The following is a 57,671-nucleotide window of genomic DNA, read 5'->3' as shown; positions in this document are numbered from 1 at the left end:
AGCACGGACTTGGCTATCCGGTAATCCTCCCATAAATAACTGAATTTAAAAGTAGAGGTTAAGCAGCCATCAAAGGTGGTTTGCCTCCGTTAGCTTGATGTGGTCGTTCATGATTGTAGTGCCACAACCACTGTGTTGCATAATCTTGTACTTGCTCCAATGTATCGAACAAATGTTTGCTCACCCAACTATAACGCATTGTACGATTGTATCGTTCGATATAAGCATTTTGTTGTGGCTTGCCTGGTTGAATATATTCAATACGGATACCATGCTCAGCTGCCCAACGTACGAATTCGTGGCTGATAAATTCAGGTCCATTGTCGCAGCGAATCACAAGCGGTTTGTCTCTCCATTCGAGCAATTGGTTAAGTGTACGAATGACGCGCAGTGCAGGCAGTGAAAAACCTGCTTCAATCACTAAACCCTCACGTCGATAGTCGTCAATTACGTTAAGCAAACGGTAACTTCGTCCATCACTTAACTGATCATGCATAAAATCCAATGACCATACTTGATTTGGATGAGTTGGTTCCTTCAATGGTTCAGGTACATGTCGTTTTAATCGTCTTCTTGGTTTGATCCGCAGATTCAGTGCCAGCTCACAGTAAATACGGTAAACACGCTTATGATTCCAACCACACTTCTCAACATGGCGTAGATAAGAGAAGCATAGCCCGAAGCCCCAATCTGTATTTTCTTCGGTGAGTTCAATCAATTGTTCTGCAATCAGTGCATTGTCATCGTTCAATTTGGACTGATAACGGTAGCAGGTTTCACTGATACTAAATGCACGGCAGGCCAAACGAATACTGACGGCATGATCACCAACGGCTTGTTGTGCCATCTGACGACGACAAGATGGCTTTACCACTTTTTTGACATGGCTTCCTGAATGATTTCAGCTTTAAGCCGCTCTTCAGCATACATCTTTTTTAGCTTGGCATTTTCGGCTTCTAGTTCTTTCAATCGAGTAATTAATGAGGCATCCATGCCGCCATATTTAGCCCGCCATTTGTAAAAAGTCGCATTACTCATACCATGTTCACGGCAAAGGGTGGCAACAGGCGTGCCAGACTCCGCTTGTTTCAAAATAGACATAATCTGACTGTCAGTAAATTTAGATGTTTTCATGCAGAATCTCCTGCTTTGATCTTAAGAGAAAATTCTACTTTTACATCCTTTTATTTTTAGGGGGGATTACCATCCCATGCAATATTTTCTAACATAAAATTTTGAAAAGAGGTGAGAGAATCTTCTTGTAGACCGACAACTTTTGTTTTAGATAAGATTTCAAAGTTCATATAATTTCTCCAAATGGTGAGCATTGAGCTCATACATTCATTATATTTCACTGTACATTTTTAAAACTTTTTTCAAAAAATATAGATTGTTTTAATGCTGTCCACTTTTACATTACATAGACAAGGGCAAAAAATCTAATTAAACTGACCTTGAATAAGAAATGCGTTCAAGTGTTTTGTGTTTTTTTATTCACCTTTCAATTTTAAAGAGCCAGGCGTTTTGCGTCTGGTTCTTTGCTTTCTGGTATATACCAAGCACATTTTGGTAATGTGCATTGACCAATCTCAATCATAAAGTTTCAGTTTTAAACCTTATTTATCGCTACGATTAAGCCAGTTGCTAGATGGGCTTTAAGATATGAATGCATCAAGTACAATAGCTTTAATGGCTGTATCTATTGGTTTTCCAGTGGTATTAAACTTTGACTTTGCTTTTACTTATTTAATTGGTTTTACCTTATTCGCCTGCACGATCGGTTTAATGTTTATGATTGTGTTTTTTGTTTATAACAGTGCTGTGACGGAAAAGATTAGCGCAATAATTAAAAGGATGTTCTTTTTTGCTGGTTATTGCGCTTGTGTATTAGGTGCGGTTTTCCTTACAAGATGTCTAGTTTAGTACGTTAATGTTTAATGCATATTTGCTAAATAAGTAATACCCAAACATACAGATCGCTAATGTAATTACCGTCACTTTACGCGTTGAGTTCACAACTTCAGCACTGTCTTTCTTGCTATTAAAAATACCAACTTTGATCAACTTAAACACTGAGTCTAAAAGGGTGATTGCAAACCACGTTCCTAAAAAGTAAATTGCCATGGTCAAATATTCCTGTTTGTGCAACACATACTTATATAAATAGACCTGTGTAGTGACCACAATTAATGAAAATGAAGCGCCATAGTGCAAGGTTTTGACGGCATTGCGATGTTGTTTTTCATTGTTGATGTTAATCGCTGCGTTGATAAAACAAAAAATTGCCAATTGTCCAATGATGACGACAATCCCCATTGCAAATAATTGGATGTTAAGACCATAAGCCTTTTTCACTAAAATTACGGCGCTTGCAAACGCAAGGAACATTAAATATATGAGATATGGCATGATTTTCTTGGTATGAAGCGATGATATTGGATGATTCTAGGCTAAGGTTCAAAAAAAAAGAAGTATGCTGGTCGCAACATACTTCCGATCTGATCAGGCTTCTACGTTCTGATTGATATAGTTTTTGTAGGCTAACTTCACTTCACTTAAAAGGGCTTCTTTCAAAACACCTTTGTCTTTTATCGTTGGATTGTGCAAACCAAGTGACGCACGGCGCTGTTGAGTGGTGTTTTTATTGGCATCTGTTACCCAAACTGAGTCGATATAATCATCAACTAAAGCATGCAATTCGTTTGGTTTTACTGCATTGTCTAAATTGGAAAGTATAGCCTTATTGTTTACGATCGCTAAACTTTCATCATATTCTCGATAGCTTGTACGTAAAGTATTCTTAAAATGAAGCAATTGATCTTCAATTTTTAATTTACCGCCATCAAGCTCGATGTCGATTACAAATGTCGTGATTTTAGATGATAGACCTAAAACACCAACTGATTTAACGCGAACAATAGTATCCATAACAACTCCAAGGTTTTGAGCAATGAGCTCAGGTAAAACGGTTAAACTTTTGTGAGATCTGCTTCAATATCTATCAGCAATTCTTTTACTGCTTTCATGTGTGGCAATAAAGTATAGGTGTTCATTTCGCTATTAAATGCACCAGCTTCAAGTTGTACACCAGCAATAAACGGCTCATTGATTAAGTTGTTGCCAATGAGATGACTTAAGCAAGCCTGTACCAGTTCGTTATTTTCTTCAGACTTAACCAGTAGGGGATACAAAACCACGAGTATTGGTAAATCACAAAACTCCATGTTGTTTGCATCAAGTAGCTGTTTAAGTGCATCCTTAATATCTTCGTTGAGAACCAACAGTTCTAAACCTTTTTTCATGTCTTTATAGGCGTTATCAATGGTCACTTCGGAAAAGTAAAACCAATCGCGCTGGTCATCGAGCATGAAGCTATCTAATGCAGCGATTTTCTGTAAGATCTGCAATTGTTCAGGGTTGAACGTGCGAATCGCTGTTCCATTGATTTTATGCTGTAACAACAGCTTTAACGCCGTTTGCGCTTGATCGTTTAACTGCTGTACTTCTTGATTGAAGAAGTTGCATAACTGATTCGACAGATCTACAAAGATAGAATTGTCATAGCAATCAGGTACCACGTTTTGAGTGGATAGCAACATAAAGCCATTTTCTGACAGCTCAGGATTCATATAGATACAAAGATTATGATCTTCGGTCAGCTCTGCAAAACCTTTTAAAGTGGTATATGCAATTTCATGATCAGGCAATTCAATACCAGCATGGATATTAATGTGGAAGCTTGGGCTTTGGTCGCCGTGGTCTTGATCTGCAGTACTGATCATAGATAACAGGGTTTCCAAAAGCGCCATATTCTTACGAATAGGCGCCATAGCTTCATTAATTAAGATAAAGCTACTATTCATTAAAGTGCCTCCAAGAATAGTGAACCCACAATATCAGTATTGAGTGGGTTAATTTCAATGAATTCGACCAGCTCCAGCGCTTTATCAAGTGTGAGTTCCTTAACGCGGAAATCAAAAAGCGTATCCTCGCCAACGCCATCAATCACACCATATGAAGACATCAACTCTTCCAATTCAGGGATATTTTGATAATTTTCTTCAGCCAAGTTTTCCAAGGTCAAAAGGGCATTATCTACATGTGATTTGAACATGTGGGCAAGGAAGAAAGCCAAACGGTTCTCATGAGGTGCACGAATGAAGAAATACTCACTATGCTCGTCATCGTTAGAATCCTGGCGTGACGCTTTAACCAAAAACAAAGGTAAATTGTCAGTACCGCCGTGAACTTCGTTAAAATCGATCGGGCAAAAATTAGGGTTTAAATTCATGAGCTTTCTCCAAATTTTAAGCTATTTGCTTGATTAGGTTTCATTATATTAAGAATATGAACGGATAAAGTTTTTTTAAAAAATACTTATTTAAGCATCAAGAAAGAATTAATAATGACGAGCGCCATTGCAGCGCTAAAAATAAAAAACCTTTTTTAATCAATTAAAAAAACATCGTTTACGTTTTTAAGCGCAACTTTAAGAGATTTCTCTCTTAAAGGCTTGGTTTATTCAAAAGTGTTGGTGTATAAGTCGGTTTTAATGAGGTTTAATACATACTGGCATTCAGTCAGTAGATTTGCATATTCATCATCAAAGCATTGTTCTTCTTCAAGCATGATTTCTATATTTAAAGGTTCAACCACTGTGTAAGGCTCTTTAACGCCAGTTTCTTTATAATTTGAAATAATGACCTGAATTGCTCCAGATGCAAAGTCACCCTCAAGCGTGTGGCTATAGTAGAAACGGTTTCTAATATCGCTGTGATTACTGTCGATTAGTTCTAAAGCTGTACCAAACTTGTAGGTAGTCAGTAATTCTATAACGTCTTGGGCGAACACTGTGTTTAATGAGTCGTCAGTTTTTAAATTGAACGCAATGTCTTTAAACCTTTTTAAGATTTCTTGCTCTTTAGACTCGTTAAAGTCTTTGAAATATTCGTCAAACTTATGCTCACCATGACTCGACAAAAGTTTATGGTGGTAGTTGTATTCGTCTACCACGGTCAACAGGTCAAGTTTTTGCAATAACTCAAACTCGTCTTTTGTAATTTCTTTAAAACCCAAAACGTAAAAAGAATCACCGCTGATTTCCCAAGAGTCATAGCGAGTTTTAAAATCATGTTCTTCTAATAAGGTTTTAATGTCTTCAAGTTCTTCACTCTCATAGCTTGAATACTTAAACAGGGTGTAATTAACAAATGCCATCAAAACTGGCACTTCTGAAATTTTCTTAGAGACATATAAGCCGATATTAAAATCACAAATACGGATACCAATTGGTAGTGCTGATGTTTCGTTAATCGCAAGATTCATCATGAGATACTTGTACATATTAATTTACCTAACAGGTTGAATGTATTTTTAGTTTAATGAATTTAAAGTGGGAATAATTTTTGCTTAAAAATTAGAATAGCCATGGAATAAGTTGAATATTTTAATCAATTAAATTCACCGTATGCGGTTGTAAACAAAACGCACTGATGTATATTTGATATAACCAACTTTTCGAGTTTAGTTATGGAAATTGAAAACCTAAGTAAAGACCAGTTAGAATGCCTAATTAAAAAGGCACAAAACCAAATTGTTGTAGTAGAGAATACGAACCTTGATGATGGTTATCTCAAAATGTTTGAGATCGCAAAAGAATTAGGCTTAACTATTCTTGAATTAAATGAGCACGGCGAAAATCGTAAATTAAATAAAAAGCCAGTGGTTAAAGCAGATCCTAAATATCGCAACCCGAATAACCACAAAGAAGTGTGGGCCGGTCGTGGTAAACGTCCATCCTGGTTAAATCGTGAGATTGAATCTGGTAAAACATTAGAAAGTTTTCTTATCGTATAAATATGAAAAGGGCTTAATTGATTTAAGCCCTTTTTTTAAATGCCATTGTCAGTGTTGTTTAGAGCAGCTGCGCGACTACTTAACAGAGTTCAGCTTTGATGTGTTCTAAGACATCATCTTCAACACCCTCATTTGAAAATGCTTCAATGAATTCATTCAGGTTTTCATTGCTTAATGGCAAACTACCGTATTGATCTACTGCAATCTTTTGTGAGTTATGCACCAGATATTCAATACTGCAGTCAACAGAACAAAAGGTTTCTTGAATTACATCATTCACCTGATGGCCAGACTTTTTATCGTTAGTATCAATATCACTATTACAGTGATGGCAAGTAAATAATCCCATTACGCAACTCCTTTCTCAATTAAGCTAATTACACCGTGTTCTAATTGGGCATCAAACCAGTGCCAGATAATAAAGCGGTCTGTACCCTTGCCCCATAGATGAAAGTCTTCTTCGATTTCATCATCATTGTTTATCGGGGTGTTGCCAAACTCTTCCCATAAGGTTTTATGGGTTTTGCCTTGCAAGCTTAATACGCCATTTTCAGAATTTGCTTCAAACCAATCTAGGATCTGATAGCGATATGCACCTTTATTCCAGATATGGAATTCGCATGGTAGGGAATTAGATTCATCAAATTGAATCTGCTGTAATTCACTCCATAACTGGTCTATTGATTTAGCCATGTTTTATAACTCCTTGCTTAATAATTCAATTTTAATAAATAAAAGTACTCAAAAACTTTTCTTAAAAAATATATAAAATCCGCTAATAATTTCTTTTGGAAAAAATTATCGAGTGAGCTTATTAAGAGGTTTAAGCATGAATCTAGATAAAAACGAAAAAGAAATTCTTGTTTGACCAACCCAAAAAAAAGAGCCTTAGGGCTCTTTCTATTTTTAGGTGGCTTTTTCTTTAGGCACACCGCCAACAATCTGAAATGGTATCCAATGGTTAACCCATTTTTCTTTGGTACCACGTTTGCCCAACCAGTAAAAGTTCCAGTGAGGAATCAGTGGATGTGGTTTTTTGGTACCTTTGTAGTTGCCAGACTTTAGATCTTCATCGCGCTTTAGGATCGCTTCATTGATCTTTTTATTTGTTTCGGTACCAACAATAGTCGGCTTGTACTTATTAGCCTCAAATAAACGCAATTCACGCTTAATCAGCTCTAATTTAGGCTTGGCTTGTGTTGTTTCTGGTGTTAATGGTCTGAGATCTGGTTCTTTTTGGCTGAACCATAGAATCAAATTGATTAGCTTCTTCTGCAGTTCCATGAACGTGTTAATTTCTTGTTCATCTGGCAAGTTCTTTTCATCAAAAAACGTATCAATGAAATCGGTCATGCAGTCCTCAACAGTTGATTCAAAATCATCATCATCAGGGAAGTGCATGGTAATGGTTTTTGCTAAGCCAGTATCGGTATATACCGTGGTAAATAGCACCTTGCGATCGTTTAACGTGTTTTTCGCAAAAATAACACCGACCACTTGTTCATTTTGCACATAGAGGTTGGCGTTATCTGTTTGAACGTAGATCGCAATATCAGGTAGGTTTAATAGGAATCCGGGGATACTGCGGTTATATTCGGTCTTCACAAGCATTTGAATGACTTGATCTTCAAACCGATAAATATTTTTGGTTAGGCTCCATGAGCCAAGGGTAATGATTTCACCAATGTTGCAAGGTAGCTGATTGATAAATGAGAGTGGGATTTCTTGGCCAGTGGCTTGAACACCCATAATGGTACTGGTGCGTTTCATTCGTTCACGCCAGATAGGATCTCGACAATCTAGTGCAGCATATGTCCATTCATCACCACTGATTAGGCATTCGTGCGGATCTTTACTGTTTTGTCGTGCGATCGCATAAGCTTCTACACGTTTCATTAAGCCATTGAGGTTAAACTTCACATGCTCTAATCGCGCTGTGATGACTTTAAGCGGTATTCCTATCTTTGGATCTAAATCTTTATTTCTCATGTTGAGTAACCAGGATCTACATCAGATCAATATCTGAAAAAATTCGTTTAAAAAAGGACTTTAAAAGTCCTTTCGATTAGGCGTGAGCACTATTATTACAAGGCGGTGTAAACAAAGTGCCATCTAAGCGGATCATTCCAAAGCCGTAGCTTTTATCACGACCAATACCATTGAGCCATGCTGTTTTAAATAGCTCTAAATCCCCAACAGTCGCACTAAATGAAATATCTCTGGTCTGGACTGGAATATTCAAAATACTGAGCTGTGGTCCACATTGTTGCTCAATTATAGTGACATCCAATAGACCTTTGCTACTAAGAGCGTTTTTGGTGAATTCGGCTGCTTCATCTGCAGTTAGATTTTTACGCTTCTTACCTGAATTGCCTTTGGGTTTTTCGCCGTGGACCGAAATGTATTCTTCAATTTCTTGACGGTTAAAGCTACACTCTCGGTTAAGAGGAACCATGATTTTTCCAGTGATTTGCTGACCGTGCGAAATTTCAATGTATTCTTTGGCCATTGGGATTTTGACGTCCGATACGCACGTTCTTAAATAGATGTGCTTGCCATCAGTAAAAAATATGACTTTTGCGGAACAGAATGTCTCGACCTTATTTCGTTTAAACATTTCTCTAAAAATGTACTTGAACAAGTTCTTTTCATTTTCAGGGTGTGTAAGGGCAAAACAATTGGCTGTTAGTTTTATGTTATTCAGACTCATTTCGATATCCAGTTTTCTATAAACAGCATTATTAAGAACCATTACTTTAAATAAAGCCCTATTGACAATAAGGGTATTATTCAGCATTTATAAACGCTAAAAGTAACTTCTATGTGCATTAAACAAAAGTGGCTTATAATATACTTAAAACCCTCAAAAAGCGTAATACTCGTATTATGAAAATCAACCACAATTCATTAAACCCACACTTTCATGATACTTATTTTTGTGTTGGAAACTTTTTTTTTAAAAAATATCTCTGTACACGACAAATTTCACAGAACCCTTATCCTATCAGGATTCTGCTTTCTTAAAATTGCCAAAATTTCCTTAAACTCTTCTTTTTTCCCAAAACCAATTAAACGCTGAATCGCCATTTGAACATAGTCTAAACCATAGCGAAATAAACTCGTTGAGAGTCGTCCATGCTTCTTTATTTTTATCGCTTTTTTTTGATTATGTTGCCATTCACCCGTTAAGTAACACCAACAGAAGCTTATAGCTAACACCGCAATCAATTTTTTCACTCGTCTAGGGTCTGTCAAGCGCGTATTTTCAAGATTAAACCCGCGTCCTTTGAGACAACTGAATAAGGTTTCAATTTCCCAGCGTAATGCATAATCCTGAATAGCATTGGCATTAAACTGAGGAGAAACGACGAGTAAAAGCTCTCCATTTTCTAACTGTAGTGCACTTATATATAGTTTCACCCGACCAACCAAAATCCGTCGTTTACGACATTCAATTTGACCAACTTTAAGATGGCGAAATAAATCACTAATTTTATGATTCTTTCCTAAATGATTGGTGACAATGAAGTTTTTTTAACACGAATGCAGAAGTTGATGTCTTGTTCAATTAACCATGTAAACCACTGCTCACCGATAAACTCTCTGTCTGCGAACACATTCACAATACGGTCTTTACCAAAAATGGCTATAAAGCGTTGAATCAAAGCAATACGCTCTTTCGTATCTGAATTTCCACGTTTATTAAGCAATGTCCAAAGGATAGGTATCGCTATTCCACGATAAACGATTGCGAGCATCAGGATATTAATATTTCGTTTTCCCCATTTCCAATTGGTTCTATCTAAAGTCAGTTGCACTTGGTCGAATGAAAACATATTGAAAATCAACTGAGAAATTTGACGATAATCAAAATACTGACCTGCAAAGAAGCGCTGCATACGTCGATAAAATGATTGTGGTAAGCACTTGATGGGCAAGGCTTTAGATGCAGAAGAAAGATTACATGTTTGCTTTAAAATAATCACAAGCATGATGAGCGCAAAGCACTTTAAATGTGACTTGTTCCATTTTAGAGATTTGTTTAAGATAAGATATAACTCATTGAGATGTGTCATAGTATTCGTCGTTAGAAAACAATTATTGTGACATTATTTCAATGAGTTATCTATTTTTGTCGTGTACAGAGATATCTTTTAATCAATGGAAAAATAATACTGAATTTGGAGTGATCAACATGGTGAGTGCTTATGATGAGTTACCAAGAACCCCCGCAAACTTTGTGGCTTTGTCACCGCTACGTTATTTAGAACGAGCTGCTTATATTTACCCTCATCAAGATGCCATCATTCATGGGCACCGCCATATTTCATGGCGTGAAACTTACCTTCGCTGCTGCCAATTTGCCTCACAATTACAAAAACTGGGAATCACAAAAAACGATACTGTCTCTGTTTTGCTGCCCAATGTCCCTGCAATGATCGAAGCACATTTTGCAGTCCCAATGGCAGGTGCTGTCCTCAACACATTGAACACGCGCTTAGATGCCAAAACCATCGCATTTATGCTTGATCATGCAGAAACCAAAGTCTTATTGGTGGATCCAGAGTTTGCATCGGTTGCACAAGAAGCCTTGGCTTTGGTCGGACGCGATATTTTCGTGATTGATGTAGATGATGCTGAGTACGAAAACTGTTTTACAGCCCCGATTGGGCAAATCGAGTATGAAGACTGGTTAACCGAAGGCGATGACAACTTTGAATGGCATTTACCTCAAGATGAATGGGATGCCATTAGCCTTAACTACACCTCTGGCACCACAGGCAACCCCAAAGGCGTGGTTTATCACCACCGTGGCGCTTATATCAATGCAGCCAGTAACATCATTGCTTGTGGCATGACACCTCGTGCGACCTACTTGTGGACCCTACCACTGTTTCACTGTAACGGCTGGTGCTTTGCATGGACCATGGCAGCCAATGGCGGCACCAACATCTGTTTACGTAAAATTGACCCTGAACTCATTTTTAAACTCATCGCTGAGCACAAAGTCGATTATTTCTGCGGTGCGCCGATTGTGTTATCAATGCTGATCAACACCCCTGAAGAGCAACGGATTCACTTTGAACACCGCGTCGAAGTAATGGTGGCAGGTGCTGCACCTCCTGCTGCAATCATTGAAGGCATGCGTCATATTGGTATCAATGTCACCCATGTCTACGGTCTCACTGAAACCTATGGTCCTTCTGCGCTTTGTGCCTCTCAAGCAGGTTGGTCAGACTTATCGATTCAAGAACAAGCGCAGCTGCACTCACGCCAAGGTGTACCGTACCCACTGCAAGATGGCATGAAAGTCCTTGATCCAGACACGATGCAACCTGTACCGCATGATGGTCAAACTATGGGTGAAATTATGTTCCGTGGCAACATTGTGATGAAAGGCTACCTCAAAAACCCTGAGGCGACCACAGAAGCGTTCGCTGGTGGTTGGTTTCATACAGGCGATCTTGCAGTCTGCCAACCCGATGGCTATGCCAAAATTACTGACCGATCTAAAGATGTGATCATTTCTGGAGGCGAGAATATTTCATCATTAGAAGTTGAAGAAATTCTTTATCAACATCCTGCTATTTTAACGGCTGCGGTGGTCGCAAAACCCGATCCTCGCTGGCAAGAAGTGCCCTGTGCATTTATTGAACTCAAAGCAGGTAAAGAAACCACGCCTGAGGAAATCATTGAATTCTGTAAGCAACATCTGGCACGTTTTAAAGTCCCGAAAGATGTAGTGATTACAGAAATTCCAAAAACGTCGACAGGCAAGTTACAGAAATTTGTCCTACGTGATTGGGCCAAAGAGCGTGCAACGGGCGAGTTTAGCTAAACATTCAGCAGTCTATACAAGCAAATATTCTCACATAAAAAAGCGACCTTGAAGGTCGCTTTTTTATGTCTAAATGACTTAATTATCTGAAATTAAAGCCACTTGCTGAATGTAGTTAAACAACTTCAAACGCGAAGCTTTAAGTTGTTCTTCATCAGCCTGCTGTTTCATATCACGGTGAATACGCAATACATGCTGACGAATGGTATGACGTTCCGCGGCATTATAAGTTTTGGAAAACTCATTTTTTTGATTATGTTGCCATTCACCCGTTAAGTAACACCAACAGAAGCTTATAGCTAACACCGCAATCAATTTTTTCACTCGTCTAGGGTCTGTCAAGCGCGTATTTTCAAGATTAAACCCGCGTCCTTTGAGACAACTGAATAAGGTTTCAATTTCCCAGCGTAATGCATAATCCTGAATAGCATTGGCATTAAACTGAGGAGAAACGACGAGTAAAAGCTCTCCATTTTCTAACTGTAGTGCACTTATATATAGTTTCACCCGACCAACCAAAATCCGTCGTTTACGACATTCAATTTGACCAACTTTAAGATGGCGAAATAAATCACTAATTTTATGATTCTTTCCTAAATGATTGGTGACAATGAAGTTTTTTTAACACGAATGCAGAAGTTGATGTCTTGTTCAATTAACCATGTAAACCACTGCTCACCGATAAACTCTCTGTCTGCGAACACATTCACAATACGGTCTTTACCAAAAATGGCTATAAAGCGTTGAATCAAAGCAATACGCTCTTTCGTATCTGAATTTCCACGTTTATTAAGCAATGTCCAAAGGATAGGTATCGCTATTCCACGATAAACGATTGCGAGCATCAGGATATTAATATTTCGTTTTCCCCATTTCCAATTGGTTCTATCTAAAGTCAGTTGCACTTGGTCGAATGAAAACATATTGAAAATCAACTGAGAAATTTGACGATAATCAAAATACTGACCTGCAAAGAAGCGCTGCATACGTCGATAAAATGATTGTGGTAAGCACTTGATGGGCAAGGCTTTAGATGCAGAAGAAAGATTACATGTTTGCTTTAAAATAATCACAAGCATGATGAGCGCAAAGCACTTTAAATGTGACTTGTTCCATTTTAGAGATTTGTTTAAGATAAGATATAACTCATTGAGATGTGTCATAGTATTCGTCGTTAGAAAACAATTATTGTGACATTATTTCAATGAGTTATCTATTTTTGTCGTGTACAGAGAAAAAATATATGCTTTGCTGATTATTTTAAACTATTGACTGTATTTTAAGCTGTGCGTAAACTTTAAGCGTTGTTTTGTACAATCCACACCTAGTTTGATCCTGTTTGGACGACTGAAAAATGAACATAAAGAATAGAACTACGTTGCAGTTTTATGAAGAACTGCAGTTGGTGTATGACCGTTTCAATGAAAGGCTATTCAAAAATGAATTACCAGATTGTTTGATTACGCTTCAACGTATCAACAAAAATACCGGTTATTGGTCTGAGAATAGATTTGCTTCGACAGAAGATGATACGGCGTATACGCACGAACTGGCCCTTAACCCTGATTACTTTGGCACCCAACCATTGCTTAACATTTTTAAATGCTATGCACATGAGATGTGTCATATGAAACAAAGCATTTGTGGTGAGCCATCTAAACGCTCATATCACAATGCTGAGTTTGCGACATTTATGCTTGAGATCGGTTTGATTATGACTGATGACGGCACAAAAGAAGGTCGCACGACAGGCGAGAAGATGACCGAAATCGTTGTACCTGATGGCTTGTTTATTCAAGTGTGCAATGAGCTTGTCGATGAAGGGCGTATCATCAAATGGTATGACAAGTACGCACCCAAAACGATTTCCAGTCTTGAAATGATTCAAGAGCAAGTGCAGTTGTTGGAGTCCATTCCGACTGCTTCTCCAAAGCTATTTCATATTGCCTTACTTGGCAATGAAATCAATTCAGCTTTGAAATCACCTAAAAAAGAGAAGCCAGTTGAGGAACCGACTCCCACTACAATGAATCCCTTTGATGTAGCGATCGGACTAATCGACATATCAAATACCGCTGCAAACCTTGGCGGTTATTATCCAACGGCTTTTGATGAAGATCCGCTAGATGATGACGACCAACCAATACCAGAACCTAAGGTTGTTAAACTTTATAAGGGTGAACAACCAAACGGCGATGATAACGAGTTTTTTGTACTCAAAGAAACTATGATCGGTGAAACACTCTATCAAGAGCTTGGTTCAGCCAATTTTGAAGAGCCTGAGCCTAAGAAACAGACTAGGGCATCTTTTGCGTGTCCTGAGTGTGGCCGTGGTGCAACGTGTAGTCCTACTTTTAGATTGTCGTGTACTGAATGTGAAGTTGAACTGGTACCGTCAAAATCCATTGATAAAAGCCAGGTGAAGAAAAACAAAAAGGCTGCTAAAGCTGACCAAGGGGATGCAGAATGAAAACGATTGAAGAGCTTGGAATTCTGTTTTCTTCACACAAATACCGTTTTTATAACGAAAAAGACTTACAACTCGCGATTGAGCAAATGTTTATTGCCAATGAGATTCCGTATGAACGTGAGGTTCGTCTATCAAATAAAGACATCATTGATTTTACTGTTGAGCTTGATGTCGGCAAGGTGGGTGTTGAATTAAAAATAGATGGTGCACGTAACGCATTATTGCGTCAGATCAATCGTTATTTAAGCCATGACAGCATAAAAGCGCTCTATGTGGTTGGTACACCGTATTGGGTGAATAACATTCCAATCCAACTGAACAATAAATTTATTTACCGCCATCGTATTTTAGTGGGGGTCTTCTAATGTATAAATCTTACGGCACCATTTCTCGTCAAGAAAAAAACTGGCACATTGAATGTGAACCACATGTTAAAACACGACTTAAGCGTGTATTCCCAAAAGTCAGCCAACATGCATCAAAATTTATTGAGTTAAGCGATACGCCGTCTAATTGTCACGACCTACTTTGGTTTATTGAACGTTATCCAATGCGTGTTGATGATCTTAAATACATGAAAGCGCAATCTAAGGCTTATGTGTCGCTAAAAGAAGATATTTTGGATGTGATGGACTATAAACGTCCGATCAAAACATTTGATCTTGCTGTGCCTCCATATGAGTATCAAAGAGGAGCTGCAGATCTACTACTTAATGTTAAAGGTTTGCTCTTGGGGGATGATTTGGGCCTTGGCAAAACAGCGAGTGGAATATGTCCGATGATTCTACCTGAATCGCTCCCGGCGCTTTTTGTGACAATGACACATCTTCCAATGCAAATTAAGAATGAAATTGAACGCTTTGCTCCGCACCTAAAATGTCACATCCTAAAGAAAGCATCGCCTTATCCATTGCACAAAGAGGGTGAAGCAGCACCCGATGTCATTATCACCAGTTATTCAAAGTTGAACGGTTGGGCTGAATATCTTGCCGGAAAGATTAAGTACGTAGTGTTTGACGAGATGCCTGTTTCCCTAATATCAAGCAATTGAAAAATAAAAATAAACAATAAATATCAAATATTTAAATCTTTTTTTGATAACTTTAAATTTTGACAAAATATAGCCATTATAATATTGCAATCCGTAATGTAATTAGAAATATGAGAAAGCATGATGCAATTAGAAAATATCGGTTTTTATTTTTCTAAAGAAGAACAATTAGAAATTAATCAATTTATTGACTCTAAACATGAGTTAAAAAATATAACCGTTGCGCATCAAAGAAAACTTTATATTTCAGCAATTAAACTTTATTTATTATATTTAGATATTTACCATGAATCTAAAAATATAAATACCAGTTTAAAGAATAAATTATTTAATGAAGAAAATTTCAACATATTTAGTGGTTTTGTTTTAGAAGAATTTCAAGCATCAATTTCAAGAAAAAGCATACTAATTAATTTAGTAAACACGATATTTAAAATAATTCCAGAAAAATATTTTACAAAAAGCAGCACATTCAAAATAAATAAATATTATTTAGAAAATATAGATAAATATAAAAAAATCCGAAGAAACATTCCTGAAATTTATCAATCCAAACCAGTTACAACAATTGAAGGTCATGTATATTTCTTAAACCTAACTGAAGTATATGAATTATATGGGAAAAACCATCAGGAAAAACTGTATAACGCTCTAATTAGAATTGCAAAAAAAACTAAAAAAACAACATTCTCCAGAATTATCACTAACACAAATCAGCTATACAATACTTTATTTAAAATTTGCAGAAATATAGATGAATTATCTTATAAAATTAGACCCGACAATTCATTCCAAACTATGTATGATGTTTATTTATTAATGTTATTAAATAATATTGAAAAAAACTATTCATTAATAAACTTTCATCAAAGATGGACAGCTATTGTAGATACTTTTTATAAACTTACTGAATACAACCATTTCCCTAAACCGGACATTGACATATTGAGACCAGTATTCAAAAATAGTAAATTAAAAACTCACCACCTAGTAAAGTCTGGAGAGATTATAAATGATAAACTATTGTTCGAAATACCTTTACATTTAAAAGATGATCAAGCAAAAGAAGAAATCATTATAAGAATAAATAGCACGATAGATAAAACATATGAAATTGTAAATCTAAATATTTCAGAAAACTACTACAAATACAAAAAATATCAAGAAAATATTAAAAACTCATTTTCAAAAATTGAGCAAGGCAATTCTAGGAATGCCATTATTCAATATATAGAAAATATGCATAATAATGATCAAACAAAAATCAAAGATAATCATTTAAAAACAATAAGAGAGAATATATTTTTGACAGATTATGAAGTACTATACCCCTTATTAACTAAATTAGTACTTGAACACCCACAAATAACAGCCTCTTGGCTAATAGAATGGAAGTTATATGAAAATAACAAGTTATTTGGTTATATTAAAACAGATCAAGTATCTTATATCATTTCACACAAACATAGAAAACGTAAAAAATCACTTCAAAAAATACTTCTAAATACAGAAAGCATAAAAGTTGTGGAACAAATAATAGAGCTTACCCAAAATAACAGGAGTATTTTGAAAAAATTATCGGATCCAAACTGGGAATATATGCTTTTAATCAAAAATTCAATATTACAAATACCAAAAAGAATTATTAAAATAGACAATCCATCAACTTTTGCAGATAGATTTTTCCTATATGAAATATTTAAACGACATATAGATATAAAAAAACTTTCAGAAACTGAAACTAGTTTTGTTAATGAATTATATAAAAATTTCACTTTAACTAAACTAAGAGCTACTGTCGCAGTAAAAATTTTTTTAGATACAAATTCAATAACTATTATGAGTGAAGCATTAGGGCATGAAACCTTAGACCACCGACTTATCAATACATACCTACCAGAACCATTATGGGATTTTTTTTCAAATCGTTGGATTAGAATATTTCAAAATCAAATAATATTTGAGTCAATGAAAGACTCTGAATTAATCTTTAATGCTATGGATATTAATGAAGATAACATTGAAGAATTTTTAAGAAATCATAAAATTGAAAACTTACCAAAATATCTAGAAAGCATTTCAAAAGAAAAAACTAACAACATTAATAACCATTTTGATTTAGGTATATTTTTAATTTCAGTTCCATTATTGCAATTATTATTAGGAATAATTAATTTAAACCTTAGTGGAAAAATTAATAACACTTTTAAAAAATGGCTAGAATCTTCAAATTTTATTATTTCACAAATTAAGCTAAGCCTAGATCCTAATAATAGAGGAACATCATTGTACATTGATCAAGAAATTCAAGAAATGTATAAATTAGCCCTAATGAACCCATTAAATTTGAGTGATAAATTAAAATGAAAGAAATTAGTGAAAAACAAATTATCTTATTTAGAAATGCTATTATACAAGATGATTTTAAATTAAAAAAAGATACTATTGCGGAAATTGAAAATTATCTATCACAATATATAGATATGTTTAAATATGACACTTTCAAACCTTACTGGCTTTTGAGTAAAAATTATGATGACTTAATTTGGGAGGTAAAAACACTTGAGGGTTCAAAGCTAATAAACTTTAGTAAAATACTTAGTATTAGTGATAATCCAATTTGGTATGATTTGATTAATTTATCAAAATTATGGATTGCTATTTCATGTACTCCAAAATATAACAACTCTGTACTATTAAAAATACAAACAATAACTCCTAGAATAAATAGGATATGTAATTTGATAGATTGTCTAATAAATAATAGAGAAAACCTACAATTAGAACAAAGAGGGCTTTTAGCTTTGGATTCTAATTTCTTCCATCAAACATTAATTAATATTGCCACTTTGGGTCTACCAAATGCTATTTATAATTATGAGGATGTCATTAAAAATCATATATTAAATGCCATCAAAGATATCAATATAGATGATGTCATAGCATTTGAGAATAAAATTAAATGTTTAAAGCTCCATAATTCGGGTCGCTTAAAGTTAACTGAAACAGAAATCAGGAAAGCTAAATACTATTTTTTCATGAGTAATGCATATAGCGATACTAGTAATTATGAAAAAAAATTAAATTCTAATTTCTTTCTAAATCTATTTCCTTATAGCCTTTATTTGAATTATCACACTTTTCCAACATTTAGTGAATTTACAATTTATTATATTAATCATAATTATTCTGATACAGAATTTGAAAGAGTTCCTATAGTTAAAGAAAATAATAATCATTCCTTAAAAACAATAGAACGATACCTTTTATCACTAAATCACTTAAATATTGTAATAGATCTTGAATACAATTATTTGAGAAAAATTAATATTAATATTAATCAATTATTTCATAGTATAGAAAAAATACCACTAGGAAGATTCAAACTTCTCCCAGCAGAAGTTGTATTTGATTCTTTTAGAAATGCATTTGAATTTACTTTTAATTATATTGACAATATCCATGATAGTTTAATAAATATTTATGAAAATTTGAATATATCAAATATAGATATTTCTGAAAAAAAGTTTTTTTTGAAGTACATAAATAACGAACTGTTAGATCTAGGAGTAGAGTCATGGACTATTAAAAAAAATAATGATTTCTACATAAATCTTCGAAAAAATAAAGGTTTACACCATCTTTATGCAATTCTAACAGCATCAATTTGCATACTTATAGGAACATTATTAGCACGCAGACAATCTGAAATACTAGATTTAGATCCATTTGATTCCCTTTATCCAAACATAGATCCTACAGCAAATAATACTATCCATTTCTATCTAAAAGTAAAAAATAGTAAAACTGGTGTTGGTTTGCTAAATAATTTAAAAGAATATCTAAATCTACCTATTCCACTATCAATTGCAATTTTTATTTATAAAACGCAAAAATTTAATAAAAAAATATCTAAAATCAATCCAAATTTAATAAATTCTTTAAATTTATTTAATGCAATTCATTCTGACACAATGTCTGTATCTAAATTAAGCTCCAAACTTCATTATAATTATTTAAATACATTTTGTGATTACTTTGAAACTCAAACTATAGATGTAGGGTCGCTCATAAAAAAAAGATACTACATTAGGCAACATCAGTTGAGAAGATTTTTTGCAATGTTATTTTTTTGGTCAAAAAAATTTGACTCTCTAAATATTCTTACAAAATTTCTTGGTCATACCAATTCAGAACACTTGTATAATTACATATCTGAATCAACACCTGGAGACATACTTCTAGGTGTCAAAGCACATTACCTTTCAGACTATTTTCTAAATAAAAACAATAACAAATATGATATAGAAAATATTTCATCTCTTGAATCAATTTTAAAAAAGCATTTTAATATTGATTTCATTGATTTCATGACGGAAGAAAAAGCAGCAACTCTATACGAGAATTCTCAAAAAAATTTACAGGAGTCAAAATTACATGACATTGAAGATCTATGCTTCATCTTGCTTAAAGAATCTATTATTGATTTGAGGCCAGATTTCTATATAATTACAGATCGAAAAACTGGAAAAACTATTAAAGAATTCAAACTAATACTTTTGGTAAATGAAAATGAATAAAATTGAATTGAGTATTAAAAATGAAATTAAAATGCTCAATGAGTTATGGTCAAATCTGGTGTACGAGCATCAGGCGGTTTTCCTGTCTGATTGCTCCATTACTTGTTCGCCGTCTTGGAATTTAACGTTATTGACCACGAGGGTTAGCAGTTGAAATCCTTTCAGGCGGTTCCAGCGCTTCTGCGCTGATTGCAGCAATTTATAAACCATTGCTAGGGTTGTGTTTCTTGAACCGCAATTGCGGGTTTTGCTGGTTCTTAAACGTACTGTAGCGAAGGCAGATTCAATTGGGTTGGTGGTGCGTATACTCACCCAATGTTCTGCTGGAAAATCGTAGAAAGCCAACATGCTCTCACGGTCTTTAGCTAAGCATTCCATTGCGCGTGGGTACTTAGCAGTAAACCTTTCCAGCGCTATATCAAAGGCTTTATGAGCCTTCTCACGCGTCTCTGCCATCCAGATATCATGCAGTGCTTCTTTTACTTTGGGCTGTACTGCTTTGGGCAGTTTGTTGAGCACATTGGCCGTTTTATGCACCCAACAGCGTTGTTGTTTGGTCTGCGGATAGACCTTACTCAGGGCTTTCCAGAAGCCCAAGGCGCCGTCAGCTATTGCTTATCAATAATTCATTTAAAAGCAAAATTCCTCTTGAATCTATAATTTTCTCACTAAAAAATCAAACTAATTTTTCAAAATTTAATAATTTTGATTTAAAAATATTAAGTTATTCTTTAAACTCACATAAATCTTATATCGAAAAATATAGTAATCTTTCTTTTAATGAGTTTAACAATTTAAGAAAAGAAGCACTAACATCCATAACTCATTCAAATATAAAGTCTAAAATAAAAAAGGAAGATAACAACAAAGTCAAAAATGAAATAATTTCAAAGCTAAACAGACAGAACATTCTCTTAATTAGCTTCTTACATATGATGAAAGATAAAATGGAGGTTTATGCATATACTAGCTCAAAACCAGAGTTAATTAATGACTTTAATTTTTTTATAAAAGAGTTTGAGCAAATAATAAAACCTCTATAATCAAAAGAGTAATATATGGCTTATAAAACTATAAGTAATTGCAAAATTTACAATTACTATAATTATCTAAATAATTCAATCGAGTATCTAGATAACTGCTCTTTACCAATTTTAACTTACCCCAATCATCAACCTTGTATTGAAGCAAATGCTTATATGGTTTACTTATATAAACTTAATTTCTCAACACATGATGGTGGTACCCTAAAAAAATATGCATCATATATTAATCATTTACTTAAATATATTTACTCATCTAATGAAATTTCAAAATTATCACAACTAGATGATAATCATTTTTCGATCTTCATTCATTCTTTAATATCACCTTTAAGATCTAATAATCAGATAGTTAGAATTGGTAAAGAATGTATAAATTTCATCTTCTTTGTTTCAAATTTCTACTCATTTAATAATTTAATTGGTACTAGTAGTAATTGTAAAAGGCTTTGTTGCACAAACCTATCTGTAAAGGCTTTTTCAGCGATATAATTTTCAAATGAAGAAGCCTACACACAAAATCTACCGCACAACCAATTGGCCCGCATATAACCGAGCACTCATGAGTCGCGGAAATATTGCCATTTGGTTTGATCCTGCTACGCAATGGTATGCTCCATCAAAAGGCAAACAAGGGCGAAATCAAACCTACTCCGACGCAGCTATCCAATGCTGCTTAATGATTAAATCCTTATTCCGTCTATCTTTACGTATGGTCACTGGCTTTGTGCAAAGTCTGATTAAACTTTGCGGATTAAATTGGACCGCACCAGATTACAGTACGCTTTGTAGAAGACAAAAGCATATTGATATTGCAATCAGCTACCAAAAAAGTAGCGATGGGCTGCATCTACTCGTAGACTCTACAGGCATGAAGTTTCTAGGTGAGGGCGAATGGAAACGCAAGAAACATGGAGCTGAATATCGTCGCCAATGGCGTAAACTACATATTGGTATAGATGCCAAAACCCTACAAATACGCGCTATTCAGCTCACAACCAATAATGTCAGTGATTCACAGGTGCTTGGTGATTTACTTAATCAGATTCCACAAGATGAGCAGATTGACTCTGTTTATACCGATGGAGCTTATGACACCAAGCAATGCCGTCAGGTCATTGCAGATCGGCAAGCACATGCGGTGATTCCACCTAGAAAAAATGCGAAACCATGGAAAGATACAAAGAGTAGCTCGCTAGAGCGAAATGAATTACTTCGAACAGTTAAACGTTTAGGCAGGACATTATGGAAAAAATGGTCAGGCTATCATCGCCGCAGTTTGGTGGAAACCAAGATGCATTGCATCAAATTATTAGGCGATAAATTAATGGCAAGAAGCTTTCCTAGTCAGGTGAATGAAATTCATGCACGTGTAGCAGTCCTCAACAGATTTACGGAATTAGGTCGACCACTTACCCAAGTTACGCCTTAAATTTGGCTCAATTAGGGGCGCTTTGCATTTCAAATCTTTGTGCAACAAAGCCTGCAAAGAGTGCCACTGGCGGTAAATCTAACGGAGCTAGAAGATTTAGCTCTATGATAGGAGCTGGAGGTAGTTTATTTGATGCCTTAAGGTCTCTACAGTCAGGCTCAGATACTAACTCTTTAAATATTTCAGATTTACAAGGTCAACCTATAGATGTCGTAATAGATAAAATTATTGATTCTATTATTGACGTCAATGGAGATTCTGAACGTATTAGAGCGGCAATGAATGAAGCTTTAGCAGAGGCTTTAGATGGATTCTCCACATTCGATTTTTCAAAAATTACTGATGATATTATCGTAGATATGATGATTAACTATCTCACCCAATGTATTTTTGAACAAATTATTTTAGATTCTAAAACAGCATTCGATAAAGCGGATACACCAGAAAAAGTAGAAATGATTGAATCAAGCTTATTGGAGTTAATTAAGACATCAGTGGATTTGAATTTCGGAACTCATTTAGAAAACATCAATACACTTAACAAACAAGACATTGAAACAATACAAAAAAATGCTATCCAAGATATTTGGGGTGAATGGGAGGATCACTTAAATGATTGAACTATATTTTGATACTGACACCACTCAACTACCTGCTTTATCAGACAGTTTGATTCCTGTGCATTTATATGGTCCTCCTGCACAAAATGGGGAATATGCAAGTATTGGTCGCCCTTTATTAAATGAAATAAAAAGGATTAAAGAGGATTTAGATGAAACAGCACTAGATTTCTTGACTATAGCAATGGCTATTACAGCAGCCGATACATTTGTTGAGAGAAATAAACAAGCTGAGGATGGATGGTGTCGAGAGTTTAAGCTTTCAATTCCTCTTATCAATCCAAGTGTATGGATTCCGCAAATTGAGTTGTTGAAAGAAATTTTGCACTTTTTGAGTGGTGACTTGTGGCATTTTCAATTTAGGACAGGGAATTTTGTTTGGCCAGATAAGATCAAACGCGGCCGTAAAATACCTTTGGTTGGGCATGACTCTGCATGTCTTTTTTCAGGTGGCTTAGATAGTGCTATTGGTATTATTGATTTAACTTCAAAAAAAATTAATCCAGTGCTAATTAGTCATGCCTATGCTAGGGATAAATCTAAACAAGATAATCTGTATAATTTATTGGGCTTAAAAAATTCAAAATTTCAAGTTATTGCATATCCAAGAAAGGCTGGTGATATTCCAACTGATGTGCAAATGCGTACTAGGAGCTTTAACTTTATTGCTTTCGGTACATTAATCAGTACCGCAATAAGCCAACATTATCAAGCAGGCAAATTAACGACCTTATACGTTCCAGAAAATGGTTTGATTTCAATTAACCCACCCCTTACTCCGCGTCGAATTGGTTCACTGAGCACTAGAACAACGCATCCTCATTATATGAGTTTATTAAACGAATTGTTTCATCGAGTGCATTTACCTGTGATTCTAGATAATCCTTACCAATTTATGACTAAAGGAGAGATGATGAAAAACTGCTCAAATACTATAGTTTTGGAGCAGATAGCTAAAGATACGGTGTCTTGTGGTAAATGGAAAAGGACTGGAATTCAGTGCGGGAAATGCGTTCCATGTATAATAAGGAGAGCTTCGTTCCATTCAGCCGCGATGCCTGATCAAACAGTAAATTATGTTTATAACGATTTGGGTTTAGTAATAAAGGATCCAGACAATCGCGATGATCTTATGTCAATGATTCTAGCTATTAGAAAATTGAAAAAGGTAAAAAATCCTAAAATTTGGATCTCTAAGTCAGGAGCACTGCCTACTGATTTAAAGATCAGAAGGCAAATTTTAGACACAGTGGTTCGAGGATTTAAAGAGGTCGAAGACTATTTAAAGTCACAATCTTTAGGTGTTAATATTTGATTTACCCTTACATTGATTTTCATTGCCATTTAGATTTATATGATGACCCACATGCTGTAGCCAAAGCATGTGGAGATTCTAAAAGCTATATATTATCAGTAACCACAACGCCTAAAGCGTGGTTTGGCACTGATAAACTAACTCGTCATAGTTCAAGAATCAAAACAGCATTGGGTTTACATCCGCAGCTAGCTCATGAACGTTATGACGAACTTGCGCTATTTGATTCATTAGTTAATCAAACTAGATATATTGGTGAAATTGGGCTAGATGGCTCCCCTAACTTTCGAAATCATTGGGAAATCCAAAAAAAGGTTTTCTCACATATTTTGAAAAAAGCCAACAACGAATCACCTAAAATTTTAACCATACATAGTCTTAGAGCAACACGGCCTGTTATAGAACTCCTAAGTGAAAATTTTGATAATGGTATACCAGTGCTACATTGGTTTACAGGCAACCTTTCTGAGTTAAGAGAGGCCTTGAAAGCTGGATGCTGGTTTTCAATAAATGAGCGAATGTTGAAAACAGAAAAAGGGAGACAATTAGTAAAACATATACCTAAAAATATGATCCTTACTGAAACTGATGGTCCTTTTATCGTGAAAACAGGTACACCTTTACTACCAGCTCAGGTTCAACCAGTTATTAATGAGCTTGCAGATATATGGGAAGTCGATGCCAATGAAGTTGCTGCTCAGATCTATGAAAACTTTAAGCATCTCTTAATCAACAATTAATATAGAATGATCATATTTGATGTGCGCTGAGATAACAGGAGACTTTTACTTGGAGCTTCTATGTTACTAAGCTATAAAAGTCCTCTGTTATTTGATTTCGTATCTTAAAATTCAAACCCTTTTAAATTCTGCTTTGATTATAAACAAGCATATTATGACTACAATATTGACCTCATCCCTTCTAACGTTCTAATTATTTATTAGGTACTGTTACGACCTGAATGCTATGTATATTTTGACAATTCTATTTTATATTAGGGAAATCCAAGAGTTACGGACTGGCTATACATCGCAAAAGTATTCCGCTGCTAAACTCATTAGTGACCAAGCTGAATTACGCCTCGGTCTATCAGCTACACCGATTTATAACTACGGTGATGAATTCTACAACATCATTGAAATATTGCGTCCTGATAGCTTAGGTACCGCTACTGAATTCGCTCGTGAGTGGTGTTCACAAGAAAAACGTATTAATGATCCTAAAGCGTTTGGGATGTTTTTACGTGATGAAGGTCTAATGTTGCGCCGTACTCGAGCAGATGTAAATCGAGAGTTACCGCCAGTACAAATCATCCCTCAATATGTCGAAAGCGATCCTAAAGTACTGGATCAAATTAAGGGCAAGGCAATGGAACTGGCAAAAGTAATTTTAAGCTCTACTCAGGAATTCCAAGGGCAAAAGCTTCGTGCGACAGAAGAATTCAATATTATGATGCGCCAAGCAACAGGTATCGCCAAAGCGCCGTATGTCGCTGAGTTCGTGCGTATGCTTGTTGAGTCTGGTGAATCAGTCATGCTTTATGGTTGGCATCGAGATGTGTACAACATTTGGCTAGAACGCTTGGCTGAATTCAATCCTGTTATGTATACAGGCACGGAAGGACCTGCAGCTAAGGAACGTTCTAAACAAGCATTCTTGAATGATGAAAGCAAAGTCTTCATTAGTTCATTACGTTCATCTGCCGGGCTTGATGGCTTGCAGTACCACTCAAAATGCAAAACATTTGTGTTTGGTGAGTTGGATTGGTCGCCTGGTGTTCATGATCAATGTATTGGTCGCTTAGACCGTGACGGTCAAATCAAACAGATCTCGGCATATTACTTGTTGGCTGATTCGGGTTCAGATCCAATTATTTCTGATGTCTTAGGCATCAAAAAAGGCCAGTTGGAAGGAGTTAAAAACCCGAATGGCGAATTATTTGAACATTTAATTACGGACGGTGGCGGTATCAAGCGCTTAGCCGAACACATACTGAATAAGAAAGTTGCTTAAGAGAAACCTTATGACTGAACTTTACCTAGCTTGTTTTAGAGATAATGTCGGCTCAAATATTGGGTGGCCTGGTTTTAACGGAAAGGGCTATACAACGAATGTTGTCAAGCGCACGTATATACTTTAGAGCAAGCTCAGGTAGCATGGGATAACGCACGGTCCATAGATCAACCGATCGCCGTGCACCACGTTCGCAAACATATTGTATGAAAGGTGGACTATCAATATATTCCCTCGATCTCACAAATAGATGATCCTTATATCAAGTATGTGGCGCTTGAAAAGGATAATTTAGGTTTATTCTGCGATGGAAATGACGTCTTTTGGTTAGACTTTGCCACGGGCAAAACCAGTACAGATTTTTCTTCTGCTACAAAACTTCGGTATGGCCAGGCCCTTTCGTTAAAAGATCGCTATATTCTTCTTCCTTTTGATATAGCCGATGCACATAAACGACCATGGTGCTATTTATGAATATTGAAATGCTTTTGTGTATGTCCAACTTAAATTGACCAACAAATTAGGTTCTTTATCCAAAGCGAATAGATCTGAATAAACATTAAAGTTTTTACCCAAAAATGCATTGTGTAAGAAGTGAATAAGGTCTAGATCCACGTAGTTAACCGTAGACACAATCTTTAAGTATTCAGACAAAGCTTTAAACATCGGTGTTAGCTCTGCGATGGCACGGCTAAACCGCTGTTCTGATTTATGCTCTCTATATTTTTCAAAGCCATTTTTCAAAATCCTTTTGAGCTCTGCATCATCAAATGGAATATTTGAATAAAACTCACCAGTACTAAGATCTCCAAAATTAGACATAAAGTTATCAATCACGGGGAATTTACGTTCTAGAGATAAGCGCTGCGTTGATCTGATCAATTTAATGAATGAATAGAAAAACGGTAAGAAGCGTCTGTAGTAATCATAAATAACCTCTGCAAGCTTACGATCGCGAACATCAGCATTGATGGCTACACATTTAGGATATTGCGTAACAAAAATGGGTTTCTGCAGATAAATGGTAAGGTCCTTAAACACCTCAACACCATTTAGGCGATTAGATTTAAGAAATGACCAATCTACCAAGTCATAATCAACTGCACGAATCTCTCTTAGATTTAATTCATCAAACTTAAAGTTGAGTAGGCGTAGGTAATCTACAAAATTAGCCAAGTACCATGGCTGAGTTTTATTGATGTTGTATTCAGGATGACTATCAATGTCCAAGTGATTTAATAAATTGGTCCACGACTTGTCAATTCCAGCCAAATTAACTTTTTTGTCTATTCGATCAGGGGTAAGCATAGTAATCCCAATTGTATATACTAATTCGTAAGAAATTAGATACATTGTATCAATAATTCCTAGAATAAATATTCTTTTAAATTTTTTATCAATTCTAATTCGCCACACAACAAAAATGCTTATTTACTGAGCTAAAAACTTATATCCAATTAATTAAAACCCTATATAATTATTTTAATACTCTAATTCGAGTGAGTTGTTATGATTAGTGATCCAATCGAAATCGCAAAATTAAAACAAAGCATCTTAGATTTAAGAAACAATATTTTTCCTCCACAAAACCTTTTAACGGTTGATGGATTACCAATTTATTATGGTGAGAAAAAGTTTGTTGATGAATATCTTGCACAATGGATGGACTTTTATCAAAAAGCATTAGAACTTTCTAGTCCTTTTGGTGATCCTATTGATTTGTCCGAAATAAATGAAATTCATTTGCCTGTGCATTTTAATTTGCCCGTGTTTGCTCGTAATGTCACTCGCATGATTTTAAATAAAACACTGGCCAAGGAATCTATTACTTTTCGTTCAAGTGCAGATCTGTTTGAGAAGTGCGGATACTTCAATCGTGAATATACGGATTTAATTTATGAGTACTTTGATCGTGATGAAGATAACGTATTGGTCGGGCATCGACCGTATAACGATATTCGTGCGTACTTGTTTTATGCCGGCGATGAAGAGCGTCATCGCACGAGATTTTATAACTCTGGACTGGTGCTCGGTTATCCCGAAGGTTGGAATAGCATTGAGATCTTAGATAATCGTAACAACACCCGAAAACAGCGTAGTGATGCTTATACAAACCCTTTAGCGAAAAATAACACATGGTTCATCTACAAGAAGCTGTAATTAGCCAAAGCGCCGTGCGAGATCGCAATAGAGCCTTGGATCTATTGAAGTGGATTGCGATTGTGACCATGGTTATTGACCACGCATCAATATTATTTCCTCAATATAATCTGTTGTTGAGGACGATTGGCCGTTGTGCTTTTCCTATTTTTTGTATCATGCTTGCATTCAATTTGAACCAAGCTATTCCTAAAAAGAAAACCCATACATTAAAAAACTATTTTAAAAATTTGGCGTTGTTTTGTGTGCTATCAGAAGTACCGTATCAACTATTCAACCAAGAGCCATTTACAACACTGAACGTCATGCCTACGTTGCTTTTAGGATTTTTGCTTGTTGTATTGGGGGAATCTAAACATAAATATGCAACGCTGCAGTTTGTCTCTCTGTTAGTCGTGACCACATTGCTATCTAATTTTATTATGTATAGCGTGTGGGGCGTTTTATTAATTGTATTCCTGTATTTATTCTTTAAAACAACCAACGTTCGTTCTAAGAAATACTTTTTAATGATCAGCGTCTTGCTCACTTCATTGGCCAACATTTTCAACTGGTTGATTGGTGGCTACTATACGGATATGACTACATATTCTTTGGCATTCTCATTTGCTGTCAGTAGCGCCATTGCAACGTATATTGGTGCACAATTCCTACTGAAAGGACAGCACATGAATATACCTTTTGAAGTACCGCCAGTGGGCAAGTGGGCGTACTGGTTCTATCCAGTACATCTCGTCATCATTTGGATTCTTTTTAAATTTGCATAATAAATTTAGGCTCAAAAAAAGCACCAAAGTATTTATGACTAAGGTGCTTTTTTATTGCTTAATCAGCGTTATTCGCTAGATCCAGCATCTAAACCGAATGAGCTAATTTCTTGCTGTCTTTCTTGCTCAGCTGCTTGTTCTGGTGATGCTTGTGGAGTAGGTGCACCAGATTGGTTATTTTGTTGATCATATTGATTCAGCAATTGCTTTAATGCTTCAGGATCTTGAGCAATTTGATTCGCAATTTCTAATGTTGGGTCCTGTTGTTTTTTACCAGCAACATAACCAAAAATAGCCAAACCAATGAAAGCAGCGAAGAAAGTGGCAAGTACGATCAGTACAAACTTACCAATAATGCTACCTTTGAAGCGTTCAAACCAAGTTTCATCTTCATAGTGGTAAGGTTGGTTAATGTTTTGGCAACCATCACTAAATGCATCCATCCACGCATTACGAACCAATTGTTTAATTTGTTCTGTTTGCGGTAAATGACCTTTTTTAACCACGTTTACTTTGATTTTTGGCTCTGCTAATACAAAACGTTTTTCTTCACCATTACCTAGTGTATTAACGAGCTCTACGGTACCAGAACAAGTGAAATAACGACCAACATCATTGTTTTCTAAAGTATCAAAACCACTGATTTGTATTGTTAACTCTTTAAGATCGGCATTCGGGATTTTTATATTTTTAGGTTGACGATTCAAATCTTCAGAATCCGTATCAACTGAGATTGTTAAAAGGTCATTGTTACTAAAAATTGAAACAAGAGGGTCGTGAGATAGAATGTCTTTTTGCTTCTTAATTAAACTCACAATGTATCACCAGTTAAAATAGAAATTAAAAGTATTATATTTTAAAAAAGGGTTTTAGTGATAGTTTATTTTATGTTTAACGCAAAAAAGCCACTTTTAAGAAAGTGGCTTTTAGGTTTAAGGGAGGTAGTTGTTATTTATAAAATATTCCTTTTTAATTCTCTTAATCTCCATGCCTTTGTCTAAAAGCAATTTAAACTCATTAAAATCATCACGCATAAGCTTATGAACCTTTAATGATTTTTGACTCTTAGCTTTGATAGCACTGTTGTATTGTACTGCAGCAACCAGATCGTAATGCTTATTTAGATCCAAACCATAAAGTGATGTTAATTTTTCAGAAATATAATCAAATATAACGGTCAAACAGATGACCTTATTGTTAGTGTTAGTCAGTATCTCTTCTGGAAATTCATTATTTCCCGAAGCTGCACTGGCTAAACGTGCCCATTCTGTCATGGGTAGGGAACCATCTTCACCAATCACGTTGATTAAGTTGTTTAAAAAGATAAAGCGGTGATTAAAAAACTTCACTTTGCTTTTTTGCAAAATTCTAAATGTATAAACGTTTGCCCAATACACAACATAGTTTTTAATCTTTAGACCATTGATTGAGTCTTGCGTTAATAAATCTTCATTGGTGATGCCATGATATTGAGTTGCTTCTTCAGTGACTTGTTTTTTTGGCTTCCAGTAGCTCTCTTCAGCATTATAAAGATACTGAACCTGTTCTATTGATGATGTGCGGCACTTTTTAATACGCGTCAAAATAGACGACTTAATAATGTCAGGCACATCAACTGGATTCTTGACTTTGGCGGTAAATTCCAGTGTGAGAAAACATAATGGTGCTGGCATAGCTTGGCCTTTCTAATATCCCTTAATTTATAACTTAAAACGTTCTATTTTCTGAATTGATATTCGCGAAATAAGGAACTAATTGCTTTTCTCGGTCATGAATGTATGCAGTTGATGACATATCCAATACCGCACCTGGTACATAAGTTAGGTTTAGATTGATATTTTCACCGTTACCATCGATCAAGACGCCATTAAACCGCGCTTTGTCTGAATCTCCTTTTACAAATAGCTGTTGGCCAACATAACCGGACAAGCTATTGATATAGAGGTTTTTCATTTTTTCCGAAGATTGCAAAGCATTTATATAGAGAAGATCCATAATTTTTTCTTCTCCATTTTGATTTCTAATTTTTACTGTTTTTGGACCAACAACATCCACAATTGTAGCAATCCATAAGTCATGATGTTCAACTTCCCAACCATTGTAGCGACTTTCAATCCAATCGGGGCTTAAGAGTCTTGGCTTAAAGGGGTAGGAGTAGATTTTGAATATTAAGATCGAAACCACAATTATGATTGGCAAGCCAAAACATATTTTTATTTTATGTTTCTTAAAAGCACTGTTAAACATAACCGTATATACCAAAAAATTTAAAACATTTTAACTTAAAATAATAAGTTTGTATTGGTTAAAACCATTGATATATCAATTATTCATCACTGTTATAGGTATAGCCATCATCACTACTGCGATCTTTACCTACTAATAATGCTTCAATACGCTTAGCTTCAGCTATTGTTCTGAGTGCATTTTCCTTTTTTTCTTGTCGTTCTGTATGTTTACGAATCGCTTCAAGAACCTCAGGAGATAAGGCGTTTTCAGGTTGTTGTTCTTGGGCTTCAGGCTCGGAAGCACTTGCTTCTTCAGCCTTTATAGGTTGGTCTTTTTTCTTAGGATCTACCAAGTCATAAAACACAAGTTCTTTTGATTCACTCGTTGCCGATTCGTCTAAAAACTTCTGTTCTTGACCTTTTAATGGATCTTGTTCATTTGGAGTATTAGAGTTATTACAGGCACTTAAAAGGGTGGAAATTAAAATAACCGTTGCGAAAATAAAAAGGGTTTTAGACACGTTGAAAATCCTTTAATATAATAACGTATTCTACATAATAAAAGTCCGTAGGTAAAAGTATGTCTTCAGATAAAAATAGTTCTGATAGTGCTACACAAAAGGTAAATATTACCAATGAGGTTTTAGATGAAGCTGCCATTAAACAGGCAATTGAAGCTAGTCAACCCCGTAAATCAGGTATTTTAAAGCGAGTCTTTTTTGATTTCGGGCGTAAAACCCACTGGAGTTCAGCTAGAAAAGGGTTTTTACCGCATTTATCTAATATTAGATCAATGCTGTCTCCAACATGCCCCGAATGCGGTAAATCGATTTTAATGCATGACAACAGGATTCCACGTTCTTATAAAGGCAACGTGAATTGGGTATGTGCACACCCTTTATGTGAATATGAAATTGTCGCACCTAACAATTTTAAACAACTGAAAAGACTCATTGCTAATACTCACTACCCAAGAGGGCAAGAACGTTTAGCTTCAATGAGTAATGATGAAATAGACAAGCTTGTTAAAAACCATCAGTTTTCGTCTTATTTGTATTTAGCATTATCTATGTTTACAGGCTTGTACGTAGTTTATATGTTCTTTAAAGCGCTATATCCAATGCTTGTTGTACCAGGTGTATTATTGGTGTTTTATCTATACATGGTTAGCATCAATTCAGCTTATCGTGCATGGCAAGTCCGTACTGGTCTTTTATTCTTACCGAATTCGCCATTCTTGGCATGGTTCCGCTATGCGCCAAAAAAATATAGCTTATCGTGGTATGACGGCAAAAACCCATTGCCAGTTGAAACACTGAATAAGTTAGCTGACCGTAAACAGCACCTAATCGACAATTTCAACAACAACGATAAAGGTGCTGATTAATATGCTGTTAAAACCAACGCTATTTGCGACTCTATTAGGATCAAGCGTTGCTTATGCTCAATTGCCTCAAAGTTCTGAGGCTCTAGGTTCATATGCAAACCATGTCAATTCTAATGGATCAAGTACACCATATCGACCATTTCAGGTCATGACCAACACTCAGCAAGAAACGGCGCCAGCAAAGCAAAGAGGCTTTACGAGTCGTTACTTGGGCGTGAAGTACACACCGAAAAAAACTGAAGAAACTTCGACTAGCACTGAGCGCACGGCAGTTGCACAAAATGGACCACAACCTAGTGGCCAGCAAGCACCAGCACCACAACAACAACCCGTTCGCCAGAATATCCGTCCTGTTACTTATACCTATCCAACTACGCAATACAATCAAGCGAGTGCATCTTACGATCAAACCGTACCGGGTAGAGTCGCTACTTTGAGTTGTGTTATTCATGCTGCGCGGTCAGAAGGTGTTCCGCTGTATGTTTTATTGGGTATACATAGCAAAGAGCGTGGTACCAATGGACAAACAGTGCAAAACAAAAACCTTTCATTGGATATGGGGCAATTCCAAATCAATACCATACACTTTAAACGTGGCGGTATGTTTGAAAGTTATAACAGCCATTATGTGCGTACTGATGGATGTCTGAATGCGCGACTTGCAGCCAAGATCTTGCGAAATCGATTAGCCACAAAACCGTCAACCGATTTTTGGGTTAGAGCAGCTGCTTACCATTCATGGACGCCATCTTTTAATGCGATATATCGCAATGGCACGGCGAAACAACCTGGTTTAGTTGCGTATGCACTTCAATGGAAAAACTGGCTTGAGAGAAAGGGGATAAATCCTAACTAATCAGCTAAATATATTTTTTAAGAAAAAAATTCCAGTTATGTAATGCGATATAATTTACCTATTCTTTACCCACTAAGGATTCAAAATGAACCTTAATACAACTTTAAAAAGTTTAGCTTTAACCTTATCCATGTCTGTTGTTGCTACTGCAGCTCAAGCCGATTTTGTTGGCAAAGTTGTACGTATTTCTGACGGCGACACTATCACCGTTTTAAACAACAACAATGAGCAGATCCGTGTTCGCTTCAACCAGATTGATGCACCAGAAAAGAGTCAAGCTTTTGGTCAGAAATCGCGTCAGAACATCAGTTTCTTGCATGAAACGATTGTGTATGTGCAAGAAAATAGTAAGGACCGCTACGGTCGTACTCTTGGTACCATTTTTCAGATGCGTACAAACCAAGTGCCTAACTTAAACATCGTGAATAGTGTTAACTATAAGCAAGTTAAAGATGGCTATGCATGGGCTTATCGTGAATATCTCAAAGATAAAATTATTTTGAGTGCTGAAAGCAACGCACGTTCTCAACGCCTTGGTTTATGGGCTGATCCAAACCCTGTTTATCCAAGCCAGTACCGTCACAATAAGTAATATTGATGAACGGTGAATTAAATACCGCTAAAGCCGTAGCGGTATTAAATAAATATGTACTGCAACAACAATGTGGTAATCGTATGGAACTGCAGTTTTTCAGTGAAGAACTGCAAGCTCAGATTGAAGCTCTCAGCTTGGCTTCTGTACGAAATGAGTTGGTTACTCAGTTGGCAAATTTGGGAAAATGTCTTTGTGATGAAAAGTTGGTGAATTGTTCAGCCAACGCAAATTACTCAGAAGTGGCAATAGATTTCCTTGAAATGCACTTAGAGTCGCTGGAAGGGCGACAGTTCAAAGAAGGTTTTATATGACATCTATTGTCATATCCACGGAATCCAATTAATCACCAAAACAGAACAAGCCACTAAGCTATTTAGTGGTTTTTTAATGGGTTAAATTAAATATTTTCATCATTCTTATAGATATAAAATAAATAAATAGTTGATAATAGGTTATTAATTTAAACCTATAATTGTGATTTTTATGCCTTTACTCGATTGGGTTAATCGTAACCAAGCCGAAGAAACAGCAAGCCAAGTTCCATTCCATCTTTTAAAATTCCAGAAATCATTTGGTGATACCGATACAGCCAAAGAAAACCTTATTATTCAGGGTGATAATCTACAAATCTTAAAATCTTTACTACCTTTATATGGCGGTAAGGTTAAATGTGTTTTTATTGATCCACCGTATAACAGTCAATCAGCTTTTGAGCACTATGATGATAAATTAGAACACGCTCAATGGCTTACAATGATGTATCCACGTTTGCAATTACTAAAGGAGCTTTTAACTGAAGATGGTTCTATTTGGATTACTCTTGATGATAACGAATCACATTATTTAAAGGTCATGTGTGACGAAATCTTTGGAAGAAAAAACTTTGTAGCAAACATCGTATGGCAAAAAAGATATTCGAGAGAAAACCGTGAAGCTATTGGAGATGCTCACGACCACTTGCTTGTATATGCTAAAAACTCAATGGAGTTTAAAAAAGTTCGTAATCTAGTTCCTATGAATGAAACGCAAGCAAAAGTATATAAAAACCCAAATAATGATCCTAAAGGCAGATGGCGTGGTATTCCTATGACAGCGCAAGCTGGACATGCTACACCAGAGCAATTTTATGAAATTGTGAGCCCATCAGGTAAATCTTTCAGACCTCCAGAGGGAAGGTGTTGGGGTGTTTCAAGAGCAACATATGATAGATTGTTAGAAGAAGGGCGAATATATTTTGGTAAAAATGGTGATTCACAACCTAATATTATTAGATACTTATCTGAAGTTAAAGGTGTAGTGCCTTGGACTTGGTGGAACCATGAAGATCATGGACATACCGATGAGGCAAAAAAAGAAAGTCAACTTTTGTATGGAAAAGATGAAACATTCTCTAGCCCAAAACCTGAAAGATTGATGGAAAAAATACTCTATATTGCGACAAATAAAGGGGATATGGTTCTTGATTCATTTTTAGGTTCAGCGACTACCGCCGCTGTAGCTCACAAAATGGAAAGACACTACATTGGTATCGAAATGGGTGATCATGCTCAAACTCACGTTATCCCGCGTTTAGAAAAAGTCATTGAAGGTGAGCAAGGTGGCATATCTAAATCCGTGGAGTGGCAAGGTGGTGGAGGTTTTAGTTTTTATAAACTAGGCAACGCCGTTTTTGATGATCAGGGATTTTTAAATTCTGATGTTAAGTTTATGGACCTAGCTAGTTATATTTGGTGGCTCGAAACTAAATCAGCATTCAATAGTGCTGTAAGCCTTGAGAGTCCATTCTTAGGTGTTCATGACGGCGTATCTTATTTCTTACTATATAACGGCATTTTAGGTGATAGACGGCCTAATAGTGGGAATGTACTCACACATTCTATATTAAACTTCCTCAATGATTGCCATACCAGTGAAGGTAAGCGTGTGATTATTGGTGAAGCATCACGACTAGGTAAAACCAAATTAGATGAATTAAATATTGAGTTTAAACAGATTCCATATTCGTTATATGGCAATTAATACGTAAGGTTCCTCATGACTTTTCAATTAAAAAACTATCAAAGCCAGTCTTTACAATCTTTAGAGAACTACCTAACTTTAGCTGCCTCATTAGGTGCTGAAAAAGCTTTTAATAAGTGTGTCGGTGAAGACATTAAATATAATGATCGCTTAGATGGAATTCCTAGTGTATGTCTACGCGTACCAACTGGAGGGGGTAAAACCGTACTTGCTTCACATAGTATTGCGATTGCTGCGCGTAACTACGTAAATACAGATTCTCCAATTGTACTATGGCTTGTACCAACAGATATGATTCGCCAACAAACACTTTTGGCGTTATCTGATGCTACACATCCATATAGAAAAGCATTACAAGGGTATTACGGCGATCGCATCAAAGTATGTGACATTGAAAGTCTACAAACTTTGAACAAGCATGATGTGAATCAATCATGCATTGTGATTGTGACAACGATTCAAGCGTTCAATATCGACAAGGAAAAGACTTATCAACGCAATGCTTATGCATTTGATGAATCATTAAGTGAACATTTTACGAGCCTTACTGACTTCCAAACTGAAGGCATGGATCGAGTATCAGAAGATACTTTGAAATATCAAACATTTCTAACGCAACGTGATATAGGCCGTGTAAAGCATTCCTTGGTTAACTTTTTTCATTTACATAGACCGATCATCATTGTCGATGAAGCTCATAAGAACCGGGGTGGTAAAACGTTTTTTACTACATTAAAAACGTTGAATCCAAGTTGTTTGATTGAGCTTACAGCTACTCCAAAAGACAATAATGTGCTTTATTCAGTATCGGCAGCAGAATTAAAATCAGAAGAGATGATTAAACTTCCTGTAGTTCTGACTGAACATACTGGTAGTTGGCAAGATTGTATTCGCGATGCGCTAATACAACGCCAGAAACTAGAAGTACTGGCACAAAATGAAAGGGAATATATCCGACCAATATTGCTAATACAAGCTCAGGATAAAAATGGTGATGCTAATGTAAATGTTGTTAAAGAACATTTATTAAGTGAATATGAAAATATTACTAACGACTGGATTGCTATTTCTACTGGTGGTACCAAAGAGCTTGAAGATGAAAATCTATTTAGCCCTAAAAGCAAAGTCAAGATTGTAATCACTGTAGAGGCATTAAAGGAAGGTTGGGATTGTTCTTTTGCATACGTGTTAGCAAGTTTGCAAAACATAAATTCTGCAACTGATGTTGAGCAATTATTAGGCCGTGTTTTACGGATGCCATACGCTAAACTGCGTCAAAATGACGAGTTAAATAAAGCGTATGCTCATGTCATTTCGAGTTCTATTGCACAAGCTACGATGTTACTTAAAGATCGCATGATTCAAAATATGGGGTTTGAGAAGTGGGAGGCTGATGCAACAATTGTCGCTAAACCTCAGTACAATCTTGGGCTTGGAGGCGATGGTACAGCAACGAAACAAAAGATCCCTGAAACTATGATCTCTGTCCCGTTTGAAGTAAAGCCAGAAACCCTATCCGAAGAACTTAAGCAAGCAATTCAGACAAGAGAAAATAGCCAAGGTACCTCTTTGATTATCAATAAAGGTACGACTAATGAAACTTTTGATAAGATTGAAAAGGCCGTAATTGATCAGACTCCGCCTAAACAACTTGAAAAGGTTCAGGAAGTCTTTAATGAAGCTCGTGCTGAACGCCAGGCATATCAAGCACCTGAAAACTGGAATGCTTCTTTCGCATCAATTCCACAACTAGGTTTGTTCGTGGATGGTATGTGGCAAATTGCAGATAAGGAAACAATAGAAGACTCTATAGAATGGAATCTATTAGATTTCCCTATACAACTTGAAGGTTTTTCTATCAAAGAAACCGTCAATAGTTTTGAGATTGATCTTAATATAGATGAACAAAAACTCAATTATGCGTTACTTCAGAATCAACAAGCTCAATTTTCTAATATGCCGACTCTGGTTACTGAAACCGATCTTATTAATTGGCTTGATCGCAAAGTAAGTAGACAAGGGGTAACGCAAGTTCAGCTAAGAGCATATTTAACAAAACTGTTAAGTTATTTGCTTCACGTAAAAAACTTTACTCTTACACAATTACATCGTGCTCAGTTCCAACTATCCCTAGCCATCACAAAAGAATTGGATCGGTTATTTGAGTTGGCGCGTCAACAGGCTTTCCAAGGCGATTTGTTTAGTCAATTCCAAGTGGCCAATCAGCCTCAACCTGAAAATACATTTAAGTTTGAACCAGGCAAGTATCCTGTAAAGAAACCTTATCGTGGTGGATGCAAGTTTGAAAAACACTTCTATGCTCAAATTGACGACCTAAGAGAAAAAACTGAAGGTGGTAGCCTTTCGGAAGAGTTTCGATGTGCTCAACTACTTGAATGGCACTCTCGAGTAAAATATTGGGTCCGAAATATACCGAAACAGCCACAAACATCATTTTGGTTGCCTACTGGTAAGGACTATTTTTATCCAGACTTTGTTGCTGAGTTGGATGATGGATCTATATTCGTTCTTGAGTATAAAGGTAGTCACTTAGATAGTGCCGATGATGCGAGAGTTAAAGATGCTATTGGTAGACAGTGGGCTAAAGATAGCCAGGGTAAGCGTATTTTTCTTATGGCGACAAAACTAGATAAAAACGGACGTAGTTTGGAAGATCAAATTAACCATGCTTTAGCAAAATAGATATATACCCACTAAAAAAGCCCCGATATTCGGGGCTTTTTCATATCTGCTTTTACATATCGAACGACTGTCCACGTTCGTTAGTTTTGTTTAAATTCTGCGGTTCTATACCATACAGCTTTAGACCATCACCTAGAACGAGATCATCTACACGCTTTTCAAAACGAGTAAAGAAATCGTTCAGTCTTTGGAAGACTGGTGGTTCATCTAACAGTTTGGCCATGTTGTTTAATGTTTTACTTAGACCGTTCACAAGATTGAACTTTTGTTGACGGTCCAAAGACAAGCTGTTCGATGTATCTAAAAGGGTGGTGAGGCTTTCTTGAACCTTTTGATAGTTTTGATCATTGGTCACATTACTGACAATCAAATGCACTACTTTGTTTTTGATCTTCAATGTATCCAGATTCAATTGATCAAATGCAATGGTCCTATCAGTAAGATTTTCTCTAAATGTTTTGAGATTCTGCCACTCTGGATGTGCAGCCTCTAAATCAGATAAAACTTTCATGATTGACGCACGGTATTCGCTATCAGACGCACTAATCACAAAAAGTTCAGGATACGACCGCTTCTTAGAAACTTCTTCCTGAGCTTTATTGAGCTTATCTTCAGCGACAGCAATTGAACCCTCAACATCGGCATTACTAATACCAGCTTCATGAATTAACTTTCTAGCTTTATACATTTCTGCTGAATGAAGCCAAAAAGCGGTAAAGATAGCTGACTTAGCGTAGCTATGATGATCGATACCTTGCTGAAGGTTTTGTTCGGGAATGGTCGAACGATCCACACTCTGCAATTTAACTGTATCTTTGTTGATGTCCTTGGATACATCAATATGTACTTTGGTATTTTGCATGCTATCCATACTTGGGTTTGTGCTACTGGTTGGTTCTTTGGCACCCATTTTCTCGAATTCAATATCACCGGCTTTAATCTTTTGATGGCCATCTGCAGTAGCGACAACTTTCAAAACATCATTTTGAACTTTGGTGACATCAATTTCAGAAAGGATCTCCATATAAGACTTAATGCCCTCAAGAGTCATGACGGGCGTAGATACGGGTGCCGTAGCGGTTGGAGTTGGTTTATCATCAAATGCTTTATCAAATGACGGCGGTTGGTACTTTGGTTTTGCATAGGATTTCGTGCTACCTGTACCAGCTGGTCCATCATAGTTAGCTTTTGATAGATCTTGTTTACGCTTTTCAATATTTGCGTTGTAATTTTCAATATTTGCTTGGTTTTTAGCACGTATGTTCTGCAATTCCAGATATTTTTCATCTGATTGTGCAATCACAATGCCGTAATTCGGTTGGTATTCTTTATTAGGGAACTTGGTTGCATAAGCTTCGCGTTGACGGTTGTAGCGGTTAATTGCATACGCAACTTCAGGGATCTTGTTGTCTATACGTTTGACGGCGTTATTCAGTTCTTTTGCCAACTCTGCAGCTAAACGTTCAACACCTAAATATTGACGAGCATCATCCCAATCAGAAACAGATAATTTATTTTGGAAAACCGGGGGTAGGGTGATACGTGTATTTTCATGTTTGCTCACATCACCTAACACACCACTTAATGAAAAGTTGTGACAAGCTTCTTGTAAGCCAGGATTCAAACCAGACTCAAGCGTTTGGCCAGCATCGTTATCATAACCAACAAATATATTGGCTTCAGGATTGATACTGCGGATAAGCTCAGCAACACTTGAGATATTGGATTTACTGTATGACGCTAAAACTTGTGTGTTTTCTGCAGTAAAACCCTCACCCAATAAACCAAGCTCTAAACCAGCATCCAACGCCTTACGTGCGCTGATCGCTGTTGCCCAACCCTCCTTGATCAAATAGTTCTTTGCATTCGGGTTAAAGACTTCATAGCCAACATCAGGATTTTTGCTAACAGGCAAGAATGCATCTTTCGTTTTGGCTTTATCAAAAAAGTACTTACCCTTATGCAGTACTTCTTCAAGCTTGTTGGTTTCTTTGTTGCGCTTTTTTTGGCGATGGTGGGTGATACGCTGTAAATTGACGACTTTGTTATTGGTGTCAATTAACGGTGCAAGAATGACAGCTCTGCTTTTACGTAAATCAAAGCCTTTTTTCTTTTCGCCCTCAAGCTCAGGTTCAAAGTTGATGAAATGCTTTTGATACGCTAATACATTCTCTACTGTTTCAACGAGAAGCTGTTGATTGGTAGCTGATTCAGGAAGTTCACGCTTTACTGCTTCAATGGCTTCATCACGGGTAAAGTTATCTTTACGCATGATTTTAGCGCCGTATGGCTCTAGGTTCTTTTCAACCATATACGGCATTTGTCGAATGTCGCGTTTAAAGGTCTGAAGGCTTCCAGTTTTATTATTAAAAAATGAATCGTCAATAATTTTACCAGCACGTTGCCACTCAATACGGATAGCGATTTGTGCAGCTAAGAGCTCTTTTTCTTGTTGAAGTAGATGCTTCTTTTGAGCTTCTTCAAACTCACGTACACGGCGATCAACATCTTCTTTGCTTGGTGGTTTGTAGTTAGGGTTTGAATCTCGTTGAGGCTTGATTACGTTCTTATAGTGGTCAGCAAAAGCAATTGAGATTTCAATGTCAGTTACACCAAAGCGGTGTCCTTTGAGTACTGGCCAGTATTCACCAGTATCACGGTTCATGTTTGGATAGATCCAATACATCCCTCGTGGTTTGACATTGTTGCTACTTGATTTACTAGGGTTATCTGATTCGGTGAGGCAAGGCACTTTTTCATCAAATACGGTCACGAATTGATATTTACCAGATGACTTGAATACGAATCCGTAGTTTCGCTCCAGTTCTTCTTGGAAAAACTGAAACATCGTATTTAAATCACAATTATGTCGGGCGCTCGGTACTTTCTCAGCCATAACAATTCCAATTTCTAATATATATTTAGGTGCAATGTGCTACCCAGGTTGCATAGGACTATTAATCATATGCTTAAGAAAATTTATACTTTTAGTATATACCGATTCTAAAAACATTTCTGTTTAATCTTTAATATAAGCTATGTCTAATAAAGGTTTAAAGAAAAATTAAAAGCTTTAATTTATTATTTTAATAAAAAATGTTTAAGCCCTCAATGTTATAATTTACAGATATTAAATAGGTTATGAATGACCACTTATTTAGGGTTAAATTACTTTTAATAATTTGAGGCTTTATATGTCAAAACATATTTTTTCGGGTTCTGTTGTAATCAATGGCAACGGCAATGTATACAGTTCAGGTTCCAACTATCAAATCGTTGGAAGTGGCAAACCAGTGACTAAGCAAGTACCTGTAAACCCATTTAACGAAATCTGTATGAAAGGTCCAATGAGTCTGAAGTTTTTTGCTTCAAGTGTTTCTAAAATGGAAATTACTGCAGACGACAATATTGTAGATCTTATTAGTGCGACTTTTCAGGGTGGTGTATTGGTTTTAGCTATTCAGGACAATGTAAGTTTTAGTACTTGTTCACCGTTAGAAGTATCGATCAGTCACCCAAATTTAAAAGCTATTGATTTAAAAGGTTCAGGCAATATTCAGGTCTTAAATCTTAATGAAGATCAATTCACAGCAAGTATTAGTGGATCTGGAAATATGGATTTAGACGGTACCGTTGAACACTGTGTCTTATCTTTGAGAGGTTCAGGCAATTTTGATGCATTACCATTGAAAAGCAACAATTTAGAAGTGGCACTATCTGGTTCAGGCAATATCTTTTGTACAGCTATCAATTCTGCTCAAGTACAGCTTTCAGGCTCAGGCAACGTTAAAGTTTATGGCAAACCAATCCATAAGTCACAAAACCGAACTGGTTCAGGAAACATTAGTTTTAAATAGGTCGATAAACCTAGTTATAAGTCACAAAACCGAACTAGATCAGGAAACATTTGTCTTAAGTAGGTCGATAAACCTAGTGCAATGAAAGTTTAGAGAAAAACAAACCCCAAAAGTTTGCTACCTTTGGGGGTTTATGTTTGACATTCAAATTATCGAAATAAAAATATTATTAATGAAGTTTTCGGACCATTCAGGATCGTTCGATTTACTCACAATATCTTTGAGCCAAACCTTTAATGATTCAATTGGATAATCTGCATTTTTGTATAAATTAATCACGGCGATAATCTGTTGATTCAGTGCTGTTGTTGAATCATTACGTGCGATCATTTCTACAAGTTTTGTGTAGGCCTGAAGGAGTTCTGGTTCTTCAGCTCCAGTGACTTTACGGGGTTGTTTGCTGATCTGTCCAAGAATTTCAATAAATTGTTCTTTGACCAGCTCAATCGGGTGGATCTGACTAAATCCCTGTTGAGTCAGCAAAGCATATGCACGTAAAACCAAGCTAAACCAATTCTTTTTGGTCATGCTATCAGGATAGAGGCCTATATCATCCAACTGTTGTTTGATGCCAAAGAATAGGGCGCTGATAGAATAGTTCGGGTTAACCGTGCTTTGAACTGCAGTCGTCCACACGGCATTTTGCATTTTATGACGTATTACATCACGCGTGTATTCAACGCCGTACAAACACTTAAAATCGTTCCAGTCACTTAGATCTAACTGTTCATCAGTAAATTCAGGTCCAATCATGGCTGCGTTTACAGCTCGGCATGCTTCTGTTGCGTAATAGATACCGGGATTGCGCTTTATTTTGCTTTCTAATGCTGTTTTATGGTCATTATCATTGAAGATATAGAAGCGTGAAAACGGGAATTCGGCACGGAAATCACGTACTACATTCATGATGTTGCCAGCCACGTACACGACAATGACTGGAATAGAGTATTGAATTGATTCTGCAATTGCTTCACCAGTGGCGTAGCCCTCACAAAAGATTATCCGATCTTGGTTCCATGCATCCAATGGATCTTTAAATAAGATTTTGAAAGCGCCGTTTGCAAGTACACCACGTAATGTAAACTTATCTTCACCACGCTTGTTTTTATGTTCAGCGATGGTCTGAAGGAAAATGATTTGATTTTTGAGGTTTTGCCCCTCAACTAAAAGCTTGTTCTGGCGTAGCGACTGTTGATCTAGATCTGGTTGCAGATCAATAATACGGTTCAGAATAATGGTGTTGTTCTTGTGTTGAGGGTAGTACTGGCTGACATAATCAATCAGCTCATTTTTAGTGAAGTTGCTTGGATTGTACAATCTAGCATGACTGAAGCTAATCTGCTTTTTCACATTGTAGTTGTGTGGACGGTTTGACAAGGGTAGGCTTCTGGCCCATTCAAAACCCATATAGATTTGAGCCAATATCTCTTGGTCTTTTTTGTTCTTCTCAGCACTTTTGCATGAGTTTAAGAAGCGTTTAAGATCTTCTTCTTGCTGTTCCTTGGTATATACGGTGTCACCAGGTTGCAGATCCATTTCTTGAATGTATTCATACAAGCTGTAAGTGAAGTTTGCACCGCCAGCATGAAACCAACCATAAGACATACGTGCGTTATCTAGATCTACAAGATACCAGGCCGTTTTTTTCTTATTTTTTGTGGCGTCATTGTGGTGATTGGTTCTGAGGTAAATACGTTTAGAGCTTCGTTCAAGCTGAAAGTCACTCTCACGATCAAATACAATGCCCTCATTTTCAAGATGCGATCTAAATATTTTAGATAGCGTACCAATATCGATACCATACTTGATCATGAGGGGGTTCATAAATAAAGAAACTCACTTATAAATATTTTATAACCAGCGGTTGAGCAACGACATATTTTGATGGGTTGTTAGTTTGCAACGTGATTTCATGAGCGTAATGCCATGCCTTAGTGATACGGTTTAGGATGACACTTTCAAGGTCGTCTTCTAAGAATTCGTAAAGATTAAATCGCACGTTGTTTAAGATCAGTTTTTTATAACCTTTCACAAGGGTATTTAAAAAATTCTGGGATTGGTCCATAAAGGCGTTAACGTCAGCATCATAACTTATTGTGTTATTCACGACTGCATTATAAAAGTACTGCTCAGAATCAATTTTAATAATATGCATCTGCTCTAAGAATGACTCTAAATAAGCTGGATGCATATTTTTACTTAAAAACTTACAGATCCGCTTATTCTTGTTGTCGTTAAAATAGATGTATTTAGAGGTTAGCTCAGCATTAATCACTGTGACATATTCGCCGTCCACACGAAACTTCACGGTATTATTGTTGGTGAACTGCAGCATTAATTCTGTGAAGATATAGCTATCTAACGTTTTTTCATGCTTAAACGTCTGCTTGTCCAAGAAATAACTGTTGTACTGAAGATCTGCAACATTGGCATAGCTTTGAACGAATTGAGCTATGTCATTGTGCATGTTTTGGGTGTCGAGATCCGATACTTCAGTTGAAACCGATTGAAAGGCACTATTTTTATAAAGATGCCCTAATAATTCTGTTTGATTGTAGTTTTTAGGTTTAACTTTCAAGCCAACAGTAAACTCGTCTTGCTCATAATTCCCTTTAATTAGATTGCTTAAATAACTTTCAGCTTCTTGAAAAGATACGTTTCCAAGGTTGTCTAAAAATGATTTTAAGGAAGTGCCATCTAATCGTACTGCAACATGAGATATAAATGATGGATCGAACTCGAAACGCATAATACTTCATTGATTGAAATGGGTATTAAAATTATATAACAGGTTTAAGGAAAAAAGAATGAAAACCTTTAAGTATTATTACCATAAAAGTAATTTTGAATTGATTTAATAAGTTTAGTTTCGGTTTCTTGAGTATATAAACTACCTGAAATTAGTTTTAAGCCAGTATCAGTTTTAAGCCAATGTAGTGTATTAAAATGGTCATTAGCGATATGGCTACTCTTGTGCATGCGCGACACAAAACCAGTGTTCAGACCAGTATCAAACAGGCGTGGACAACTTGGTGCGTGGACATGATAGAGGACTTCACGGCGTTGATTGCTAGAGGGTGATTTACCTACGCCACGGCGTACTGGCATACCTTTGTGCTTTCTATAACTATTGAGAAATGAATCAATCGTATCGTTATACGTGGGTTGCATCAGGTAGCCACGGTGATTGTAGATGTCAGTTTTAGGATGAATAGAAAAATTAAATAAGCTAAGCATTTTACCAAGTAAGATTAATAGCTCAGGACTACCTTTAAGGTTGGTACCAATCAAACTATCTTTAATGGTTTTAATAGTATCCGTGCGATACTCTAAAACCACATAGTCTCCCCAATTAGAGGTTAAGCTTAAAGGATCTTCATCAGATATGTTGGCTTCAGTATCTTCATAGCAAAACACGATGATCAGTACTTTAACGTTGTTTCCGTTAAACAAAACTTCGTTTTGATGCGCGAAAAAACCATATAAAGGTTTGTCGTTGTGTCCTAGACCTGGTGTATGAATAAAGTTGGTCCACTGAAAGTAGTAATTCAGCAAATGACCATCGACATAGCGACCGTTTTCATCATTCAATAGGGTGCGATATACATCATTTTCAAGCTTTAGCACGGGTTGGCTGTACCGCCAAGCGCTCAACGCTGCAGTCGTAAATGCAAAGTCATAAAAGTTAAACTCAGGGTTCATATTTTTATAGAACAATGCATAAGGCTGTAACACACTTTCCCATACCTGTAATGGGATAAAGATGTTGGAACCCCACTTAGGAATCTCCGCAAAATAACCAGTGCCATAGGTATGATTTACGTTATCCCAAAACAGGCGTTCTAGCTGTTTATAGTCTGGAATGTCTTCGCTTTTAACCAATGATGCTGTACATAATGCTAACTTTTTCTCCAGTGCCAATAATTGACTGACAGGAGGGTATAAGCGACCAGCTTTTTGCGTAAAAACTTCCGCATTCAACTTTGATATAACATCAGCAAAGATTGAATCTTTCACTATACTGGTCTTCCATAAAAGGTGTGTGAGGGTGGCTAATTAGTATAAGGCATTCTAACAAGTTGTATGTATTCTATAAGGCGTAAAACTCTAAAAAGTTGATAATATATATCAGTTTTTAAAGCATTCACATTTCATACATAATTCTAACCTTGCTCAAATATAACATCATATTGTTTGCGATTTCTAAACAACAGTTTAACTAATCTGCAATATATCAGGGTAGAGCTGAGTATAGGGCTTAATCATTACTTTTGTTCAGCATGAGATAATAGTTTGTGGAATTTCCGTGAATATGATTAAAAAAGCTTTAAAACTTATTAGAGATCGGTTATATTACGAATCAAGGGATATTACCCTATTTAATAAACTATTAGACTGAGATTGTTCTAATAGTTTTTTTTTGCCCTTTTTTTGACATTTCCTGTTTTTTCTTCTATAGCTTCTGCTATATTTCTCCATATTTTACTCTATTTTTCGTTATTTTGATTAATTTTTAATCAATGTTAAAAGCTTAAATAATCAGCAACTTAGCCATTTATACCCACTACTATCCACAAAAACCTGTGCATAATAAAACCAAATATTAAATCCCAAAATGGAATTTCTTCAATTTTAAGCTATAATTATGCTCATAGTTTTAATCATTGTAGTGGACTTAGTTATGAGCCATGTAGACCAAATAGAAACGATTAAAATTACTAACCGCGAAATCGGAATATTGCCTAACAATGTGCCAGTAGTAGATCAGTTTTTGAATAACTACCGCACACATAAAGCATCAACGACTCATTCAGTGGCTAGTAATTCACCTTTAATGAACATTACCAATTCAATGCATGTGCATCGAGTAGAAGATTCCCCCTATACTCAACCTATTCGTAAACTTCATTAGAAATAAAAAAAGCAGCGATTTCGCTGCTTTTTTATTGCCTATTGCATTTCTTTAGTGCTGATCCATATAGCTTTGAGTGAGCTTCTTACGCTCGTAATTCTCTTTGAGCTGTATGCCAATACCAATAATTATTATAGGTAAAATGGCTAGGGCAAAAAGAATGCAGATCGAATCAAAAATTGGCCTGGGCATATGAGCGCATTATTGCGGATTCGCATTGGTTAATTCCTCCAGTGTTGGTGGTTTTGTGGCGACTGGTTCATTTGCTGGTGCTTCAGGTGACACTTCTGGTACTTCAGGTGATACTTCTGGTGTTGAATTTGGTTCTTGTTGTGGATCTAACTTGTCTTCATAAGACTCTTGTGGAAGGCTATTGCTTGCAACAAAGTTATCTAGAATATCCTGAGCCTTATATGCCTTATTGCATTCGTCATTTGAGGCGTACATTTCTTTTTGTACGCTATCGTCTAAATACTTTTCTCGGCCATCACTAACATCATCGCTGTAATAACCAGCTTTCTTAGCAGAATCTATATAAATGGAATAACAAATATTTAAAACATTACTACGCTCGTAATCATGTTTGTAATACCAGTCAATACTACGTTCCTTTGCATCAGTTTTCGTATCTTCAAGGTATTGATCTAAGCGTTTCTCTTGTGGCGTAGACGAACACCCGATGATTAACAATGAGGTGCTTAAAACTATAAGTTTTTTAATCATGGTTTTAGCTTAAAACAAACGATACCTTTATAGTACAACATTAATTCGTTAAATAATATTTTTGGAATTTTAATTTGTGACGGTTAAACAGTGCATTTTCAAACAATTAAGCCATTTTTTTCCATAATTTTAGATAAATATTGTTGTCTTTTTTCGCGTAGATTATTGAAAACAGGAAGTAATTTAACCACTTGAAATGTTCATCCAACTAAAGATTAAGAAATAAGCCCTTAAAAGTGTTTGTTTATCAACCCTTAAACCTATTTAAACATTTTAAAATTGTATATACTTAAACCATTACTAGATTAACTTCAGTAATTATTACTAAAGAAAGTTAAAAATTGGATGAATTTTAATGAGTAGTTTGTTCATAGTAGAGTCACCCGGAAAGGTCGAAAAAATTCAACATATCTTGGATGACCTGTATCCGCACGAATTCGTTGTACGCGCTTCAGTTGGCCATGTATGTGATTTACCTAATCATGAGATCGGTTTTTCATATCCAGCCTTTGTTCCTAAATACGAAATATCTCAAAATAAAACACGCGTTGTTCAAGAATTAAGACAGGCTGCTAAAAATGCAGATACGGTTTTCCTCGCAACTGACTTGGACCGTGAAGGTGAAGCCATTGCATATCACTTAAAACGTATCCTGAACTTATCTGACGATCAGTATATTCGCGTCAAATATAACGCTATTGATAAAAGTACGATCGCTAATGCACTTCAAAATGGTGAAGAGCTGGATCAAGGTATGGTGGCATCTCAAGAAACACGCCGTTTCCTTGACCGTATGATTGGTTTTTACTTGTATGAGCCAATTTCAAACATTTTAAAAGGCAAATTTCCTGTTGGCCGTGTTCAATCTGCCGTACTCGTTGTGCTTGGTGATTTAGAAGATCTACTGAAAAACTTCAAATCACATGAACATTACAATCTTGAAGTAACTCTAAAACAAGGTTGGGCTGCGAAATGGGATTTTTCTAAGTGGCTTAATCCTGAAATGAAGGATGTGCACAATAACCAGTGGTTAGATAAAGCTTCAATTACCCGTCTACAAAACGTAATTGATAAAAAAGACTTAACCATTACCAGTGTTGAAACTAAGCCATCTTTCCGCAGTGCTCCAGCGCCGTTTATTACTGTTGATCTGCAAGCTGCAGCTGCAGCGCGTCTTGGTTTGGATCTAAAACAAACTATGGAAGCAGCGCAAAAGTTATATGAAGGTGGTTATATCACTTACCATCGTACTGATGCTGCTGTAATTTCGCCTGAGGGGATGCAAGCTCTAGAAGCTTTTGGTGAGAGAGAGGGCATTGCGATTATCGGCAATAAAACCAAATCTCGCGATGGTGCTCAAGAAGCACATGAATGTATTCGTCCTAGTGACTTCTTTACCTTTGAAGCTGGTAAGGACCAAGTTCAAAAGGATCTATACCGTCTAATCTGGTTGCGTACTGTTGCATCGCAAATGGCTCCAGCTGAATACGAAGTTAAATCCGTTATAGGTGTCTATAAAGATGTCACTCTCAATGTAGATGGTGAAAGCATTACTAAAGATGCTGAATTCAAAGCTTCTAGCCGTATCTTAAAAGAAGATGGCTGGTTGGGCTTATTAAAGACCTACAGTATTGATGAAAATGCACTTGAATACGTGGACGGTGAAGAAGATTCAGAAAAAGAACCTGAACATACGCTACCTATAGATATTGAAGTCGGTCAAAACCACAATGTTATTGCTGGTAAAGTTATCGCGACCAAAACCAAACCACGTTCACGCTACACCGTACCATCATTGGTCAAATTACTTGAGAAAAAAGGAATTGGTCGTCCTAGTACTTACCAATCAATCTTTGAACGGTTAATCAAGCACGGCTATATCAAGCTTGTTAAAAAGAAAATTGAAGTTACACCGCATGGATTGAAGTTGATTCAAAACATTAGAGGTAAGTTTAGTTTTGCAGATCCGCTTTACACCAAAGAAATTGAAGAAACACTGGATCTAATCGCTACTGGTGATGCCGATTACAAACAAGAACTCCAAAAGTTCCATTTAGGGATTGAAAGTGAATTAGGACAGTTCTCAAAACATTGGCTTGATTCATTCCCTGTCTACAAATGTAAAAACTGTGATGACGGACGCATGTTGCCGAAAATCGGTACCAATCGCGACAAAACAACATCGGTCTACTGGTCATGTAATTCATGCAAAAGTTCAGCGCCAAACAGAAATGTTGATGGTAAAGATGAACCGGGTAAGCCAACTGTACGTGAGCCAACTGCTCATTTATGTTTATGTGGCAAATCACTGACTCAGGTTACAACTGATAAATCTGTATTTTTTGAGTGCTCTCAACGTGCGTTCGTAGATGGCACCTGTAAAGAAACATACCGTTCTACAAATGACGAAAGCGGTAACTTGGTTCCTGATTTTGACGAATATCGCCGTAACCATACATACAAATGTCAGCTTGAAGGGTGTGGCGGTTGGTTGCGTGAGTTAAAAGGTATTTCAACTTCTTCAGGTAAGCCGTATCACTTCTTTTCTTGTGAAAAATCCAATCCAAACCTGAAAGGCAAAAAATGTAAGTCGGGTCCATTAGAGGTGTTCCCTGATGGTAGTCCTAACTACGAGCCAAGATTCCAAGTGACCAAAACAGAGTATCCATGTATCTGTAAAAAGCCTCTTGTACATACCAAGTACCGCAAAGAACCTGGTGTTTACGAAGAGCGATACAGTTGTGAAGCTGCATCATGTAAACGTTATTTCGACATATTGCCAGATGGATCACCAGATACCCAACTTACAAAATCTCGCACTGGCAACGAAGCCAAGTGTTTTGAGTGTGGCCAGACCATGATTCAGTCTGCATTTAATTTACGTGGTGAACGTAAGTATAAATGGGATTGCTTTAGCTGTGGTGCAAGTGGATACGACAACAACGGTGAGCCAGTTCAACGTGGCAAAAAGAAAGCCAAGTCTAAATCGACCTCTACAAAAGCTAAATCAAGTAAATAATTGAATAGGTGAATAAATGAGTAATCACGAACCAGATGATATGGACAACATCGGGAAGGAAGCTGAAGAAGCGATCAAAATCCAACCCGATGATGAACATGTAAGTGAGCCTGAACAGCCAGCCAAGACAGCAAAGAAGGGCAAAAAAGTAAACATTGATGAAAACTTTGTTGCTAAGCATAAAAAGCTAATCTTGATTGGCGGTGGTGTTCTTTTCTTTTTGTTATTTGCTGTGGTTATTTTTGGCAATCAAAACATCGAAGTTGAACGTCCACAACAAAGCGATGTTGAACTTGAAGCTCGACTGCAGAGTGAAGTTGCAAGACGAGTAAAAGAAGAAAGTATGAAATTGGCTGCTCAGCGCAATGAAATTATCGACCGTATTAGTCGTAACTTTGACTGTAACGCACCACAAGTATTCTGTCATGCACAAGATACGTCAGAACCGTATTCAACTGTCGTTGCTAGTTTGCAGAACTTCCAATTTCAGCCAGATACGCCGTATGAAGTTTACATTGAAGTCTACCCCTTGAAAGTGGATGCCCAAAACCCACAATCAAGTCAGCGTAAAGGAAGTGTTTGTAGCCCGAACAACGTGCACCTTTTCTTATGCCAAAAAATCGTAATGAAAAATCCTGCGCTTATGGCCAATCAGATCCGCGAACTATATGCGCTACTAACGCCGTCTATGACTTATCGCTTGCAGATCAGCAGTCGTCCAATTACGCCAAGTGACATCGATCTGACATTGATTACTACCGAACTGGACAAAATGAATGCCGATTCTGCAACTGCTAGTGAACCTGAATTGGAGTGTGTACCGCCAGATCCTAAAAAAGATCCTGTTGCGTACAACTTATACGAAACAGGGGGCATGTCTTGTCAAGACATCATGAAGGACTTAGCTGCACGTAAGACAACTGCTCCAGCTGGTCAACCTGGTCAAGCTCAACAAAGTGGTGGTGAACAACCACAACATCCTGATGCATTTGGTACGCCAGTAGCAACACATTAAACATACTAATAAGAAACGGATTGATTTTGGTTAATCCGCTATTAATTGGCTTTTGGTTGAGAATACTAATTTAAGCATCTGTTTATCAAATAGATCTTAAAAAAATGAAACAATAAAATGCAGATTTATTCTGCATTTTTTAATTTTCACATTACAATAGTTTAAATTCGCAACTTTTAAGCAACCGGGTACGCTATGAACAACCCAATCAAAATTCAAGATCTGCAAGTGGCAGATTTGCCGTCCACGTTTAAGCTGAAGAAAAAACATAAAGAAGAAGTTTTTCTGAAGTTCAAAGAGTTGAATGAGGCACTATTCAAAGTAGGGTACATTCCAGTGACGTTCTCAGACTTTGTGCATGCACTTATAGAAACTGGCGTAAAGGGATTTTCTGTCGAAGAATATGTCAACGCTCAATTAAACTCTTAATTTTAGAACTCTAATTATTTTTTTGATGTCAAAAAAAAATGGACCACATTCGTAATCCATTCCTTTATTTTCTTTAACGATTAACTTTCTATTTTGGTACCACACTGAGGGCAAAACAGCATATTGTCCTGAAGTGGTTCACCACATTTCACACAAAACATATTCTTTTTCGGTTTGATGATCACGGGTACTTGATCTGATAGATCCTGACTGTGTGTTTCAGGGTTATTCATCAATCCAAGATGTGTACCATGTGTTCTTGGTGAGCTTTTATTGATTGCGCTATTCATCTGGTTCATAGATGACATGCGGTTAATATCTACTTCAGACGTTGGGGCAACCACAATGCTTTGGCTTTTGGCAAAGTCGGCTAAATGCTCTTTCAGTACAACAGCATCATCAGTACAAGCAGTCATGCTCAAGATCGCACGGTTTTGATATTTACCGAAGGTCGTTGTGCTAATTTCAGCGTACCAGACACGTAACGTCATGGTTTCAACATTGATGACTTCTTTTTGTGATTTCACGCTGTCGTCAAGGTAACGGCCAAAGTTCATTTGAGACAATTGATAGCTACCTTTAGCCTCAACCCATATTAGTTTTGATACAAAGTCAAAACGGCTCCATAGGTAATTACCGTGCTCAAAACAAAACTTCCCTAAGATCCACATCGATACACCAAAGAAACCATAAGTGAAGTCGCTAAAATCCAGATAGCTTCCGTTATATAGACCTTTGGCAAAAATAGTCATTAATACGACTGAAGCAATAAAACTTAACAATCCAAAACTATTGAGGATGGCTAACCAGCGATACTTTTCTTCTTTGAAGCATGAGCTCAATGTCATATCACGAAGGGTATTGATTGGCACTGGTTGAGTTTCTTCTAAGATCTCACCCTCAAAAGCACCGTTTTTACTGCGAGAGTTGATAACTGGCAACTGGCGTGAATAGATTCTGTTAGGAATAGCACTTTCCCAATTCTTTTGTAGATGGCGTTCAAGTTCATCAAACAATTGCATTGGTTGGCAATTCATACTCAAACTATCCTGAACGACTCCAGCACTGGCTTGTGGTGGCTGTTTTACCATTTGAGCAATCACGGCCAAGAAGAATATCGCTATCGCAATCAGCGCTGCAATTAACGTAAAAATTGCTTTATCCATGCTTGGCAACCAAATAGGTGCAACTGCATGTTGGGTAAGGATAGGAACCAATACAGGTCCAAGAATGGCGACTAAAACCAAACCAATGACTTTAGATAAACCAATTTCTTGTGCACCTGAGTTCGGATTAGCCATAGGACGCAATAAAACAATCAAAATAATGGCGTTGTAAACAATCCCAAGCCAAGCACCTGTATTGGGTGATGCACCCACATACGCGATTAGAGCACTCACTAAGGTAATCAGAAAAACAATCGCATTTTGAAATTGAGCTTCTGCAGCGTTACGGATGAATAATGGCGAAAAAATAAGATTAGGGAACAGTGAATATAGAATCCCGTTCACTGAGCCTTTTGGTTCTTCATAAATCAAAGCGCTTTGGCGTAGGATCTCTTTAATATCGGTTGCACCAGGATAAGCACCAGTTTCTTGAATGGATAACTCCTGTGCAAGTCCGGCTGGTTGATCACGACCAAAGTAGAACTTTAGGTTTGATAAGCCTGTGGTCAGCAGTAGAGCGCCATAACTGAACATTGCTAGACCAACTATAAGCGGTGGTAGTGCAACAAATACACCGTTACTGAATAGACCTTTTGCACTGAAAATTAAGCTTAGGCCAGCCAGCATAAAAACGATGGCACCGATCACTTTAAAAATGTTTTCTATTCGGTAGGGATTAGGGAATTCAAACCGCTTATCTTGCGAGTTATATTCATATGCCATTTTTAATACTCCTTAACGCATTTATCTAATTACGTTTTAACTGGTTAATTATAACTAAGTCGTGGGGTATAAAGTTTTTTTAGTTAAAATGAATCACTGTTTTAGTTAAGTTTTAATAAGGGAATTTAAAAAGTATTTTAAAGGCGCATTAAAAAAGGGGATAACGAATCCCCTTTAAAGATGTACCAAGCTTATGTGCTGTTATTTGTTTTGATCTGCTTGTTTTTGAGCATCTGCAGCTGCAGCGTTCAGCATAGAAGACATATCATTTTGCTCGTCCTCTTTTGGTGGATTTTGTTCTGCAGTTTTTTGATGTGCATCAAAATCGTGGCCCTCAACTTTTGAAGGTTTTTCATTATCGACATAAGCTTCACGCGCTGCTTGTAGGTCTGCAGATGGATCTACTTTGTCAATTTGTTCATCTGGTTGAATAGGTTTTGATTGAGATGTTGATTCTTCTTTTTTACTACAACCAACTAAAACCAAACCTACAGATAATAAGCCAGTTAATAATAGAGTTTTGAATGACATTTAATCGCCTCCAGCGAAACATAAGCAAAGGTATAGTCACATATACTTATAATGTATATACCAAAATTTAACTAAAACTAGTCCGTTGTATAACGTGACCTTTATAAAAACGGTTTAAGTATATACCAATTGCAAATTTTCTTGTTATCGGCTGAAAGCTAATAGAATAGGGTATCGCTTAACGACACTATATAATGGCAAAAAAAAACCACCTTTTACGGTGGTTTCACTAGTTTTAAAGATTAAATCTCTTTAAGGTCTAGATTTTGTTCGCAATAACTACGTACAGCTTCTTTATCTGAAGGATCAAAACCCTTTTCAATCATTTCTTCACGTAACCATTTAATTACTTGACCGCGACCAGCCCAACGTAAGCTGTTGTTTTCACGGTGAACCCATTCATGCGTAAGCTTACGTTTTTGACGTCTTATAGGCTCAACTTTTGTGGTATCAATGTGGTTGTTTTTTAGATATTCGCTAAGTGTATGGATGTCCACAACACCATCGGCAGTAATTTTTTCTGAAATGATTGCATTAATGGCACTAACAGCATCGTGAAAAGCTTTATTTTCTTTAACGACTAGTTGTTGTTGAAGTTCTTCAATATAATTCTGAAGTTCAACAGGTGACATTTGAGCAACATTTTCTGGTTTTGATACATTTAACATGTCATTAGTTCCAGTATTGCGAGTTAAGTTGTTCATGATTAAACCTTTAGAAATATATTTGAAAATTAATTCAAAATATCTCTTACGACAAAACCATTTTTACACATTTACATTATTAAAATCAATTAGAGTTAATCGTATTTATACCTAAATATACCTTGAAATGGTTTTTCTTATAACTTTTATGTCGGGAATTTCCTTAAACCTAATGACAGGAATGCCAGCACTCTTCAAAAGCTCGTCACGCCTTTTATCTTTATCCTGGGTATATTTATGATAATGCCCATCAAGCTCAATAGATAATATAGGATTGTAGTCTTCATCAACAATCAAATAGTCCACGTAAAGCCTAGAAAACTGATTTCGGGTACTTATGTTTTGCGTGGTCATAAAAGCACTCATGCTTACTTGCACCAAAATGTTGCGTGATGGAATGACCTGTTCTAGTGCATCAAGCATTATAATCTCGTCTTTTGTAAGGACTTTTTTAGATACAAGCTCCTGATTCTTTTGAGGCTTACGATAGCCTTTTTTTGAATTCTTTTTGGCTTTAGTTTTAGGTTTGCGAAATACGCCACATAAAGCAAAAACAAACTTATACACTATATAAAACAATAATGAATAAATTATGGACTTTAACAAAAAGGAATTTAAAATCGTTTCCATAAACCTAATACACAACAAATTTTAAAGGGTGCTTAAACTTCTTAAACATATTAGATAGTTTTAACGGTGATTGATACGAATTAACTAAAAATGTTTAAGGACTATTAGTGATGCAATGTTAAAAATAGTATAATCTTGTAAAGACAGCTTAGAAGTAGTTTTAAAAGTAAAACTGGTTCTCACAAATAACACCGACTATTTCACTGGAAAAGTTTAAAATGGTATTTAATAAACGTACTTTAGCTTTACTGATTGGTACAATCTCGCTATCAGCACACCTCTATGCCAACAACACAACCGTTAAAGTCTCACAAACTCCAATTGTATCATCTTCACCAATTCCCTTAGTTAAAGCGAATGCAATTGAACAATACTATATCAATGTTAAACATCGCTTTAATGGTGCGGAATTTGAACAACCGCCTCGTAAAATTAAGAGCATTAAACTTAACTTGAATGTTATTAATAACGGGGAAGTGGTTTTAACGGCGCACGAAGCTGATAAATCCAAGCTGGAAGACTATTTACAGCAAAACCCTAAAAACTCGGAACTATTGGCCAGTTACGTTGCTCGTATGATCAATTACAACCACGGCTATACGGTTCCTGAAAACAAGGGTAAATACAGCAAGTATGCAAGTACGACTGTATATGAAGCTCTTCTTGATGAATTGAACTATAACTTCGCAACTACGCCAGTAGTATCAGTAGATAGCTATGCAAGCCAACAACAGCTTGAATCTGCTTATCTATACATCCTTTCTCGTTTAGATCCACAAGAAAAAGCGGTGTTTTGGCAATTTGTGAACACATACAAAGTAGGGGATAAGATTGAGATCCCTGAAGGTACTGTTATAGCAGATGTCTTGAACACTTATAAAATCCAATTGAATTTTAAAGCGCCTTAATCACTAAACAGGTAAGGAATATTTAGGAACAAACTATATTATTTTTTAAAGTTATTTTTTACCTGTTCCTATATGTATTCGCCTTTTTATGTTTCCTCATGGTATAGGGTGTTTTTATTA

At 36.3% G+C, this 57,671-nt stretch carries 54 protein-coding genes and 2 pseudogenes (1 of these 56 running past the window's edge); 28 read left to right on the top strand and 28 right to left on the bottom strand.

The window, feature by feature from the left end; genetic code table 11:
- A protein-coding gene (locus tag DJ533_RS00915; RefSeq protein ID WP_228716458.1) for a hypothetical protein crosses the window boundary here: on the bottom strand, positions 1-33 show its 5' end (the start). It extends 423 nt beyond the left edge of the window; 33 of the gene's 456 nt are visible here — the first part of the coding sequence; the start codon lies at positions 31-33; its stop codon lies beyond the left edge, outside the window.
- Positions 34-58: 25 nt separating this feature from the next.
- A protein-coding gene (locus DJ533_RS00910; protein WP_087548153.1) for an IS3 family transposase occupies positions 59-1,134 on the bottom strand; the annotation gives its coding sequence in 2 pieces (ribosomal slippage) (positions 59-882 and positions 882-1,134; 1,077 coding nt in all).
- A 528-nt stretch (positions 1,135-1,662) separates the two neighbouring features.
- On the opposite strand from DJ533_RS00910, the gene DJ533_RS00905 reads away from it, so the two are divergent.
- Positions 1,663-1,923, top strand: coding sequence for a hypothetical protein (locus tag DJ533_RS00905; RefSeq protein ID WP_035272626.1), 261 nt, complete (start codon positions 1,663-1,665; stop codon positions 1,921-1,923).
- On the opposite strand, the gene DJ533_RS00900 is transcribed toward DJ533_RS00905, so the two are convergent.
- The 5 genes from DJ533_RS00900 to DJ533_RS00880 all read right to left on the bottom strand — a co-directional run bounded on the left by DJ533_RS00900 (position 1,915) and on the right by DJ533_RS00880 (position 5,343).
- Complete coding sequence (locus DJ533_RS00900) at positions 1,915-2,409, bottom strand: hypothetical protein (RefSeq protein WP_005006076.1); 495 nt, start codon at positions 2,407-2,409, stop codon at positions 1,915-1,917. The two genes, DJ533_RS00905 and DJ533_RS00900, sit on opposite strands and share 9 nt — an antisense overlap.
- Positions 2,410-2,502: 93 nt before the next feature.
- Complete coding sequence (locus DJ533_RS00895) at positions 2,503-2,928, bottom strand: hypothetical protein (protein ID WP_005006077.1); 426 nt, start codon at positions 2,926-2,928, stop codon at positions 2,503-2,505.
- A 41-nt stretch (positions 2,929-2,969) separates the two neighbouring features.
- Complete coding sequence (locus tag DJ533_RS00890; protein WP_005006080.1) at positions 2,970-3,863, bottom strand: hypothetical protein; 894 nt, start codon at positions 3,861-3,863, stop codon at positions 2,970-2,972.
- A complete protein-coding gene (locus DJ533_RS00885; RefSeq protein ID WP_005006083.1) occupies positions 3,863-4,291 on the bottom strand; it encodes a hypothetical protein in 429 nt (142 codons plus the stop codon). The genes DJ533_RS00890 and DJ533_RS00885 overlap by 1 nt, the downstream gene beginning before the upstream one ends.
- 227 nt (positions 4,292-4,518) lie before the next feature.
- Positions 4,519-5,343 (bottom strand): hypothetical protein, encoded by an 825-nt coding sequence (locus DJ533_RS00880; protein WP_065995441.1) that lies wholly within the window; start codon positions 5,341-5,343, stop codon positions 4,519-4,521.
- A 186-nt stretch (positions 5,344-5,529) separates the two neighbouring features.
- Between DJ533_RS00880 and DJ533_RS00875 the strand changes: the two genes are divergently transcribed.
- Positions 5,530-5,856 carry an H-NS histone family protein gene (locus tag DJ533_RS00875; RefSeq protein WP_005006087.1) on the top strand — a complete coding sequence of 109 codons (327 nt, stop codon included), beginning with the start codon at positions 5,530-5,532 and terminating at the stop codon, positions 5,854-5,856.
- Between the two features lie 79 nt (positions 5,857-5,935).
- On the opposite strand, the gene DJ533_RS00870 is transcribed toward DJ533_RS00875, so the two are convergent.
- The 5 genes from DJ533_RS00870 to DJ533_RS00850 all read right to left on the bottom strand — a co-directional run bounded on the left by DJ533_RS00870 (position 5,936) and on the right by DJ533_RS00850 (position 9,932).
- Positions 5,936-6,205: a hypothetical protein gene (locus DJ533_RS00870; protein ID WP_005028520.1), complete on the bottom strand. Its 270-nt coding sequence runs from the start codon at positions 6,203-6,205 to the stop codon at positions 5,936-5,938.
- A complete protein-coding gene (locus tag DJ533_RS00865) occupies positions 6,205-6,549 on the bottom strand; it encodes a hypothetical protein (RefSeq protein ID WP_005006095.1) in 345 nt (114 codons plus the stop codon). The genes DJ533_RS00870 and DJ533_RS00865 overlap by 1 nt, the downstream gene beginning before the upstream one ends.
- Positions 6,550-6,762: 213 nt before the next feature.
- Entirely contained in the window at positions 6,763-7,845 is a 1,083-nt protein-coding gene (locus DJ533_RS00860; RefSeq protein ID WP_065995442.1) for a hypothetical protein, read from the bottom strand.
- 76 nt (positions 7,846-7,921) lie between these two features.
- Positions 7,922-8,653: a type I-E CRISPR-associated protein Cas6/Cse3/CasE gene (locus DJ533_RS00855; protein WP_063454684.1), complete on the bottom strand. Its 732-nt coding sequence runs from the start codon at positions 8,651-8,653 to the stop codon at positions 7,922-7,924.
- 188 nt (positions 8,654-8,841) lie between these two features.
- A protein-coding gene (locus DJ533_RS00850) for an IS4-like element ISAba1 family transposase (RefSeq protein WP_089024811.1) occupies positions 8,842-9,932 on the bottom strand; the annotation gives its coding sequence in 2 pieces (ribosomal slippage) (positions 8,842-9,392 and positions 9,392-9,932; 1,092 coding nt in all).
- 119 nt (positions 9,933-10,051) lie between these two features.
- Here DJ533_RS00850 and DJ533_RS00845 point away from each other — a divergent pair.
- A complete protein-coding gene (locus tag DJ533_RS00845; protein ID WP_065995444.1) occupies positions 10,052-11,695 on the top strand; it encodes an acyl-CoA synthetase in 1,644 nt (547 codons plus the stop codon).
- A 246-nt stretch (positions 11,696-11,941) separates the two neighbouring features.
- Here DJ533_RS00845 and DJ533_RS00835 read toward each other — a convergent pair.
- Positions 11,942-12,858, bottom strand: a pseudogene (locus tag DJ533_RS00835) (IS4-like element ISAba1 family transposase); the annotation flags it as partial.
- A gap of 191 nt (positions 12,859-13,049) precedes the next feature.
- Between DJ533_RS00835 and DJ533_RS00830 the strand changes: the two are divergent.
- The 5 genes from DJ533_RS00830 (at position 13,050) to DJ533_RS00810 (ending at position 19,796) form a co-directional block, all read left to right on the top strand.
- A complete protein-coding gene (locus tag DJ533_RS00830; RefSeq protein WP_005028515.1) occupies positions 13,050-14,165 on the top strand; it encodes a SprT-like domain-containing protein in 1,116 nt (371 codons plus the stop codon).
- Positions 14,162-14,530: a hypothetical protein gene (locus tag DJ533_RS00825; RefSeq protein ID WP_005006108.1), complete on the top strand. Its 369-nt coding sequence runs from the start codon at positions 14,162-14,164 to the stop codon at positions 14,528-14,530. The genes DJ533_RS00830 and DJ533_RS00825 overlap by 4 nt, the downstream gene beginning before the upstream one ends.
- A complete protein-coding gene (locus tag DJ533_RS00820) occupies positions 14,530-15,216 on the top strand; it encodes a DEAD/DEAH box helicase (RefSeq protein WP_228716456.1) in 687 nt (228 codons plus the stop codon). Before DJ533_RS00825 ends, DJ533_RS00820 begins: the two co-directional genes overlap by 1 nt.
- 120 nt (positions 15,217-15,336) lie before the next feature.
- A complete protein-coding gene (locus DJ533_RS00815) occupies positions 15,337-17,583 on the top strand; it encodes a hypothetical protein (RefSeq protein ID WP_065995445.1) in 2,247 nt (748 codons plus the stop codon).
- Positions 17,580-19,796, top strand: a complete 2,217-nt coding sequence (locus DJ533_RS00810) for a hypothetical protein (protein ID WP_065995446.1) — start codon at positions 17,580-17,582, stop codon at positions 19,794-19,796. The genes DJ533_RS00815 and DJ533_RS00810 overlap by 4 nt, the downstream gene beginning before the upstream one ends.
- A gap of 69 nt (positions 19,797-19,865) precedes the next feature.
- On the opposite strand, the pseudogene DJ533_RS00805 reads toward DJ533_RS00810, so the two are convergent.
- A pseudogene (locus DJ533_RS00805) lies at positions 19,866-20,411 on the bottom strand (transposase); the annotation flags it as partial.
- On the opposite strand from DJ533_RS00805, the gene DJ533_RS00800 reads away from it, so the two are divergent.
- The 7 genes from DJ533_RS00800 to DJ533_RS00770 all read left to right on the top strand — a co-directional run bounded on the left by DJ533_RS00800 (position 20,408) and on the right by DJ533_RS00770 (position 26,693).
- On the top strand, positions 20,408-20,839 hold the full coding sequence (locus DJ533_RS00800; protein ID WP_065995615.1) for a hypothetical protein: 432 nt from the start codon (positions 20,408-20,410) through the stop codon (positions 20,837-20,839). The pseudogene DJ533_RS00805 and the gene DJ533_RS00800 sit on opposite strands and share 4 nt — an antisense overlap.
- Before the next feature lie 499 nt (positions 20,840-21,338).
- Positions 21,339-22,271 (top strand): IS5-like element IS17 family transposase, encoded by a 933-nt coding sequence (locus DJ533_RS00795; RefSeq protein WP_000743272.1) that lies wholly within the window; start codon positions 21,339-21,341, stop codon positions 22,269-22,271.
- A 2-nt stretch (positions 22,272-22,273) separates the two neighbouring features.
- Positions 22,274-22,891: a hypothetical protein gene (locus DJ533_RS00790; RefSeq protein WP_228716453.1), complete on the top strand. Its 618-nt coding sequence runs from the start codon at positions 22,274-22,276 to the stop codon at positions 22,889-22,891.
- Positions 22,884-24,206: a Qat anti-phage system QueC-like protein QatC gene (gene qatC, locus DJ533_RS00785; protein WP_065995607.1), complete on the top strand. Its 1,323-nt coding sequence runs from the start codon at positions 22,884-22,886 to the stop codon at positions 24,204-24,206. The genes DJ533_RS00790 and qatC overlap by 8 nt, the downstream gene beginning before the upstream one ends.
- Positions 24,203-24,946, top strand: coding sequence for a Qat anti-phage system TatD family nuclease QatD (gene qatD, locus DJ533_RS00780; RefSeq protein ID WP_065995606.1), 744 nt, complete (start codon positions 24,203-24,205; stop codon positions 24,944-24,946). Before qatC ends, qatD begins: the two co-directional genes overlap by 4 nt.
- A 226-nt stretch (positions 24,947-25,172) precedes the next feature.
- Positions 25,173-26,219: an SNF2-related protein gene (locus DJ533_RS00775; protein WP_228716452.1), complete on the top strand. Its 1,047-nt coding sequence runs from the start codon at positions 25,173-25,175 to the stop codon at positions 26,217-26,219.
- Positions 26,220-26,432: 213 nt separating this feature from the next.
- Complete coding sequence (locus DJ533_RS00770) at positions 26,433-26,693, top strand: hypothetical protein (RefSeq protein ID WP_010591040.1); 261 nt, start codon at positions 26,433-26,435, stop codon at positions 26,691-26,693.
- On the opposite strand, the gene DJ533_RS00765 is transcribed toward DJ533_RS00770, so the two are convergent.
- Complete coding sequence (locus DJ533_RS00765) at positions 26,688-27,527, bottom strand: hypothetical protein (RefSeq protein WP_010591041.1); 840 nt, start codon at positions 27,525-27,527, stop codon at positions 26,688-26,690. The genes DJ533_RS00770 and DJ533_RS00765 overlap by 6 nt on opposite strands.
- Positions 27,528-27,728: 201 nt before the next feature.
- On the opposite strand from DJ533_RS00765, the gene DJ533_RS00760 reads away from it, so the two are divergent.
- Complete coding sequence (locus tag DJ533_RS00760) at positions 27,729-28,379, top strand: hypothetical protein (RefSeq protein WP_005028512.1); 651 nt, start codon at positions 27,729-27,731, stop codon at positions 28,377-28,379.
- On the top strand, positions 28,355-29,146 hold the full coding sequence (locus DJ533_RS00755) for a TraX family protein (protein WP_032056299.1): 792 nt from the start codon (positions 28,355-28,357) through the stop codon (positions 29,144-29,146). Before DJ533_RS00760 ends, DJ533_RS00755 begins: the two co-directional genes overlap by 25 nt.
- 68 nt (positions 29,147-29,214) lie before the next feature.
- Here the strand turns inward: DJ533_RS00755 and DJ533_RS00750 are convergent, their stop codons facing one another.
- The 4 genes from DJ533_RS00750 to DJ533_RS00735 all read right to left on the bottom strand — a co-directional run bounded on the left by DJ533_RS00750 (position 29,215) and on the right by DJ533_RS00735 (position 31,895).
- Positions 29,215-29,961 carry a hypothetical protein gene (locus tag DJ533_RS00750; RefSeq protein WP_005006124.1) on the bottom strand — a complete coding sequence of 249 codons (747 nt, stop codon included), beginning with the start codon at positions 29,959-29,961 and terminating at the stop codon, positions 29,215-29,217.
- A gap of 117 nt (positions 29,962-30,078) precedes the next feature.
- Positions 30,079-30,819, bottom strand: a complete 741-nt coding sequence (locus DJ533_RS00745; RefSeq protein ID WP_005006125.1) for a hypothetical protein — start codon at positions 30,817-30,819, stop codon at positions 30,079-30,081.
- Positions 30,820-30,853: 34 nt separating this feature from the next.
- A complete protein-coding gene (locus DJ533_RS00740) occupies positions 30,854-31,393 on the bottom strand; it encodes a hypothetical protein (protein WP_010591043.1) in 540 nt (179 codons plus the stop codon).
- A gap of 79 nt (positions 31,394-31,472) precedes the next feature.
- A complete protein-coding gene (locus DJ533_RS00735; RefSeq protein ID WP_005028504.1) occupies positions 31,473-31,895 on the bottom strand; it encodes a hypothetical protein in 423 nt (140 codons plus the stop codon).
- 59 nt (positions 31,896-31,954) lie between these two features.
- Between DJ533_RS00735 and DJ533_RS00730 the strand changes: the two genes are divergently transcribed.
- The 6 genes from DJ533_RS00730 (at position 31,955) to DJ533_RS00705 (ending at position 38,934) form a co-directional block, all read left to right on the top strand.
- Positions 31,955-32,761 carry a hypothetical protein gene (locus DJ533_RS00730; RefSeq protein ID WP_065995359.1) on the top strand — a complete coding sequence of 269 codons (807 nt, stop codon included), beginning with the start codon at positions 31,955-31,957 and terminating at the stop codon, positions 32,759-32,761.
- Position 32,762: 1 nt separating this feature from the next.
- Positions 32,763-33,617, top strand: a complete 855-nt coding sequence (locus tag DJ533_RS00725; RefSeq protein WP_024160883.1) for a transglycosylase SLT domain-containing protein — start codon at positions 32,763-32,765, stop codon at positions 33,615-33,617.
- Positions 33,618-33,702: 85 nt separating this feature from the next.
- On the top strand, positions 33,703-34,209 hold the full coding sequence (locus DJ533_RS00720) for a thermonuclease family protein (RefSeq protein WP_005006141.1): 507 nt from the start codon (positions 33,703-33,705) through the stop codon (positions 34,207-34,209).
- 5 nt (positions 34,210-34,214) lie between these two features.
- Positions 34,215-34,523: a hypothetical protein gene (locus DJ533_RS00715; protein WP_024160884.1), complete on the top strand. Its 309-nt coding sequence runs from the start codon at positions 34,215-34,217 to the stop codon at positions 34,521-34,523.
- A 172-nt stretch (positions 34,524-34,695) separates the two neighbouring features.
- Positions 34,696-36,231 (top strand): site-specific DNA-methyltransferase, encoded by a 1,536-nt coding sequence (locus DJ533_RS00710; protein ID WP_024160885.1) that lies wholly within the window; start codon positions 34,696-34,698, stop codon positions 36,229-36,231.
- A gap of 15 nt (positions 36,232-36,246) precedes the next feature.
- On the top strand, positions 36,247-38,934 hold the full coding sequence (locus tag DJ533_RS00705) for a DEAD/DEAH box helicase (protein WP_024160886.1): 2,688 nt from the start codon (positions 36,247-36,249) through the stop codon (positions 38,932-38,934).
- A gap of 52 nt (positions 38,935-38,986) precedes the next feature.
- Here DJ533_RS00705 and DJ533_RS00700 read toward each other — a convergent pair whose 3' ends face one another.
- Positions 38,987-41,830 carry a hypothetical protein gene (locus DJ533_RS00700; protein ID WP_065995360.1) on the bottom strand — a complete coding sequence of 948 codons (2,844 nt, stop codon included), beginning with the start codon at positions 41,828-41,830 and terminating at the stop codon, positions 38,987-38,989.
- A gap of 298 nt (positions 41,831-42,128) precedes the next feature.
- Between DJ533_RS00700 and DJ533_RS00695 the strand changes: the two genes are divergently transcribed.
- Positions 42,129-42,791, top strand: a complete 663-nt coding sequence (locus tag DJ533_RS00695) for a GIN domain-containing protein (RefSeq protein WP_065995361.1) — start codon at positions 42,129-42,131, stop codon at positions 42,789-42,791.
- Positions 42,792-42,935: 144 nt separating this feature from the next.
- Here DJ533_RS00695 and DJ533_RS00690 read toward each other — a convergent pair whose 3' ends face one another.
- From DJ533_RS00690 to DJ533_RS00670, 4 genes are all read right to left on the bottom strand, one after another.
- Entirely contained in the window at positions 42,936-44,603 is a 1,668-nt protein-coding gene (locus DJ533_RS00690) for a virulence-associated e family protein (RefSeq protein ID WP_227541471.1), read from the bottom strand.
- A 28-nt stretch (positions 44,604-44,631) separates the two neighbouring features.
- Positions 44,632-45,540, bottom strand: a complete 909-nt coding sequence (locus tag DJ533_RS00685; RefSeq protein ID WP_024160890.1) for a hypothetical protein — start codon at positions 45,538-45,540, stop codon at positions 44,632-44,634.
- 68 nt (positions 45,541-45,608) lie between these two features.
- Positions 45,609-46,808: a hypothetical protein gene (locus tag DJ533_RS00680; protein ID WP_005028487.1), complete on the bottom strand. Its 1,200-nt coding sequence runs from the start codon at positions 46,806-46,808 to the stop codon at positions 45,609-45,611.
- A gap of 1,096 nt (positions 46,809-47,904) precedes the next feature.
- Complete coding sequence (locus DJ533_RS00670; RefSeq protein WP_227504920.1) at positions 47,905-48,393, bottom strand: hypothetical protein; 489 nt, start codon at positions 48,391-48,393, stop codon at positions 47,905-47,907.
- A 388-nt stretch (positions 48,394-48,781) separates the two neighbouring features.
- Between DJ533_RS00670 and DJ533_RS00665 the strand changes: the two genes are divergently transcribed.
- The 3 genes from DJ533_RS00665 (at position 48,782) to DJ533_RS00655 (ending at position 52,889) form a co-directional block, all read left to right on the top strand.
- On the top strand, positions 48,782-51,445 hold the full coding sequence (locus DJ533_RS00665; RefSeq protein ID WP_032056289.1) for a type IA DNA topoisomerase: 2,664 nt from the start codon (positions 48,782-48,784) through the stop codon (positions 51,443-51,445).
- A gap of 16 nt (positions 51,446-51,461) precedes the next feature.
- Positions 51,462-52,460: a hypothetical protein gene (locus tag DJ533_RS00660; RefSeq protein ID WP_065995363.1), complete on the top strand. Its 999-nt coding sequence runs from the start codon at positions 51,462-51,464 to the stop codon at positions 52,458-52,460.
- A gap of 195 nt (positions 52,461-52,655) precedes the next feature.
- Positions 52,656-52,889, top strand: a complete 234-nt coding sequence (locus tag DJ533_RS00655) for a hypothetical protein (protein WP_005006205.1) — start codon at positions 52,656-52,658, stop codon at positions 52,887-52,889.
- Between the two features lie 80 nt (positions 52,890-52,969).
- Here DJ533_RS00655 and DJ533_RS00650 read toward each other — a convergent pair whose 3' ends face one another.
- The 4 genes from DJ533_RS00650 to DJ533_RS00635 all read right to left on the bottom strand — a co-directional run bounded on the left by DJ533_RS00650 (position 52,970) and on the right by DJ533_RS00635 (position 56,643).
- A complete protein-coding gene (locus tag DJ533_RS00650) occupies positions 52,970-54,778 on the bottom strand; it encodes a zinc ribbon domain-containing protein (protein WP_005006206.1) in 1,809 nt (602 codons plus the stop codon).
- Between the two features lie 201 nt (positions 54,779-54,979).
- Complete coding sequence (locus tag DJ533_RS00645; protein ID WP_005006208.1) at positions 54,980-55,309, bottom strand: hypothetical protein; 330 nt, start codon at positions 55,307-55,309, stop codon at positions 54,980-54,982.
- 242 nt (positions 55,310-55,551) lie between these two features.
- The gene (locus DJ533_RS00640; RefSeq protein WP_065995364.1) at positions 55,552-56,013 is read right to left on the bottom strand and encodes an H-NS histone family protein; all 462 of its coding nucleotides are present in this window, start codon (positions 56,011-56,013) and stop codon (positions 55,552-55,554) included.
- Positions 56,014-56,124: 111 nt separating this feature from the next.
- Positions 56,125-56,643: a DUF2726 domain-containing protein gene (locus DJ533_RS00635; protein WP_005006211.1), complete on the bottom strand. Its 519-nt coding sequence runs from the start codon at positions 56,641-56,643 to the stop codon at positions 56,125-56,127.
- A 218-nt stretch (positions 56,644-56,861) separates the two neighbouring features.
- On the opposite strand from DJ533_RS00635, the gene DJ533_RS00630 reads away from it, so the two are divergent.
- A complete protein-coding gene (locus DJ533_RS00630) occupies positions 56,862-57,551 on the top strand; it encodes a hypothetical protein (RefSeq protein WP_005006214.1) in 690 nt (229 codons plus the stop codon).
- The last annotated feature ends 120 nt before the right edge of the window (positions 57,552-57,671 follow it).

Source organism: Acinetobacter defluvii, assembly GCF_001704615.3.
Classification (GTDB): Bacteria; Pseudomonadota; Gammaproteobacteria; order Pseudomonadales; family Moraxellaceae; genus Acinetobacter; species Acinetobacter defluvii.
This window is presented reverse-complemented; position numbering and strand designations above follow the sequence as displayed.

Excerpts from the sequence above, each read along its gene's own strand:
- DJ533_RS00905 (WP_035272626.1), top strand. The coding sequence starts at position 1,663 with ATGAATGCATCAAGTACAATAGCTTTAATGGCTGTATCTATTGGTTTT.
- DJ533_RS00900 (WP_005006076.1), bottom strand. The coding sequence starts at position 2,409 with ATGCCATATCTCATATATTTAATGTTCCTTGCGTTTGCAAGCGCCGTA.
- DJ533_RS00895 (WP_005006077.1), bottom strand. The coding sequence starts at position 2,928 with ATGGATACTATTGTTCGCGTTAAATCAGTTGGTGTTTTAGGTCTATCA.
- DJ533_RS00890 (WP_005006080.1), bottom strand. The coding sequence starts at position 3,863 with ATGAATAGTAGCTTTATCTTAATTAATGAAGCTATGGCGCCTATTCGT.
- DJ533_RS00885 (WP_005006083.1), bottom strand. The coding sequence starts at position 4,291 with ATGAATTTAAACCCTAATTTTTGCCCGATCGATTTTAACGAAGTTCAC.
- DJ533_RS00880 (WP_065995441.1), bottom strand. The coding sequence starts at position 5,343 with ATGTACAAGTATCTCATGATGAATCTTGCGATTAACGAAACATCAGCA.
- DJ533_RS00875 (WP_005006087.1), top strand. The coding sequence starts at position 5,530 with ATGGAAATTGAAAACCTAAGTAAAGACCAGTTAGAATGCCTAATTAAA.
- DJ533_RS00870 (WP_005028520.1), bottom strand. The coding sequence starts at position 6,205 with ATGGGATTATTTACTTGCCATCACTGTAATAGTGATATTGATACTAAC.
- DJ533_RS00865 (WP_005006095.1), bottom strand. The coding sequence starts at position 6,549 with ATGGCTAAATCAATAGACCAGTTATGGAGTGAATTACAGCAGATTCAA.
- DJ533_RS00860 (WP_065995442.1), bottom strand. The coding sequence starts at position 7,845 with ATGAGAAATAAAGATTTAGATCCAAAGATAGGAATACCGCTTAAAGTC.
- DJ533_RS00855 (WP_063454684.1), bottom strand. The coding sequence starts at position 8,653 with ATGCTGAATAATACCCTTATTGTCAATAGGGCTTTATTTAAAGTAATG.
- DJ533_RS00845 (WP_065995444.1), top strand. The coding sequence starts at position 10,052 with ATGGTGAGTGCTTATGATGAGTTACCAAGAACCCCCGCAAACTTTGTG.
- DJ533_RS00830 (WP_005028515.1), top strand. The coding sequence starts at position 13,050 with ATGAACATAAAGAATAGAACTACGTTGCAGTTTTATGAAGAACTGCAG.
- DJ533_RS00825 (WP_005006108.1), top strand. The coding sequence starts at position 14,162 with ATGAAAACGATTGAAGAGCTTGGAATTCTGTTTTCTTCACACAAATAC.
- DJ533_RS00820 (WP_228716456.1), top strand. The coding sequence starts at position 14,530 with ATGTATAAATCTTACGGCACCATTTCTCGTCAAGAAAAAAACTGGCAC.
- DJ533_RS00815 (WP_065995445.1), top strand. The coding sequence starts at position 15,337 with ATGATGCAATTAGAAAATATCGGTTTTTATTTTTCTAAAGAAGAACAA.
- DJ533_RS00810 (WP_065995446.1), top strand. The coding sequence starts at position 17,580 with ATGAAAGAAATTAGTGAAAAACAAATTATCTTATTTAGAAATGCTATT.
- DJ533_RS00795 (WP_000743272.1), top strand. The coding sequence starts at position 21,339 with ATGAAGAAGCCTACACACAAAATCTACCGCACAACCAATTGGCCCGCA.
- qatC (WP_065995607.1), top strand. The coding sequence starts at position 22,884 with ATGATTGAACTATATTTTGATACTGACACCACTCAACTACCTGCTTTA.
- DJ533_RS00775 (WP_228716452.1), top strand. The coding sequence starts at position 25,173 with ATGTATATTTTGACAATTCTATTTTATATTAGGGAAATCCAAGAGTTA.
- DJ533_RS00765 (WP_010591041.1), bottom strand. The coding sequence starts at position 27,527 with ATGCTTACCCCTGATCGAATAGACAAAAAAGTTAATTTGGCTGGAATT.
- DJ533_RS00760 (WP_005028512.1), top strand. The coding sequence starts at position 27,729 with ATGATTAGTGATCCAATCGAAATCGCAAAATTAAAACAAAGCATCTTA.
- DJ533_RS00755 (WP_032056299.1), top strand. The coding sequence starts at position 28,355 with ATGGTTCATCTACAAGAAGCTGTAATTAGCCAAAGCGCCGTGCGAGAT.
- DJ533_RS00745 (WP_005006125.1), bottom strand. The coding sequence starts at position 30,819 with ATGCCAGCACCATTATGTTTTCTCACACTGGAATTTACCGCCAAAGTC.
- DJ533_RS00740 (WP_010591043.1), bottom strand. The coding sequence starts at position 31,393 with ATGTTTAACAGTGCTTTTAAGAAACATAAAATAAAAATATGTTTTGGC.
- DJ533_RS00730 (WP_065995359.1), top strand. The coding sequence starts at position 31,955 with ATGTCTTCAGATAAAAATAGTTCTGATAGTGCTACACAAAAGGTAAAT.
- DJ533_RS00725 (WP_024160883.1), top strand. The coding sequence starts at position 32,763 with ATGCTGTTAAAACCAACGCTATTTGCGACTCTATTAGGATCAAGCGTT.
- DJ533_RS00720 (WP_005006141.1), top strand. The coding sequence starts at position 33,703 with ATGAACCTTAATACAACTTTAAAAAGTTTAGCTTTAACCTTATCCATG.
- DJ533_RS00715 (WP_024160884.1), top strand. The coding sequence starts at position 34,215 with ATGAACGGTGAATTAAATACCGCTAAAGCCGTAGCGGTATTAAATAAA.
- DJ533_RS00710 (WP_024160885.1), top strand. The coding sequence starts at position 34,696 with ATGCCTTTACTCGATTGGGTTAATCGTAACCAAGCCGAAGAAACAGCA.
- DJ533_RS00705 (WP_024160886.1), top strand. The coding sequence starts at position 36,247 with ATGACTTTTCAATTAAAAAACTATCAAAGCCAGTCTTTACAATCTTTA.
- DJ533_RS00700 (WP_065995360.1), bottom strand. The coding sequence starts at position 41,830 with ATGGCTGAGAAAGTACCGAGCGCCCGACATAATTGTGATTTAAATACG.
- DJ533_RS00695 (WP_065995361.1), top strand. The coding sequence starts at position 42,129 with ATGTCAAAACATATTTTTTCGGGTTCTGTTGTAATCAATGGCAACGGC.
- DJ533_RS00690 (WP_227541471.1), bottom strand. The coding sequence starts at position 44,603 with ATGATCAAGTATGGTATCGATATTGGTACGCTATCTAAAATATTTAGA.
- DJ533_RS00685 (WP_024160890.1), bottom strand. The coding sequence starts at position 45,540 with ATGCGTTTCGAGTTCGATCCATCATTTATATCTCATGTTGCAGTACGA.
- DJ533_RS00665 (WP_032056289.1), top strand. The coding sequence starts at position 48,782 with ATGAGTAGTTTGTTCATAGTAGAGTCACCCGGAAAGGTCGAAAAAATT.
- DJ533_RS00660 (WP_065995363.1), top strand. The coding sequence starts at position 51,462 with ATGAGTAATCACGAACCAGATGATATGGACAACATCGGGAAGGAAGCT.
- DJ533_RS00655 (WP_005006205.1), top strand. The coding sequence starts at position 52,656 with ATGAACAACCCAATCAAAATTCAAGATCTGCAAGTGGCAGATTTGCCG.
- DJ533_RS00650 (WP_005006206.1), bottom strand. The coding sequence starts at position 54,778 with ATGGCATATGAATATAACTCGCAAGATAAGCGGTTTGAATTCCCTAAT.
- DJ533_RS00645 (WP_005006208.1), bottom strand. The coding sequence starts at position 55,309 with ATGTCATTCAAAACTCTATTATTAACTGGCTTATTATCTGTAGGTTTG.
- DJ533_RS00640 (WP_065995364.1), bottom strand. The coding sequence starts at position 56,013 with ATGAACAACTTAACTCGCAATACTGGAACTAATGACATGTTAAATGTA.
- DJ533_RS00635 (WP_005006211.1), bottom strand. The coding sequence starts at position 56,643 with ATGGAAACGATTTTAAATTCCTTTTTGTTAAAGTCCATAATTTATTCA.
- DJ533_RS00630 (WP_005006214.1), top strand. The coding sequence starts at position 56,862 with ATGGTATTTAATAAACGTACTTTAGCTTTACTGATTGGTACAATCTCG.